We start from the raw sequence: 51,799 nt of genomic DNA, 5'->3' as shown, positions 1-51,799 counted from the left end.
GGATGTCGCGGCTGCCGTGCTGCTCTGGCTGTCCGTGCCCTCCGGCGCGGTGAGCTGCGCCTCGCTGCTTGCGGAAGTGCTGTAAGCGGCAGGGTTTGCGCTGTGTCCGGCCACCTTTGCAAAGGCAGGGACAGGCGCCTGTAAGGTCATTGAGGCAGAGAGCACCAGGGCCGCGCCTCGTTTCAGATTAAGTTTCATACCTTGGGATACCTCCTGAAATCAGAGTCAATCAATACAGTTGAGAAGCGGAGCTGACATAGCGTGCGAAACAGCCCGCGATGCGCAGAGCGCAACATAGAACTCATAGTATCTTAACATATTGCGTCAACCGCCGCAGTGAAAAGACGGTGTTTAATTCTGACGGTTTTCTTACAGTTTGGGCTTTTCTCAGTCCGGATAGCGAAGCTGCGACGGCCGCGGCGCGTTCAGGGCGCGCTCCAGGTAGCGGCGGGCCTCCCATTTTGCCATCGGCAGGTTCATGTCGAGATAGTTGCCGCAGTCGCGCGCGGCAGCCCCCGGTACCTCGCCCGTGAAGTCCGCGACAAAGCGGAAGAGCTCGCGGAGCAGAGGCAGAATGTCGGCAGGCTCATAGTCGCCGCGGAGCAGGAGATAAAAGCCGGTGCGGCAGCCCATGGGGCCGAAGTAGAGGACGCGCGCGCCGAAGTCCGCATGGTTCCGAAGGAAGGTCGCGCCGAGGTGTTCGAGCGTGTGGACTTCCGCGGTGTTCATGACGGGCTCCTTATTCGGCGCAGTCATGCGGAGATCGAAGGTCGTGACCGTCTCGTGGCTGACCGCATCTTTCCGGGATACATAGACGCCGGGTTCCAAGTTCAGGTGATTGACAGTAAAGCTCGTGATTTTTTCCATGTGTAGCCTCCTCTTGCGGGCGCCGTGTCAGCGCGGTCCGCTCCCTGATTGACATTCTTGATAGTTATGGTAAAGTTTTAGCCTAACACAGTAAAATTCGGAATGCAAGCGCAGTGCGCGGAAGGATGGGAATATCGATGGAGACAAGAGAAGTGAGACGTATATTGGTGACGGCAATCGGCTCCTTTGCGGCACCCGCCGTGATCCGGGAGTTAAAGAAAGAGGGCTGCTATGTCGTCGGAACGGATGTCAATCCGGCGGAACTGCTCTCGGAGAGCACGGAAGTGCAGGCGTTTTATCAGCTGCCGCGCTGTGACGCGCGGGAGGAATATCTGCAGAAACTCGGAGCAGTGATTCGGCGGGAACAGATCGACGGCATTTTGCCGCTGACCGATGCAGAGCTCGATGTGCTCGGCGCGGACACGGAGCAGCTCGGAGGCGCCCTTTTGCTCGCGCCGTCCGGAGAACTGTTGCAGCGCGCGCGCCACAAGAAGCAGAGCAAGGAGGCAGCGGAGGCGGTGTTTCGCCGTGCGGGAAACGAGCGCTTTGTGACGATTCCGACCTTCCGCATGCCGCACCGCACGGAGGAGGAGAGAGAACAGTGGCTGCTCCGCCACATGCCGCTTATCTTAAAGCCGGACAACGGCAGAAGCTCGGAGGGCGTGTTCCGCATCGGCAACCGCGAGGCGCTGACGCGCGCGCTCCTCGAACTTCGCATGCTCGGCCGGGCGGAAGGCTATCTCGCGCAGCCTTTTATTTCGGGCCGCGTGGTCTGTGTGGATACGATCCGGGACAGCGTAGGGCATACGCTCGCGCTCGCGCGGGAGGAGTATATCCGGACGCCGCGCGGGGCCGGTCTCTCGGTGCAGGTGTTCCGGGACAGCGAGCTCGAGGCGATTTGCGGGGCACTCGCGGCGGAACTCGGCGTCATCGGCTGTGTGAACTTTGAGTTTATTAAGGATGCGGGCGGCAAGTACCATTTCCTCGAGTGCAACCCGCGCTTTTCGGGCGGCATCGGTTTTTCGGAGCGGGCCGGTCTTCCCGCCGTGCGGCTGCATCTGTCGGCTTGGCGCGGTGAGAGCATTCCGGAGGACGCAACGGAGCAGATTACGCCCGGCTGGCAGGTCAAGAAATATATAGAAGTGGTAACAAAAGAGTGATATAGTAAAAAAGCGCAGTTATGCTTCTGCTGCGCTTTTTTGGCGAAGAGAAAACAAGACGCCACGGGAGGAATATGGACGAGAAGAAGAAACGAAACAGGCATGTCGCGCTGATAGTCCTGATTTTGTTGCTTGGCATCGCAAACGGGAAGCGGCTCCACGACCGGAGCGCGCATATCAAGCGATATGCGGAGATGCCGACGGCGGTTGCGGCCGAGACCAAGGCAGCGGAGACAACGGCGGCGGCAGGAGAAGAAAGCACGGCGGCGGCTCTGCCGGAGCAGGATGCGGATGCGGCGCGCGTCATTGACTTTGCGGCGCTCAAGGCCAAGAATCCGGATGTGGTCGCATGGCTCTATGTGCCGGGTACCGATGTCAACTACCCGATTCTGTACCGCGAGGCGGACAACGAATATTATCTGCGCCGCGATATCGACGGCCGAGAGGGCTCGTATGACGGCGTTTTCCTGGACGGCGACGATACCCCGGATTTTTCGAAGCTCCAGAATCTGATGTACGGTCATCACATGAAAAACGGCACCATGTTCACACCGCTCGTCAATTTCAAGAAAAAGAGTTTCTTTGAGGCGCATCAGAGAGTGTATCTCTACACGCCGGAGCACACCTATATTTTAAAGCCGCTCGCCGCGCTCTACACGGACGCGGGCGAGGATAAGCGCCGCATCGAGTTTTCGGACCGCCGGGAGTTCAACGCCTATGTGGATCAGATGACGAAGGGCTGCGAGTTCCGCGATTTGCCGGCGGAGGGCATAGACAAACTGTTCTCGTTTGTCACCTGCTCCTATGAGTTTAACGACGCGCGCACCATCCTCTATTGCTACGAGGTGGATGCGGCGGGCAATCCGGTCAAACCGGCTGCCATCGAAAAGCAACCGTAACAGCAGGCAACATAAGAACCGGGCATCACCCAAAACTACCAGCAGGGGGAGAGGCAACATGAAGGGAATTGTACTCGCCGGAGGTTCCGGCACGCGGCTTTATCCGCTGACCAAGGTTACCAGTAAGCAGTTGCTTCCGGTTTACGACAAACCGATGATTTACTATCCGCTCTCCGTCTTGATGACGGCGGGCATCCGGGACATTCTGATTATTTCGACACCGGAGGATACACCGCGCTTTGAGGAACTCCTCGGCGACGGCAGCCAGTTCGGACTCTCGCTCTCCTATACGGTGCAGCCGAGCCCGGACGGTCTCGCGCAGGCGTTTCTGCTCGGCGAAGACTTTATCGGCGACGACCGCGTCGCGATGATACTCGGCGACAATATTTTCGCGGGTAACGGCTTAAAGGAGCAGCTGCTCCGCGCCGCGGGGCGAGAGCAGGGCGCAACCGTGTTCGGCTACTATGTGGACGACCCGGAGCGCTTCGGCATTGTGGAGTTCGACAAGGTAGGGCGCGCGGTCTCCATCGAGGAGAAGCCGGAGAAGCCGAAGTCGAACTACTGTGTGACGGGACTTTACTTCTATGATCGCCGCGTGGTCGAGTTTGCGAAGAGCTTAAAGCCGAGTGCGCGCGGTGAACTCGAAATCACCGACTTGAACCGCCTCTACCTGGAAAAGGGCGAGCTCGAGGTGAATTTGCTCGGACAGGGCTTCACTTGGCTTGACACAGGCACGCACGAGTCGCTCGTCGAGGCGACCAACTTTGTCTATACGATTGAGACCCACCAGCACAGAAAGATCGCCTGCCTCGAGGAAATCGCCTACTTAAACGGCTGGATTTCCGGCGAGCAGCTCGCGGCGGCGGCAGAGTCCATGCGGAAGAACGAGTACGGCAAGTACTTGCGAGACGTTCTGGACGGCAAATATCTGGTACAGTAAACAGGCGAGAGAGGACAGAGAGATGAAAATAGTAGTGACAGGCGGCGCAGGTTTTATCGGCAGCAACTTCGTGCAGTACGAGGTGAATCGCTATCCGGAGGATGAGATCATCAACCTGGATCTCCTCACCTATGCGGGCAATCTGGAGAGCGTTGCGCCGGTCGCGGATAAGAAGAACTACCGTTTTGTGCGCGGCGATATCGCGGACAGAGCGTTTGTCTTTGATTTCTTCGAGAAGGAGAAGCCGGACATTGTGATTAACTTTGCGGCGGAGTCCCATGTGGACCGCAGCATCACGGATCCGGAGGTCTTTGTGCGCACGAACGTGGTCGGCACGACGACCTTGCTCGATGCCTGCCGCACCTACGGCATAAAGCGGTATCATCAGGTTTCGACCGATGAAGTCTACGGCGACCTGCCCCTGGACCGCCCGGACCTCTTCTTCACCGAGGAGACGCCACTCCACACTTCGTCGCCCTATTCGAGCGCGAAGGCGGCGGCCGATCTCTTTGTGCAGGCCTACCACAGAACCTACGGGCTGCCGGTGACCATCAGCCGCTGCTCGAATAACTACGGCCCCTACCACTTCCCGGAGAAGCTGATTCCGCTCGTCATCAGCCGTGCGCTGAACAACGAGGAGGTTCCGGTCTACGGCGAGGGCAAGAATGTGCGCGACTGGCTCTATGTGACGGATCACTGCTCGGCAATCGACCTCGTGGTACGCAAGGGCAGAGTCGGCGAGGTCTATAACATCGGCGGCCACAACGAGAGAAGCAATCTCGAGGTCGTGCAGACCATACTCCGCGCGCTGAATAAGCCGGAGAGTCTGATTCACTTTGTGAAAGACCGCCCGGGTCACGACCTCCGCTATGCGATGGACCCGACCAAGATTGAGACCGAGCTCGGCTGGAAGCCGGAGTACACCTTCGACACCGGCATCCCGGTCACAATCGACTGGTACCTGAATCACCGCGACTGGTGGGAGCACATTGTGAGCGGCGAGTATCAGAAGTATTTTGAGAAGATGTACGGGGAGCGTCTCTGATGCGCGCCCTGGTGACCGGCGTCGCGGGTCAGCTGGGCCACGATGTCGTGAATGAACTGCTGCGTCGCGGCGAAGAGGTGATCGGCTCCGATCTTGCGGCAACATACAGCGGCGTACAGGACGGCACGGCGGTCACGACTTGCCGCTATGTACCGCTCGACATCACGGACCGCGCGGCGGTAGAGCGTGTGATGCGCGAAGTGAAGCCGGACGTGCTGATTCACTGCGCGGCCTGGACAGCTGTGGATGCCGCGGAAGATGCCGACAAGCGCGAGCTGGTTCAGAAAATCAACGGACTCGGCACCGAATACCTTGCGGCGGCCTGCCGCGAGATCGACGCGAAGATGATGTACATCAGCACCGACTATGTTTTCTCCGGACAGGGAACCGCGCCCTGGGAGCCGGATTGCCGCGAGTTCGACCCGCAGAATGTCTACGGCATGACCAAGCTCTACGGCGAGGAAGCGGTGCGGCAGCAGCTCAGCAAGTATTTCATTGTTCGCATCGCCTGGGTCTTCGGTGTGAACGGCAATAACTTTATCAAGACCATGCTCCGCGTCGGCGCGACCCACCCGGAGCTCCGCGTGGTCGACGACCAGATCGGCACGCCGACCTATACGCTGGATTTGGCGGTTCTGCTCGCAGATATGGTCGAGACCGAGAAGTACGGCACCTATCACGCGACCAATGAGGGCGGCTATATCTCCTGGTATGAGTTCGCAAAGGCGATTTTCAAAGAGGCGGGGATGGACACCAAGGTCACCCCGGTCACGACGGCGGAATACGGGCAGTCGAAGGCAGTTCGCCCGTTTAACAGCCGTCTCGAGAAGAAGAAGTTGACAGAGCAGGGCTTTACACCGCTGCCCGACTGGCGGGACGCTTTGCGCCGCTATGTGAAACTGCTTCGGGAGGAAGCGTAATGGGCAAGTATTTCGGAACGGACGGATTTCGCGGCGAGGCAAATGTCGAACTCACGCCGATGCACGCCTATCAGGTGGGTCGCTATCTCGGCTGGTACTACGGACAGAAGCATACGGACGGCGCGCGTTGCCAGATTGCGATCGGCAAGGACACGCGCCGCTCGAGTTACATGCTCGAGGATGCACTCTCGGCGGGGCTCACGGCCTCGGGTGCGGATGTGTACCTCCTGCATGTGACGCCGACCCCGAGTGTCGCCTATGTGGTGCGGACCGAGGGCTTTGACGCCGGCATCATGATCAGCGCGAGCCACAATCCGTTTTACGACAACGGCATCAAGCTCTTAAACGGCAACGGCGAGAAGATGGAAGAGTCCGTCATTGAAGCAATCGAAGCCTGGATTGACGGAACCCCGGCGGAACTGCCGCTCGCGCGCCGCGAGAACATAGGCCGCACGACAGACTTCTCGGCGGGACGCCACCGCTACATCGGCCATCTGATTTCGCTCGCGACGCGCTCGTTTAAGAACATGAAAGTGGCGCTCGACTGCGCGAACGGCTCGGCTTCGAGCATTGCGAAGAATGTGTTCGACGCGCTCGGCGCGACAACGGTTGTGATTCACGCGGAGCCGAACGGCACAAACATTAACCTCGGTTGCGGCTCGACGCACATCGAGAATCTGATTGAGACCGTCAAGCGGGAGCACTGCGACATCGGCTTCGCCTTTGACGGCGATGCGGACCGCTGCCTCGCGGTCGATGAGAACGGCGAGCTCGTGGACGGCGACCGCATTCTCTACATCTGCGGTAAGTACATGAAGCAGCGCGGCGAACTCGCAAACAACCGCATCGTGACGACAATTATGTCGAATCTCGGGCTTTACAAAGCGCTCGAGCGCGAGGGTATTGCCTACGAGAAGACCAAGGTCGGCGACAAATATGTCTACGAGGAGATGCAGCGGAGCGGCGACCGCCTCGGCGGCGAGCAGTCCGGCCATATCATCTTCGCGAAGTACGCGACGACGGGCGACGGCATGGTGACGGCACTGAAACTCATGGAAGTACTGATGGAGACCAAGGCGCCGCTCTCGAGACTTGCGGGCGAGGTCACGATTTATCCGCAGCGACTTCAGAATGTCGCGGTCAGAGACAAGGCGGCGGCCGAGACCAATGCGGCCGTTCTTGCGGCGGTCAGGCAGGAAGAAGAGGCGCTTGCTGGCGACGGCAGAGTGCTGCTCCGCGCGAGCGGCACGGAGCCGGTGATTCGCGTGATGGTCGAGGCGTCGAGCGAGGCGCTCTGCGACGAGACGGTTGAACGCCTTGTCGGCGTGATAGCGGCCGAGGGACTCACGCTCTAGGCCTGAGACCGCGATACAGGAATTAGAGTCAAAGTAGTTTGTTTTACAGAATTTCGGAAGGAGAGAGTTATGTATCATATCGAGAGATATCAACGGAACCCGGTCGTTCATTTCCCTGAGCGCGAGTGGCCGAACCGTGAAATCGAGAAGGCACCCATCTGGTGTTCGGTCGATTTACGGGACGGCAACCAGGCGCTCGTGGAGCCCATGGTCGTCGAGGAGAAGACTGAGATGTTCAATCTCCTACTAAAGCTGGGCTTCAAGGAAATCGAGATCGGCTTTCCGGCGGCCTCTCAGATTGAGTTTGACTTTCTCCGTCTGCTTGCGCTGCGGAAGATGATTCCGGCGGATGTGCATGTCCAGGTACTCACGCAGTGCCGCGAGCATCTGATCCGCAGAACCTTTGAGGCAATCGAGGGCATTCCGAATCCGATCGTGCACATCTACAATTCGACCAATACGCTGCAGCGAGACGTGGTTTTCCACGCGAGCCGCGAGGAGATCAAGCAGATTGCCGTGGACGGCGTCAAGACGGTCAAGGCCTGCATGAAAGAGTTCGGGCGCGACGACATCATCCTCGAGTACTCTCCGGAGAGCTTCATGGGGACCGAGCTCGACTTTGCGCTCGAGGTCTGTGAGGCGGTTCTCGATGAGTGGGGCATGGCGACGCCGGAAAAGAAGGTCATCATCAACCTCCCGCTGACGGTCGAGATGAACACGCCGAATGTGTACGCCGATCAGGTTGAGTGGATGGTGCGCCGTTTTAAGAATCGCGATTCGATTGTGGTCAGCATTCACCCGCACAACGACCGCGGCACCGGTGTCGCGGCGACCGAGCTCGCGCTGCTCGCGGGCGCGGACCGTGTCGAGGGCACGCTCTTCGGAAACGGCGAGCGCACCGGCAACGTGGACATTCTGACCGTGGCTTACAACATGTATTCGCAGGGCATAGAGCCGCATCTCAATATCTCGAACGAGAAGGAGATTGCGGAGGTCTATGAGCGCTGCACGAAGATGAGCATACCGCCGCGCCACCCGTACGCGGGCGAGCTCGTGTTCACGGCCTTCTCCGGCTCTCACCAGGATGCCATCAGCAAGGGTATGCAGGCGATGCGGGAGCGGAACAACCCCTACTGGCAGGTGCCCTATCTCCCGATCGACCCGAGCGATATCGGCAGAGTCTATCAGCCGGTGGTCCGCATCAACTCCCAGTCCGGCAAGGGCGGCGTTGCCTTCATCATGGATACCTTCTACGGGTTCCGGCTGCCGAAGGGCATGCACAAGGAGTTCGCGGATATCATCCAGGCGCTCTCCGAGAAGCAGGGTGAAATTGCGCCGGAGGAAATTTACGCCGAGTTCCAGCGCTCATACCTCGACCGCAAGGAGCCGCTGCACTTCAAGAAGTGCGTGATTTCGGACAACGGTCTCGAGGAGGGCGAGTTCTCGACCCGCGCTGTCTGCACCTACACCTTAAACGGCGAGGAGCGGCAGTTTGAGGGCGTCGGCAACGGCCCGATTGATGCGGTGCGCCACGGCCTCGCGGAGGCACTGGGCCTGCAGATTCGCATTCTCGACTACTCCGAGCACGCGCTGCGCCAGGGTTCCAACGCGCAGGCGGCCTCCTACATCCACATGCTGGATGAGAAGAGCGGACGCACGACCTACGGTGTCGGTATCTCGAGCAACATCACGAGAGCTTCGCTCCGCGGTATTTTCTCGGCGGTAAACCGTCTGTTCTACTAAAAAGCTGATTTCATACAGCCCGGCGCGTTCCGGGCTGTTTCCATAGGAGGGGATGCGGATGAACGTGGTCTATGTCACGAACGAGGCGTATGCGCAGCACTTTGCGGTCTCGTTCGCCTCGCTCTGCGACTGCAATCCGGACGAAGAGAAACTCACGGTCTATCTGCTGGACACCGGCATACGGCCGGAGACAGCGAAGAAGTTACAGGCACTCGCAGCCGATTTCGGGCGGGAACTGATTCTTCTGCCCTGTGAGGATCTGGAAGAGCGTTTTCCGGAGCGGCCTGACACCGGGAGATTCAATCTGAGCACGCTGGGGCGCTTTTTCCTCGGGGAACTGTTGCCTTCCGAAGTGAAGCGCGTCCTCTATCTGGACTGCGACACCGTGGTGCAGCGGAGCCTGCACCGCATGTATACAGCGAATCTTCACGGCGCGCTGCTCGCGATGGCGGAGGAGCCGACCATCTACCACGAGGTCAAGGCGTATCTCGGGATACGGCCGGAAGCGCCCTATTTCAATGCGGGCGTCATGCTTGTGGACCTCGCGCGCTGGAGAGCGGAGGACATCGGCAGACAGCTGCTCGACTATTACGGGACCATCGCGCCCTACTGCCTCTTTCAGGACCAGGACGCAATCAACGGGCTCCTTCGGGGGCGCATTGCAACCTTGCACCCCGCCTATAATTTCATCACCAATTATTATTACTTTTCCTATGCGTCGCTCGAGGTCTTTTCGCCGGCCTACCGGAAAATCGGAGAGCGGCGTTTCGAGGCGGCAAAGCGGCACCCGGCGATTCTTCACTACGCGGGAGATGAGAGACCCTGGAGGCAGGGCGCCTATAACCCCTACGGGAGGGCCTATCTCTGGTATCTCGCGCGGACACCCTGGAAGGATGCGGCGCCGGAGGGCGGCAAGCAGGCGTATCTTCTCTGCTACCACGGCATGAATCTCCTGACGCGACATTTCCCCTCGCTCCGCTTTGCCATCGGACGGCGCTATGTGAAAAAGAGTGCGGAGGAGAGAAGGCGGAAGATGCGGGAGGCGGGAAAGGTATGAGAGAGCGCACAGCGGCCGTAGTGGTCAATTACAACGACAGCGAGACCACGCTCGCACAGATACGGCGCATCCGGGACTATGCAGAGCTGGACCGGATTATCGTGGTCGACAATGCCTCGACGGACCGGAGCCTCTCGGCGCTTCGGGCGGTTGCGGGCGGGAAGGTCACAGTGCTCGCGGCAAAGAGAAACGGCGGCTACGGCGCGGGCAATAATCTCGGCATCCGCTATGCGGCGAAAAAGGGCATACAATATGCGCTGATTGCGAATCCGGACGCGGAATTCACGGCGTCCTGCCTCGCAGCGCTCGTCGCGGCGATGCGGGCAAATCCGGCAATCGCCGTGCTCGCGCCGGTGCAGGTGAATCCCTCCCACGGAAAAGCGGCAGAACTGCCGGGGAGCCGCGCGAATGTGCTTTCCGGTGCGGCGGCGTTTCCGCTCCGGTCCTGGCTCCCGGACCTCCTCGAGGCGGGGCCGGTCGCGCGGCGTCTGTTTACGCCGCTCCTGCATTATCCGAAACGTCACTACCGCGCAAAACTGGCGCCGGTCGACTGTGTGCCGGGTTCGCTGCTTCTCGTGGAGATAGAGCGCTTTCTCGCGGCGGGCGGCTACGACGAGCGCGTGTTTCTCTACGAGGAAGAGTATATTTTGGGACAGCGGATGCGGCGGATCGGTGCGGAGACAGCGCTGCTCACGACGGAGCACTATCTCCACCGTCACGCGGCGAGCATAGGCAAGAGTTACCGGCGGGCACTCGACCGGCAGAGGCTCAGGGAGAGGGCAATGCGCTTCTACTTCCGGCACTACCTCGGCTGCGGGAGAGCAAAGCTCCTCTTCACGGAACTCTACTTTGCGCTGATACGGTTCGAAATCTTTTTGACGGGCGGGGGGAAATGAACGGAATCGGCAGTTTTTTCATCGGGAGCGACCGAAATATCGCAAAGCGCAATGTGCTCTGGAACATGGCCGGTTCCTTTATCTATGCGCTGACCAGCATGCTGCTCGGCGCAGTGGTCACGCGGACACTCGGGGCGGCGGCCGGCGGCATCTTCTTCTTTGCCTTTTCGACCTTTGGGCAGCAGATTTTCATTGTCGCCTACTTCGGCATGCGCCCGGTGCAGGTGACGGATGCGGGAGAGCAGGCGACCTTCGGCGAGTACCGGGCGTTCCGGCTGCTAAGCTGCGCAGCGGCAGTGCTTTCGACACTCGGCTACGGGTTCCTGCTCAGCGCGCCCGGTGAGGCGCGGACCGTGCTCTTTCTGACGGCGGGCTATAAAATTCTGGACGGCTTTGCCGACTGCTACGACTCGGAATTTCAGCGGCAGGGGAGACTGTATCTCGCCGGAAAGAGCAATGCGTTCCGCACGCTCGGCAGTGTCGCGGTCTTCTTGGGGCTGCTCTTTGCAACACGCTCTCTGTCTGTCGCCTGCCTCGGCGCCCTCATCGGGCAGGCGGGCATGATTCTGCTCTGTTGCGTCGCGCCGCTTTCCTGCCTGCCGAACGTGAGAACGGAGCGCCGCAGAGGGTATATCCGGAATCTCTTCGAAAAGAGTCGCTGGCTGTTTCTCGGCGCGTTTCTGGATCTCTACATCTTTGCGGCAAGTAAGTATGCGGTGAACCGCTATCTCACGGCGGCGGACAACAGCTACTATACGACCATTTTCATTCCGACCTCCGTCATCAACCTCATGGCGAACTTTGTGATACGCCCGGTGCTGACGCTGCTCTCCGAGCAGCGGGAGCGGGGCGACAAGGCGGCGTTTCAGGCGACAGTCGCAAAAATCGGCGGTCTGATTTTCGTGCTGACCTTGCTAGGCGCAGGGCTCGCCTGGCTGCTCGGCATCCCGGTACTCTCGCTCTTAGTCGGCGCGGAGGCAGGAAAAGCGCTCAGGGGACTCAGGACGGAACTTTTACTTGTGATTCTCGGCGGCGGCTTTTATGCGCTCTTAAATCTGTTATACTATTGTCTGGTGATTCTCGAGCGGCAGGGACTGATTTTCCTCATCTATGTGCTCGGGACGGGACTCGCCTGGCTCAGCGCGGAGCAGGGGGTGCAGCGCTTCGGTATGCGCGGCGCGGCGCTCTCGTACTGCGGCATGATGCTCTTGCTCACGCTGCTCTTTGCGGTTTCAACCGCGCAGGCGCTTTTGCGGGACAGAAAATTCAGGGGGGAAGCTTATTAATGGGAGAGACAGAACTTGATGTGATCATTCCGGTTTATCGCCCGGACGAGCGCTTCTTTCGGCTGCTTGCACAGCTTGCTTGTCAGAGCATTCCGCCGCACAGGATTATTCTCATGAATACGGAGCGCGTTTACTGGGATGCTGCCGGGGCAGAGGGGCGGCTTGAGACGCTTGGCATCTCGGAGCGCTGTGAGATTCATCATCTCTCCAAGGCAGAGTTTGATCACGGCGGGACACGGAATGCGGGGGTCTTATTTTCGGAGACGCCTTACTTTGTGATGATGACACAGGACGCCGTCCCCTGTGACGACAAGCTCCTCGAGCGCCTGCTGTTTCCGCTCGTGAACGGCAAGGCGGAAATGAGCTACGGCCGTCAGGTCGCGAGTCCGGACGCGGACATTCTCGAGAAATTCACGCGGCGCTATAACTACGGAGACCAGTCTTTCCTGAAGACCGAGGCGGACAAAGAGAAGCTCGGCATCAAGACCTATTTTGCCTCGAATGTCTGCGCGGCCTATGTCCGCGCGCGCTTTGACGCGCTCAGCGGCTTTCCGCCTCGCGCGATTTTTAACGAGGACATGATTTACGCGGCGCGGCTCTTACAGAGCGGCGGCACGCTCGCCTACTGCGCGGATGCGCGGGTCTATCACTCGCACTGCTATACCCCGGCGCAGCAGTTTCACCGGAACTTTGACCTCGCGGTCTCACAGGCGGAGCATCCCGAAATTTTTGCCAATCTGAAAAGCGAGGCGGAGGGCATACGCATGGTGCGGCGTACGGCGCGCTTTTTAAAGCGACAGGGCGAGGGAAAAGAGATTCCGCGTCTCTTTGCGCTGAGCGCGGCAAAGTATTTCGGCTATGCGCTCGGCAAGCACTACCGCCTGTTGCCGAAGTGGCTCAGAGCGCGCTGTACCATGAATCGCAGTTACTGGGAGAAGTGTGCATGAAAGAAATCCTGGTCATTATTCCGGCCTACAACGAGGCGGGTAGCATAGAGCGCGTCGTGGAGGGCTGCCGGAAAAAGCTCCCGGCGGCGGACTATCTGGTGGTGAACGACGGTTCCTCCGACGACACCGCAAAGATACTTCGCGCGAACGGCTACCGCGCGCTCTATCTGCCGGTCAATTTAGGTCTCGCCGGGGCATTTCGCGCGGGGATGCGCTATGCCGACGAAAAGGGCTACCGCGCCGCGGTTCAGTTTGACGGCGACGGGCAGCACCGGGCGGAGTACATCCCCGCGATGTACGAGGAAATCAAGGCGGGTGCCGAGATTGTGATTGCCTCCCGCTTTGTGACGGAGAAAAAGCCGCGCACGCTCCGTATGCTCGGGAGCCGCATGATTACGGCGGCCATACGCCTCGCCTCGGGGGTGCGCATCGAGGACCCGACTTCGGGCATGCGGATGTACAACCGCCGCATGATAGAGCTCTTCTCGCGGCAGATTAACTATCCGCCGGAGCCGGACACGCTCTCGTTTCTCGCGAAGAACGGTGTCCGCTTCCGGGAAATTCAGGCGGAGATGGATCTCCGGACGGCGGGGACCAGTTACCTGACGCCCTGGATTTCCGTGCGCTACATGACGCGCATGCTGCTCTCGATTCTGCTGATTCAGAGCTTCCGGGCGGAACAACGGCGCGGCGGAGGGAAAGAGACATGAGTGTCGGACTGAGACTGTTTTTACTGGCGGTATCGTTGCTCGCGGGCGCCGTGGTGCTGGTGCGGATTCGCAAGTCGAAAATGCAGATCGAAGACAGCGTTTTCTGGGTGCTCTGCGCGTTGCTCTTCATTCTGCTCGCGGCCTTTCCGCCCATTCTTTACAAATTGACGGAATTGTTTGGCGTGCAGTCACCGGCAAATCTTCTGTTTTTGCTGGTCATTGCCTTGCTCTTCATGAAAGTCTTTGCGCTGAGCCTGAAGGTCTCGCTGCTTGAGGAAAAGTTGAGTTCGCTCGCGCAGACCATGGCGCTTCGGGAGCGCTTTCGGGAAGAAGAGCAGCAGGAGAGTCTGAACCGACAGAACGGGGGGAATCATGAATCAGAATAATGAGAAAACTGTGCGAACGCTGCCGTTTTTCCTTTGCGGCATTTTTCTGGTCGTCATCTGCGGCCTCTACGGCGCAATTTCCGCGCTGAACGCGGCGGCACAGTTCAAAGACAATCTGCTCTTTGTCCTCTACGAGCTCCTGTTTCCGGCTTCCGTCATCACGGCGCTCTTTGCCGCGCTGCTCTGGAGCCGGAAGGGAGACCGCATGTACCGCGCCTATGCCTTTTCGGCGATGGTACTCGGGGTTATGTACCTCGCGGTGATGCCGGGGCTCTCGGCGCCCGATGAGCTGAGCCACTACAGCACAGCCTATCGCATTTCTTCGAACATGATGCTCGAGGATCCGCTGATTCGCCCGGCCGGACTCACGGCGGTTCGCGCCGTCGACTATCCGCTCGAGGATATGAACGGCGTCAAGACGCCGCTGGTGCCGGATGACGAGGAGAGCGTGCCGGAAGTGCTCGGCAATCCGGTCAAGCAGACGACCTATCGCGCCGTCAAGGACTGGGATCAGCGCTATGCCTTTTCGACAAAACCGGTCGCCTCGGCGATTCCGGATGTGCACACGACGCCGGTCTTCTACCTGCCGCAGGCCATCGGCTTTTCGCTGGCGCGCGCGCTCGGGCTCGGAACCATGGGACTTCTGTTCCTCGGCAAATTTTTCAACCTCTGCTGCTATGTCGCGCTGACCGCGCTCGCGGTCAGAACGACGCCGCTCGGCAAGGGCTGGTTTGCGGCGGCGGGGCTTTTGCCGATGAGCGTGAGTCTCGCGGCCTCGCTCTCCTATGACGCGGGTTTAATCGGAACCGTGTTTCTCTTCACGGCACTTATTTTTAAGCTCGCTTACGGCGCGGAGGAAATCCGCGCGCGGGAACTGTTTGCGCTCTGCGCGCTCGCGGCGCTCTTCGGACCCTGCAAGCTGGTTTATGCACCGCTCATCCTTCTGCTCTGGCTCGTGCCGGCGCGCGTATTCGGCGGCGGCGGCAAAAAGCTGCTCTGCTTCCTGATTCTTCTGCTCTCGCTGATCGCGGCGGTGCTCGCGGTCAATGCGGACGTACTGGAGGCCTATTTCTTCCCGGCGGTTGCGGAGCAGACGGGCAATGTGAGCGCCGATATGCGCCACGCGGGCTTTACGGCCGCGGAACTCTTCTCGCACCCCCTGTTTACGCTCCGCATGCTGTTGAATAGTTTATCGGCCTGCATTCTGACTTGGGGCGGCGAGATGATAGGGACGAAACTCGGCAATCTGGATCCGCTGCTCGGCGCATCCGGGTTGCAGACTCTGTTCTTTGCGCTCGGGCTCTTCTGCCTGACCGTTGCCGACAGTGCCGGGGAAACCGTGCGCATTCTGGTGCCCGGCACGCGGGCCGCAAGACGCGCGGCGCGCGAGCGAGAAGAGAGTGAGAGAGCGGCGGCAGGCGCGGAAACGCTGCTCGAGACAGGGACAAGCGCTGTCGAGACAGGCGCGGTCGCGGCAGAGACGGCACAGGCCGAGGACAGCGCGCAGGCGGAGATGGAGACGGCACTCGATGCAGTCTCGCAGCAGGCCGCTGCCGGGGAAGTGCTGACCGCACCGCTCGGCGAGCATGTCGCGGAGGCCGCGGAGACACTCCGGGAGGCCGAGGCGACTATGGCTGCGCAGGTAGCGGCAAGCGAGGCCGTGAGCGCTGCGGAAGAGGCGGACGAGAACGCGCTGCCGCACTATATCGAAGTCGGCGTGCCCGGCCGCATTGCGCGGCTCTTTGCGTTCCTGGTCGGCACGCTTAGCTTCTTCGGGATTCTCGGGGCCATGCTGCTCGCCTGGACCTCCCGCGACGCCGTCTGGATTGAGGGTGTACAGGGCAGATATTTCCTGCCCCTTCTGCCGGTCTTTTTATTCAGCCTGCAGAGCCGGGTGTTGCAGAGCAGACTGCCGTTTAAGCGCCTCGTGCCCTACGGCTTTGTAATATTAAATCTCTGCGTGGGAATCCGCATTTTTGCGCTTGCCGTGCTGAGAGTCTGAGGAGATTGTTGTATGACGAAACTCATGCGGGAGCTCGTAAAAAACCGGAAGCTCATTTTTGAGCTCGCCAAGGCGGATTTCCGGAAGCGCTTTGTGGGCTCCTACTTCGGTGTCATCTGGATGTTTGTCCAGCCCATCGTGACGGTTTTAATTTATTTCATGATTTTCCAGCTCGGCTTTAAGTCGGTGCCGCCGATTCCGGGCGTGCCCTATGTGATCTGGCTGGTACCCGGCATTGTCCCCTGGTTCTTTTTCCAGGAGGCGATGAATGCCGGTACCGGCTGTCTGCAGGAATACCACTACCTGGTCAAAAAAGTGGTCTTCAATGTGGAGGTGCTGCCGGTCATCAAGCTGGTATCCTGCCTCTTCGTGCACGCGATTTTCGTGATGATTATGATTGCGATGTTCTTCTGCTACGGCAGACTGCCGCTCGCAACCTGGATTCAGCTTATATACTATAGCGCGGCGCTCTCCGTGCTGATTCTCGCGCTGACCCTGATCACGGCGTCCGTGCAGGTCTTTTTCCGGGACATGGCGCAGCTCGTCAGCATTCTGTTGCAGTTCGGCATGTGGCTGGTGCCCATCATGTGGGCGCCCGAGATGTTTGACAATTTCCCGCCGAAAGTCCTGCCGATTTTGAAGCTGAATCCGATTCATTACATTGTGACCGGATACCGGGACAGCATGATCGCCGGAAACTGGTTCTTTGAGCGCCCCATGCAGACTGTGTATTACTGGGTCGTGACCCTGGCGCTGCTCGCGCTCGGACTGCGCCTTTTCCGGAAGCTCAGACCGCATTTTTCCGACGTGCTGTGAGAAAAAGGAGACTGATTCATGGATAAAAATCTGGCAATCTCGGTGCAGGGAGTCAGCAAAATTTATAAGCTCTACGACAAGCCGATTGACCGGCTGAAGGAGGCGGTGAGCCTGACCCACAAGTCCTATCACCGGGATTTCTTTGCGCTCTCGGACATCTCGTTCGATGTGAAGAAGGGCGAGACCGTCGGCATTATCGGGACAAACGGCTCCGGCAAGTCGACCATACTGAAGATTATCACCGGCGTGCTGAGCCCGACCACGGGCACAGCCGAGGTCTCCGGCAATATTTCGGCGCTCCTCGAACTCGGCGCGGGCTTTAACAGCGAATACACGGGCCTCGAAAATATCTATATGAACGGCACCATGATGGGCTTTTCGCGCGAAGAGATGCAGCGGAGAATGGATGACATTCTCCGCTTTGCGGATATCGGGGACTTTGTGAACCAGCCGGTCAAGACCTATTCCTCGGGTATGTTCGTGCGCCTTGCCTTTGCGCTCGCAATCAATGTGGATCCGGAGATTTTGATTGTCGACGAGGCCCTCTCGGTCGGCGATGTCTTCTTCCAGGCGAAGTGCTACCGCCGCATGGAAGAAATGATGAAGAACGGCACGACCATCCTGATGGTAAGCCACGACATGGGCAGTATCATCAAGTACTGCGACAAGGTGGTGCTCTTAAACCGCGGACATTTTGTGGCGCAGGGCGAAGCAGGGAAGATGGTGGATCTCTATAAAAAGATACTGGCGAACCAGACCGACGAGCTCGCCGAGGCCCTGATCGAACAGAAGAAAGAGGCGCTCGGCCTGCCGGTCGGGGAGGTGCACACGGACAAAAGCATGAAGGAGCGAATGAACTTAAACCCCGAGGTGCAGGAGTACGGCGACGGCAGAGCGAGCTTTGAGGACTTCGGGACGCTCGACGCGCGCGGCAATGTGACGAACCTGCTCTTAAAGGGGGAGATGTTCACGATACGGGAGCGCATCCGCTTCCACGCGCCGATCGAGATGCCGATTTTCACCTACACGCTCCGCGACAAGAAGGGCACCGACATCACCGGCACGAATACGATGTTCGAGGGTGCGGATATCAAGCCGGTTAAGGACGGCGATGTCTACACGGTCTCGTTCCGGCAGAAGATGAATCTGCAGGGCGGCGAATACCTGCTCTCGATGAGCTGCACCGGCTATGAGAACGGCGAGCATGTGGTCTACCACAGACTTTACAATGTGCTGAGCCTGACGGTCATCTCGAATAAGAACACCGTGGGCTACTACGATATGGACTCGGAAGTTGAGGCAGTCAGAGAGGAGGAGGTATGAGTGAGCGGATTGAGACAGCGCGGGCCCTGCTCTCGCAGTACGGGCGGAATACGGCGGCCATGCTGGACGAGCACCCGGAACTTGAGACCTTAGAGCTCTTTTCCGACCGCCGCGAGAGTCTCCTCGACTGGTACTCGTTTTGCGCAGGCGCAAAGCTTCTTCTCGCCGGTGCGGGCGACGGAGGTCTCCTGTCTCTGCTTCTTCGGAAGGGACTTAAGATCACGGCGCTCGACACGGATGAGGCAGCGCTCGCCTTTTTGCGGGAGAGAAAAGAGGTCTTTGAGCTGTCGGGAGAACTGGAGACGGTGTCCGGAAAACTCGGCGAAGGCAGCACAGCTTCCCTTGGGTCTTTTGACTATGTCCTCTTTGACGGAACCCTGAGAAGCGAGGACGAGGCGATGCTTCGCGCGGCGCGGGAACTGCTTTCCCCGGGCGGCACGCTTCTCATCGCCGCGGAAAATGCCTACGGCGTCCGCGCCTTTGCGGGACAAAAACTCGGCGAGAATGCGCTGAGCTATGAGAAACTCAAAGCGCTCACGGAAGCGGCGGGGGGAAACAGCTTCTTCTACTTCCCGGAGCCGCTCAAAAATCTGGCGGACACCATTTACTCGGAGCGGCGCCTTCCGGAAGAGGGCGAACTGTCCCGCGTGATACCGGCCTACGGCTTCCCGACCTATGTCGCAATCAATGTCGGCGCAAAGTACAACGAAGTGTGCCGCGACGGGCTCTACCCGCACTTTGCGGATTCCTTTCTCGCCTGCTGGACCAAGGGGGCGGCAGCACCGGAATCCCGCCCGGTCTATGTGAAATACAACCGGAACCGCGACGCGCGCTACCGCCTGGTAACAGTCATTTGGGAAAAGGCGGACGGCACGCGTCTGGTCGAAAAGCGCGCGCTGAGCGCGGACGGCAACGCGCACATCGCGGCGTTTGCCGAGCGGCTTCGGTGCCTCCGGGAAGAGGGAAGAGATATTTCCTACGCGGCCCCGGAGATACGGACGGAAAACGGTCTGACAAGTGCCTGCTTCCCCTATGTGCTCGGCGAGAATTTTTCGCAGCGCATCTGCCGCGAAATCGCCGCGGGGGCGCCGCTCGAGGACACGCTCGAGCGGGCTTTGGACCGGCTGATCGGCGGCGGTGAAGTCCACAACATCGATGCGATTTTCGACAATTTCCTCGTGACCGGCGGCACGGCAGAGACCGAAATCGAGAGTCTTCCGCTGACCGGCATCGACTGTGAGTGGGTCTCCGAGACCGCGCTCGACAAAAACTATGTGCGCTACCGCGCGCTTCGCACCTTCTACGAACAGCAGCGGGAGAGCCTCGGGCTCGGCACGGAGGCGGATTTTTTACAGCGCTTCGGTGTCACGGCGGCGGAGTGCGCGCGCTTTGCAGCGGAAGAGGCAAGCTTTCAGCGCGGCGTCGCGGGCAAGGAGCAGGCGCGTTTCCTGGACCGCTTCATTGTCTCGCAGCAGAACGCGGAGATTATCGCGCGGACGGAGCGCACCCTCGAGGAGACCAGAGAACAGCTCGCGGCCTCCTTTGAGGAGATTCGTATCCGCGATGCGGAGATTAAGAAGATCACCGAGGTGAAGCGCCTGACGGATAACCACGTCGTGAATCTGGAGACCATGATACGGGATCTCCGCCGGGAGAACGGACAGCTCGCGGAAACCTTACAGTATCTGAGCCGCCACCAGACGCTCTATTCCCGCCTCCGCCGGAAGGCGAGCGCCATCTTCAACGCGAAGTATCCGAAGGGATCCGGCGAGCGGAAGCGCTTCCTGTTCCGCCTCGATGCGATCCGGCATCCGATCCGGCACCGGAAACTTGTCAGCACGCCGGAGGGCAGAAATCTGATTGACGGTGAATTCGCAATCGGCGACATTTACCGCGAGCACGGGAAACTTTCATTCCCGCAGTTCGATGCGCCGCGGGTCTCTATCATCATCCCCTGCTACAACCAGATTGCGTATACCTACGCTTGCCTGGTCTCGATTCTCGAGCACACGCCGGACATCTCCTATGAGGTCATTATCGCGGACGATGTCTCGACCGACGCGACCAAGCGCCTTTCGGACTTTGCGGAGGGACTTGTAATCGCGCGGAACGAGACAAACCAGGGCTTTTTAAAGAACTGTAACCAGGCAGCGGCAAAGGCGCGCGGCGAGTTCCTCTTTTTCCTGAACAACGATACCAAAGTCACCGAGGGTTATCTCTCCTGGCTCTTAAAACTCATGGATGAGGACCCGAGCATCGGTATGACGGGTTCGAAACTCGTCTATCCGGACGGGCGGCTCCAGGAGGCGGGCGGCATCATCTGGAGCGATGCCTCCGGCTGGAACTACGGGCGACTTCAGGATCCCTCGCTCCCGGAATTCAACTATGTGAAGGATGTCGACTACATGTCCGGTGCGGCGATTCTGATCCGCCGCGAACTCTGGAAGGAGATCGGCGGCTTTGACACGCGCTATGCGCCCGCCTACTGTGAGGACTCGGATCTCGCTTTTGAAGTGCGCGCCCACGGCTATCGCGTGGTCTATCAGCCGAAGTCGGTGGTCATTCACTTCGAGGGCATCTCGAACGGCACGGATGTACAGGGAACCGGCTTAAAGCGCTATCAGATCGAGAACACCGAGAAGTTAAAAGAGAAGTGGAAGAAGGAACTGTCCGAGCAGTTTGAAAACAACGGCAATCCGGATCCCTTCCGCGCGCGCGAGCGGAGCAAGGGCAAGAAGATCATTCTCGTTGTGGATCACTATGTGCCGACCTTTGACAAGGACGCGGGCAGCCGCACGACCTGGCAGTATCTGAAAATGTTCGTGAAACAGGGCTATCAGGTCAAGTTCCTCGGCGACAACTTCGCGGCGGAGGAGCCCTACACGACGGTGCTGACGCAGCTCGGCATTGAGGTGCTCTACGGTCCGGCGATGCAGCAGGGTATCTGGGATTGGATCGAAAAGCACGCGGCGGATCTGGACTTTGTCTATCTGAACCGCCCGCACATTGCGAGCAAGTACATCGACTTTATTCAGGAGCGAACTTCTATTCGTGTCCTCTACTACGGTCATGACCTTCACTTCCTGCGGGAGCGCCGCGAGTACGAGCTGACCGGGGAGACAGAGCACCGGGATGCCTCGGCTTACTGGAAGGGCGTCGAGTTCTCGTTGCTCCGGAAGGCGGCGCTCAGTTTCTATCCCTCGGCGGAGGAGTGCAAGGCAATTCACGCAATCGACAAGACCATACGCGTGAAGCCCTTGACCGCCTATGTCTGGGACAGCTTCCCGCCGGAACGCGATTTCGGCTATGAGAAGCGCGAGGGGCTGCTCTTTGTGGGAGGCTTTGCGCACCCGCCGAACCTGGACGCGGTACTCTGGTTCCTGAAAGAGGTGTTTCCGCGGGTACGCGCGGAGGAGCCGGTCAACTTCTATGTCGCGGGTTCCAAGGTGCCGGACGAACTGAAGGCGCTCGATAACCCGGCGGCGGGCATTCACATTCTCGGCTTTGTCTCGGATGAGCGGCTTGCGGAACTCTATCAAAGTTGCCGCCTCGTCGTCGTGCCGCTCCGTTACGGTGCCGGCGTGAAGGGCAAGGTGATTGAGGCGCTCTACTACGGCGCGCCGGTGCTCACGACGCCGATCGGCGCGGAGGGCATCCCGGACGCGGCACAGGTTATGGAAATCCGGGAGGATGCCGCGGACTTCGCGGCCGCGACCTTGCGGCTGTACCGGGATCGGGACGCGCTCACGGCCATGGCGGAACGCGCCGCGCGCTATATCCGGGCGCACAACAGCATGGACGCAGTCTGGGCGGAACTGAAAGATGACTTTGCCTGACCGTTCTTGCGGAAAGCAGTTCTTACAGAAATTCTTACAGAAAGCAAAAGAAAGTCCTAAGATATTTTGTGAACATTTCGTGAACAAAAGAAATATGATATACTGCTCACATGACCCGGACTCGGGCGGAAAGGGAGGAAACCAATGAGATTGTTCGGAAGATGGAAGAGAGCGGCGGTCGGCGTAGCGTCTGTTGCGGCGGCGATGGCACTGGCGACCGGTTGCGGCAAAAAGGCGGCGGCTTCGCCGGATCAGCGCTATAAGGAGGCTGAGCAGAAGCAGGTCAAGGAGTTCAACGAGAGCTTCCTCAGCGCGTATGATATTTCGCGAGAAAAACTCGCGAGCGACAAGGTCGCGAGCGGCGAGGGCACGATGACAATCACTGTCTCGGATGACGCAAAGCAGACGCTTAAGGCGCTCTCGGGCGGCACAGATTTCTCCTGGCTCACGAAGCTCGGCATGCAGATGAAAGCCAAGGTCGGCAAGACCGCACTCGAGGAGAATGTGGCGCTCAGCCTGAACGATAAGCCGCTCGGCACACTGAATCTCTTCATGTCGGATGAGGCGCTTTACGTGCAGATTCCGGAACTCGCCGAGAAGTTCATGAAGATTCCGACGGATGAACTTGGCGGCAGAGAGAACTTTGCGAAAACCTTCGAGCAGTACAAGAAGATGCCGGAGGGCAAGCAGCTCGACAAGGTGATTACGGGCTACAGCAAGCTGATTACCGACGAGGCAAAGAATGTGCAGGAGTCGAAAGAGGATGTGACGGTCGGCAATCACACCGTCAATGCGACCAAGCTCGAGGCGACCTTTGAGGGCGAGCAGTTGACCGAGCTGCAGAAGAAGATTGTCGCGGCCGCTTCGGATGACCAGGATCTCGCGGCGGTGGTCAAGGGCTTTGCGGGCGATGACGGCTATGCGCAGTTCAAGGACGAAGTCGACAAGGCAAAGAGCAACCCGACCGAGATTCAGGGCAAGCTGGTTTCGACCATCTGGCTCGGCGAGGGCGACAAGATTGTGGCGCGCGAGATTCGCATCGAGAACCCGAATTCGAACGAGAACTATGTCTTCTCGATGAAGGCGCCGAACAAGGGCAATGAGTTCGCGTCGGAGGTCGCATTCTCGGAGGACGGCAAGGAGCTGTTCAATGTGAGCGGCAGCGGTTCGAATGACGGCAAGAAGATGAGCGGTGTGTTTACCTTCACGCAGAACGGCGAGCAGGTCGGCGTGCTCATGCTGGATGAGCTTGATCTTGCGGTAATGAAGAAGGGTGAGCTCACGGCGAAGGGTAAGTTCAAGCTCGCGGGCGGCAGCAGCACGAGTGTCATGGATCTCAGCGCATTCAGCTTCAACTTTGACGCTGCGGAGACCGAGACGAGCACGAAGATGACCGTGACGGTGAATAAGGATGACAACGCGTTTGTGACCGTGGCGCTGGATTCGACCAGAAGCGAGGGCGGCGAGGAGCCGACGGCACCGGCAGAGGATGCGAGCGTGAATGTCTCGAACGACACAGAGGCTGAGAACTTTGTGAAGGGCGCAAACTGGAACGGCTTCCTCGGTCAGCTTCGTCAGACGGATATCCCGTCGAACTATCTGGACCTCATGGAGAGTTCGCTGAAGAGCGCGGGTTACATGCAGTAAGCAATGCTGATTTTAACAAAGATTCAAAAGCAATACGGAAAGAACGCTGTCCTGCGGGAGATTAACCTGCAGGCGGCGAACGGAAGTTGTGTGGGCATTCTCGGCGGAAACGGCGGCGGGAAGACCACACTTCTTTCCGTTTTGGGAGGAATTCTGCGACCGGACGGGGGGAGCTTTACCTATGACGGGGAAGAACTCTTCGGGCACGAGGCGCGCCGCAGGGCGCTGGTCGGCTTTTCGCCGCAGGCGAATCCGCTGATGGAGGAACTGTCCGGGTTTGACAATTTACTGCTCTGGCACGACAGAAAAGCCATAGAGAGAGGCATGGCGGAAGACGGGGCGATTACGGCGCTCGGCGTGACCGCATTTCTGAAAAAGCCGGTCGCCAAACTCTCCGGTGGCATGAAGAAACGCCTCGCGCTCTCGATTGCCGTACTGCGCGCGCCGAAGATTCTCCTACTCGACGAGCCGACCGCGGCGCTCGATATGGAGGGAAAGGCAAAGTTTTACGCCTACTTAAAGTGCTTTACGGAGGGGGGCGGCACGGCCCTCTTTGTGACCCACGATTTCGCGGAATTTGCGCACTGCGATCAGCTTGTCTTTCTGAAGGACGGCAGACTGCGGGACATTCCGCACCCGGAAAATCAGGCGGCGGCGGAGGCACTGTTTTTATGAGACGCTATTTTTCGGCGCAGTGGAAGAGAGCGCTGCGAAGCCTTCCGGGGGCGCTGTTTGCGAATGTCCTGCTTCTGCTGTCGGCGGCACTGCTGGCGTTCTTTCTGACAAAGCTCTTTTCGCCATCGGCGGAGGGAACCGCCAAGCTGAAACTCGGCATTGTCGGCGGCAGAGGCGAGACCTATCTCGGGACGGGGCTCGGGATGCTGAACAATATGGACAGCTCCCGCTTCGCGATTTCCTATGAGCAGATGGATCGGGAGAGCGCGGCGGCGGCTCTTCGGCGCGGTGAAATCCAGGCCTATTTGGATGTGCCGGATGATTTTCTCTCCGCGCTCGCCGACGGCGAGAATAAGACCATACGCTATGTGGGCGGCGGCCTCGAGGCGGGCTTAAACAGCGCGCTGATTCGCGAGGCAGGCAGCGCGGCAGAGGTGATTTTAAAAGAGACCGAGAGGGGCATTTATGCGGCGGAGGGCTATTTTGACGCCCACGGCGAGGCTGCACGGCACGAGAAGCTGCTGACAGAGCTGAATCTCCGTTATCTCGCACTGGTCCTAAACCGGAATCAGGCTTACCGGACGGAGAGCGTTGAGCCGCTTCGGGATGTCTCGCTGCCGCGCTACTATGCGGCGGCACTGCTCTGCTTTCTGTTCTTTTCCTCGGGCGTCAGTGCGCTGCCCTTTGCGACCGGGCGTTCCCGGGTGCTCGGGAGCCTGCTATCGGCGGCGGGGCTATCCCGCACCCGCCAGCTACTTTCGGAATACGCGGCCTACTTTCTGTTACAGCTATTCGCGTGCCTGCCGCTCCTTATCATCCTGCGAGAAAAATTTCCGGGAATTTTGCCGGTGCTTTGTACGGCGACAGCCTTTCAGTTCCTGCTCTATGAGCTCTCGACGGGGCTTTTGGCGGGCGCTTTTTTACAGTTGCTTGCCGGAATCACCGTTTCCTTTGTGAGCGGCTGTTTTTATCCGCTCGCTTTTTTCCCGGACCGATGGCAGCAGATCAGTCGCGCGCTGCCGAGCGGACAGTGTTTTTCCTACCTGCAGAACTTAACGGCGGGAAGCCCGGTCACAGCGCTTCTTTGGCAGGGGGCAGGACTTTTGCTCTTTGCGCTGCTGTTTCTTCTGCTCGCGGCGCTCTGCCGCGCGGGAAGGAGGCAGGTATGAGACAGGTACTTCGCTGGGAACTGCTTCTGATCAAGCGTTTCTTCCGAAAGAAGAGTTTTCTGGTTCTCTGTCTGCTCCTGCCGCTGCTCGGGTTCTTTTTGCGGCTCGGAAGCCGCGGGGAGAGCGGCATTTTGCGAATCGGTCTGGTCGCGGAAGAGAAGGAAGGGCAGCTGCCGGAAGTGAATCGGCGGGTCGCGGACAGGCTGCTGACCGGTGACACGGTGCTTCGCATCGAGAAGATCTCCGACGAACGGCGCGCGCGGGAACAGCTCCGTAACGGCAGACTGGACGCCGCGTGGATTCTGCCGTCTGACCTCGAAGCGCGGATCGAGAAGCGCGCCGGCGGCAAAAACATTCCGCTGGTCACGGTACTCGAGCGAGAGGACAGCGCGGTTGTGCTTTTGTCCCGCGAAGTGCTGTACCGCGCGCTCTACCCGGAGATTTCCGAGTCCGTCTACCGGAGCTTTCTCACGGAAAAGTTTTCGCTACATCCGGACAGTTCGGATGTGCGGCAAGAACTGGATACACGCTATGCGGATGTGAACATAGACGGCGAGCTGATCTCGTACGAGAATGCGGCGGGACAGACGGTGCAGCGACAGAGCTACCTCCGCTCGCCGCTTCGCGGCCTCGGTGCACTCTGGCTGCTGCTGATGAGTTTTGTCGCGCTGCTCTACTTTCTCGAAGACAGACGGAAGGGGCTGTTCTCCTTTGCGCCCGCGGCCGTGCAGTGCCGGTTTGCGCTCCGCTATCTGCTCGCGGTGCAGGCGGTGGCGAGTCTCGGCCTTTTGGCGCTGCTCTTTGCGGGCGGGGTGATTCAAAGTGCGGGGCGGGAAGCTCTGTCCCTGCTCTGCCTGAACTTCCTGGTACTGCTCTTTGTGTCGATAATCGGCGCGCTGACCCGGGGGCGGCAGGAAATCCTGCTCGCGCTCCTGCTGCCGCTTCTCCTGCTCTGCCTGCTCGGCGCGCCCGTATTTCTGGACCTCGGCATCCGCGCGCTCGAGTTCTTAAATCCGCTGTATTATTACCTCAAACTGGCGGTCGGAACCTTGGCTCCGGTGGTTGAGTTATGAAAGTCTATCGTGTAGGATGGAAACTGTAAAAGCCACGAAAAAAGCTACGACCGAAAACGAAGGAGGCAGGAATATGGATGCATTGGAAAGACTCATTTCTTATATCAAAATAGATACCCAGTCCTCGGAGGAGTCGGGGACGCACCCGTCTACCGAGAAACAGTTTGACCTCGCGCGGAAGCTCGAGGCAGAGCTCAGAGAGCTCGGCGCCAAAGACGTGCGCTTAAGCGACAAGTGCTATGTCTACGCGCGCATTCCCTCGAATCTCACAGAGGCGGAAAATGCGGTGACACCGGCGCTCGGCCTCATCTCCCACATGGATACTTCGCCCGCAGCGAGCGACACGGATGTGAAGCCGCGCCTCATCGAGAAGTACGAGGGCGGGGACATTGCGCTCGGACACGGCGAAGTGCTGTCGCCGAAGACTTTCCCGCAGCTGGATCTCGCCAAGGGGGATGCGCTCTTGGTCACGGACGGCAGCACTCTGCTCGGTGCGGACGACAAGGCCGGCGTCGCGGAGATCATGGCGCTCGTCGAATATCTGCACGAGCATCCGGAGCACCGCCACGGCGAGCTTTGCATCGGTTTCACGCCGGATGAGGAAATCGGAGAGGGCGCTAAGTTCTTCGATGTGAAGGGCTTCGGCGCGGAAGTTGCCTACACGGTGGACGGCGGTGAAATCGGCGGCATCGAGTACGAGAACTTCAATGCGGCTTCCGGCACGCTGCACATCAAGGGCGTGAACGTGCACCCGGGTTCCGCGAAGAATAAGATGGTCAGTGCCGTCATGCTCGGCATGGAGTTCCAGTCCCTCCTGCCGCCCTGCACCCCGGCGAACACCGAGGGCTTCGAGGGCTTTTTCCACCTCTGCCAGATGAAGGGCGATGAGAGTTCCGCGGAACTCCGCTACATCATCCGCGAGCACGACCGCGAGAAGTTCGAGGGCATGAAGAAGACCTTCCTCGCGGTTGCCGAGCAGCTGAATGAAAAGTACGCGCACACCGAGGCGAAGCTCACGGCAGAGGTGAAAGACAGCTACTACAACATGAAGGAGAAGGTGGAGCCCTACCCATATTTGATCGAGACTGCGCGCGAAGCCTTCCGGAAGAACGACATCACGCCGAGCACGGTGGCCATTCGCGGCGGCACCGACGGCGCGACGCTCTCCTACATGGGACTGCCCTGCCCAAACATCTCGACCGGCGGCGAGAACTTCCACGGCATCTACGAGTACCTGAATGTCACCGACTTCTACCGCATGATTGAGGTCCTGAAGACTCTTGTCACCGAGATGATCGGAAAAAAGGCGAAATAAAATTGTAAGGAAACGAAAGATAGCTTTACAAGTTTTGGGATTGGGTGTAAGATATTATCTGTTGGTACGGTAGTACCGCTCAAATCCCGTGGGGGTGTAGCTCAGCTGGGAGAGCACCACGTTCGCAACGTGGGGGTCAAGGGTTCGAATCCCTCCATCTCCATTTAGAAAAAAAGCCGCAGGCAGAAGCCCTGCGGCTTTTCGCGTTTTCGGCGTGCGTCTCACGGGAGAGGAAACAGTCACAGGTTTTGCAGCGAAGGAGTATTGTATGTATCAAATCAACGAAAATTATCTGAAACTTCCGGGTTCCTATCTGTTTTCGACGATTGCGAAGAAGGTCGCCGCTTTTACCGACGCGCATCAGGGCGAGCGCGTCATCCGGATGGGCATCGGCGACGTGACGAAGCCGCTCTGCCCGGCGGTCATTCAGGCGCTGCACAAGGCGGTCGACGAGATGGGAGAAGCGGAGACCTTCCGCGGCTACGGGCCGGAAAACGGCTATGCCTTCCTCCGGGATAAGATGGTCGAATTCGACTATGCGGCGCGCGGCGCGGAGATCCGGGCGGATGAGATTTTTATTTCGGACGGCGCAAAGAGCGACTCCGGCAATATCCAGGAAATTTTCAGTCTCGATTCCACGGTCGCAGTCTGCGACCCGGTCTATCCCGTGTACCTCGATACGAATGTGATGGCGGGCCGGAGCGGCGATTACGATGCGGAAAAGGGCGTCTATGCGGGCATCACTTACCTGCCCTGTACCGCGGAAAATGATTTCACACCGGCGTTCCCGGCGGGCAAGGCACCGGACCTCATCTATCTCTGCTCGCCGAACAACCCGACCGGCGCGGTCATGCGGAAGGAGGCGTTGCAGCGCTGGGTGGATTATGCCAACGAGAACGGTAGCGTGATTCTTTTTGACGCGGCCTATGAGGCCTATATCACCGAGGCCGATGTTCCGCACACGATTTACGAGTGCGAGGGAGCGAGAACCTGTGCGATTGAGCTCCGCTCGTTCTCGAAGAAGGCGGGCTTCACGGGACTTCGCCTCGGCGCGACGGTGGTGCCGCACGATCTTCGGAAAAGGGTGAAGCGCGCGGACGGCACGACCGAGGAAGTCGAGCTGCATGCGCTCTGGAGCAGACGCCACGGTACCAAGTTCAACGGCGCGCCCTACATTGTGCAGCGCGCGGGCGAGGCAGTCTACTCCGCCGAGGGACAGCGGGAGACCGCCGAGCAGGTCGCGTACTATATGCGGAATGCGCACTACATGTACGAGACCCTGAAAAAGGCAGGCTTCTCGGTCTACGGCGGCGTGAACGCGCCCTACGTCTGGGTGAAAACGCCCGGCAATATGACGAGCTGGGAGTTTTTTGATACACTGTTGGAGAAAGCGGCGGTGGTCGGCACGCCGGGTTCCGGCTTCGGACCGCACGGCGAGCATTATTTCCGTTTCTCGGCTTTCGGAACTTACGAGGATACAGTCGAGGCGATGGTGCGCATACAGGCGTTGCAGCTGTGACCATAGCGCAGGAAAGACGGAAACTGGCAGAGAGGAGCAGAGAGATGGAGAGAGAAGAAAATCTGGAGCTTTTGCTCACACGGTACGCGGATCTTGTCCCCCTCCGGGCAGAGCTCTACCGCGCGCTGGAGGTGCTGCAAAGCGCCTTTTCGGCGGGCGGCAAGCTGCTGGTCGGCGGAAACGGCGGGAGCGCGGCCGACAGCGAGCACATGGTCGGCGAACTCATGAAGAGCTTTGCCTTTCGCCGCAGCATTCCGGCGGCGGTGCGGGAGACCCTGAGCGCGCAGGGCGAGCGCGGCGCGCGTGTCGCAGCGATGCTCGAGGGGGCGCTTCCGGCCATCGCAATCACGGGACACGACGCGCTACAGAGCGCCTTCGGCAATGACACGGACTGGAAGTTTGCCATGGCGCAGCAGGTCTACGGCTACGGCAGAGCGGGCGATGTACTGCTCGCCATCAGTACCTCCGGCAATTCCGAGAATGTTCTGAATGCGGCGGAGACCGCACGGGCGCTCGGCCTGAAGGTCATTGCCCTCACGGGTAAGACCGGCGGCGCACTCGCAAAAATCGCGGATGTGTCACTCATTGTGCCGCGGCAGGAAACCTATCAGATTCAGGAGCTGCACCTGCCGATTTATCATGCTCTCTGCCTCGCGCTCGAGACTGCCTTCTTTGGGGAGGATGCCGAAAAATGACGCACAGCTTTGCGGTTTGTGCCTACGGGGATTCGCCCTATCTGGAGCGCTGCCTCCGCTCGCTCGCCGGGCAGACGGTTTCTTCGGAGAAACTGCTCTGCACGGCGACGCCGAGCCCCTTTCTCGAGCGGCTCGCGGCACAGTACGGCTTTCGCTACTGTGTGCGGGACGGAGAACCCGGCATCGGGGCGGACTGGAACTTTGCGCTGCATCAGGCCTCCGGTGACTTTGTGACGCTCGCCCACCAGGACGATGTCTACGCAAAACACTATGCGGAGACTCTGTACCGCACGGCGGCGGCGCACCCGGATCTCACTCTCTTTACGACGGACGCACGCATTCTCCGGGACGGCAGGATTCAGCCGCGGAGCAAGGCGGAGTTCGTGAAAAAACTGCTGCGCGTTCCACTGCGCGTTCCGTTGCTTTCGACCTGTACGGCGGGGAAGCGCCTCAGCCTTCGCTTCGGCAATCCGATTGTCTGCCCCTCCTGCGCCTACCGGCGGGACGCGCTCGGCGAGGCACCCTTTTCGACCTCGCGCCGCTTTGTGCTCGACTGGGAGCTGCTCTGGCAGCTCGCGGCGGCGGGCGGTCGCTGGGTGGTTGCGGAGCAGAGCCTGTTACTCTACCGGATTCACAGCGGCGCGGCGACCGCGGCGCTCACGGAGAATCATGTGCGGGAGCGGGAAGAGAGAGCCATGTTCCGGATGATGTGGCCGGAAGCCGTCACGGAACTGCTGATGCGCCTTTACCGGAGTGCCTATGTGGACTACGGGGCGTAGGGCGGGGCTGCTCGCGGCGGTTGCCGCGGGACTCAGTCTGTTTGCGGCGCACGGTCTCGCGGGGGACGGCTTTTTTGCGGAGCAGTTCGCGGACCCGCGGACGGCGGCGATGCTCCTCGAGACCGCACTTGTATACCTGCTCTTTTTCGGCGTCGATCGGATCCGCGGGAGAGGGCGGCGAAACGCAGCGCGTGTTCTCCTGTTGCTCGGCTTCGCATTTCGTCATCTGGCGCTGTTCAGCGTGCTCATGGCGGGATTCTGGATTCTGATGTTGAGTCTTACCGGCATGGCGCTCTTATACCGTCGCGCGGAGGTCGCCGCCACGGCGGAGAAGCTGTATCGCGGCTTCCTGACGGGGGCGGCGTGCTGGATTGCGCTGGTCGGCCTGCTGTCAGGCTTCCATATCGGCGGTCTCCGCATCTGGCGCGCGCTGGCGGGCATCTTTTCGTTGCTTGCGCTGCTCACCGCAGGGCGAGCGCTTGTCGCCGGGGCGATAAAAAGCAGAGCGCTTCCCGGCGCGGCGGCGGAGGTGCGGCGGAGCGGCGGAGAGAGCGCTGTCACGGCGCTCACAATCACGGCCGTACTCGTGCAGCTCGGCCGCCTGAATCTCGCGGTCGACTACGACTCCCTCCGCTATGCGCTCCGCTCGCCCTTTGTGCTCGACAACGGCAGGGGCATTTTTGAGGCGCTCGGCTCGGTGAATCAGGTCTATTTTTACCCGAAGGGGCTCGAAATCCTGACCTTGCCGCTATACCTCGGGAAAAGTTACGGCCCGACACTCGCCTTTTCCTTTTGCCTCGGGGTACTGCTTTTATTTCTGCTCTATGATTATTGCAGAGCGGACATCGGAGAGAAGCGCGCGCTCTACCCGGTCGCTGTCGCCGCGCTGCTGCCCGGCGTCATGAACTTAAGCGTCTCGGCAAAGACCGATCTCATCACGATTTTATTTCAGCTCTATGCCGTGCGGGAAGTGCGCCGCGCGGAACGGCAGCGCGGCACGGAGCGCCGTATCGCCGTTTCCTTTGCCGCGAGCGCCCTGCTCTTTACCTTCATGCTGAAACCGACAGCGCCGGTCTTTTCGGGGGGCTTACTCATCGGCTTTTTCCTCTACGCGCTGTTGTACGGGCGGCGGAGAGGACATATCACACTGTCTGCCGGAGGCGGACAGAAAGACAAGAGACCGTGGCGGCAGCTTTTGCTCCCGCCGCTCGTTACCTTGACAGCGCTTGCGGCCGTGACGCTTCGAACGCTGCACCTGACCGGGTATCCGCTGGTCTCGGTTTTCACCGGCCTCTTTGAGACACTCGGTTTTCACGGCAGATATCCGCTCGCCGTGCAGAGTCTCCCGGATGCCGGGGCAGAGCTTTCCGGGAAAGCACGTCTCTTTGCGCTCCTTTTGCGCCTGCGGCTTCTTTTTCTTGCGCCGGTCGGGGAAGCGGGCTTACATATCCGCATTGCCTGGGGCACGACACTGATTCCCGTCCTGCTCCTTGCGCTCTGCTTTCACAACCGCGCGAAAACCGCGCGAAGGGCGGGCAGCGTTGCTCTGCCGGGCTGTCTCCTCGCGGTGCAGGGCTTTTTGCTGCTTTTCTCGCTCGAGCGCCTGCATCAGATTGACGGCAATTACTACGGCCTTTTTTACCTGCTGGTCCTGCTCACGGCTTTTCTGCTGTGGCGGGAGAAGAGCGCGCTGTTATTCCGGGCGCTTAGCCCGGCGGCACTGCTCGCCGTCCTGATGCTCTGTCTCACCAACTGGGCAGGCGCGCGGGGCTATACGGGCTATGAGGGCAGGACCGGTCTCTTCTATCCGCACGGGCGGCTTGCCGAGGAGACGCTGATTCTCGACGGCGGCGAGCCCATCTACCGCTATGTGAAAAATGCGCCGCGCATGCGTCTTCTGACTCTGGCGGCCGAGCCTGAGTGCTATCTGCTGCCCTGTGACGCGCAGAGTTACACCGACCTCGCGGGGAGCGGCGGCAATGTGTATCTCGTGAAGACGCTGGATCTTTTTAAGGAGTTCCTGGACCGTGCGGGCATAGACGCGCTCTATACGGACGATATGTTTCTGGCGGATCACAGCCGCGCGGCCGATATCATCCGCTATCTCGAGGAAGAGGGAAGCATTGAAGTCGTGATACGGCAGGAGGGCAATGCCCTCTATCGCTACCACCGCGCGCGCTAGCGCGCCAAGACAAGGAGGAGCCATGGGAGAAAAGCAAAAGAAACAGGACATCTGCAGCGATCTCTTGCTGCTGGCAATGCTCGTCGCCTGGGCGTTCTTTGTGAACCGGCAGTTCCGAATCAGCGGCCTTTATAAAGACGACCTCTACACCTGGTCCTGCTGGGGCGAGCAGAGCTTTTGGCAGTATGCCTTTCCGCAGGGCTCGACCCGCTGCCGCTTTGTCTACTGGGCGGCGTCCTGGATAGAGCTGCAACTCATCGGCCACCACATCGACTGGATTGTTCCGTTCAACATTCTGCTGAATGCGGGTCTCGCGGGTTTCCTCTATCTCTTTGCCAAGCGCCTCTCCGGAAACCGCGCGGTTGCGTTTGCCGTGGGCTTTCTGTTTCTCGGCTCACACTTCGCCTATTACCAGATCGGACAGTTGCTCGGTCTCATGGAGACCATGGGCGTTTTCTTTGCGGTGCTGCAGGCCTTTTTCCTGTATCGTTACCTGAGGGGCAGAGCAGAGACCAAGAACTTTTGTCTTGCGCTGCTCGTCTATTTTCTGAATTGCTTCACGCACGAGCGCTACATGGTCCTGCTGCCCATGTTTTTCTACTGCCTCCTCGTGAGACGGGACAAAAAGTGGTACCGCTATCTCGCGGTCGTCGCGGTCTTTTTGCTGATGCAGGGCATACGCTTTGTGATGATAGGGACGGTTTCGCCCGAGGGCACCGGCGGCACCAGCTTAAAGGACACCTTCACCGTGCAGGGGGCGATTACGAATTTTGTGCTCGAAGCGCTGTATTCAATCGGGGTCAATGCGGGGCCCGAGCACCTCTGCGGCCGACCCTGGCAGGACACTTCGTTTCGCGTCAAAGTACTGGTGCTGTTCTGGAACCTCGCGATGCTCTTTTACCTGCTGATCAGCTTCTACCAGCTCTTTTTGTCGAGAAGGTACCGGAAGCGCGGGGCGGAGGGCATGAAGCTCCTCCGGGATCTCGTCTTTTTCCTCGGTTTCTGGATTGGCTCTGCGGCGGCCTCGGCAGTCACGATACGCGTGGAGCTCCGCTGGGTTTATGTGCTCTATGCGTTTCAACTCCTGCTGGTCGCTTATCTCTACGGGATCCGGCGGGTCTCCTGCGAGGCGCGGAACGCGGACCCCGAGGCAAAGCGCCGCTATCAGTTTGACAACGCGGTGCCGCTTGCGCTGCTCTCGGTTGTTGCCCTGTTAAGTCTCGTAATGCAGCAGTATTATCGCCGCTTTATCCCGAAGATTTATCTCTTTCCGGATCAGGCGCGCTATAACTCCCTCGCCGATGTGACCTACGGCAGGTACGGGCGAGAGGTGCTCGGCAAGGACATCGTGATTGTCGGCAACAGCTATGAGATGAGCGATTTCACGGGGCGCACCTTCTTTAAAACCTTTGATCCGGCGCATACCGGACAGGGCACGGTAGTCCGGCATGTGTCCTCGGTCTATGACATCGGGCTTGTACATCCGGATATGCTCGTGCTCTTTGAGGATCCCGCACACGATGCGTTTCTCGATGAGACCAAGGCAGTCCGAGAGCTGCAGTGCGCGGTCGACTACGGCTACTATGAAGACGAGTGGATGGATCGGAGCGCGTCCCTCCGCATTCTGCTGCAGGGGAGCGGCGAACTACACTTCCATGTGACCTACCCCGGCACCCTGCGGGGCGGCGAGGAAATCACGGTCGAGAGCGGAAACAGCGTGCAGCATTTCCCGCTCACGAAAAATCGCGAGAGCTTTACGGTCGTAGGGACGCCCTTTGCGCTTAACACCTTCCGCTTTTCGACGAACTTTCAGGTGGAAAATGCCGCCGAACAGCGCGGCGATACGCCGCTCGCGATGCTGGTTCGCTTCGATGTCGATGCGGGAGAAGGAGAGAAGGCATGGGAAGGAAAATAACAGTTCGGCTCCTGCCGCTCTTCGGCTTTCTCTTTCTGACGGCCTATCTCCGGTCGGCGAGCGCGAATGTGGTCTACACCGACTACATCCGTCTCGTAAACAGCTATCTTGAAAATGTTTACAGCTTGTCGCCCTACCTGCACGGCGATGTCCTGACCCGGATTCCGGTCAACTACTTGGAGCGCATTGTGAATGTGCGTTTCTTTCACTACAGCACGATGTTCGACATGGTGCTCGGCGCGGCCTTTCTCTCCCTGAATGCCTACCTTCTGGGGCGCTACTGCGAGAAAAAGCGACTGCCGCTTGCGGTGACGGCGTTACTCATGCTCCTCATGTTCTCGCTGAACAAGTGGGAGATGCTGACCAACGGTTCGGGCTGGGTGCACTTTGCGGCCTTTATGCTCTTTTTCTGCCACTATCTGAGCCTTGACGCGCTGCTGCAAAAGACCGGAGACAGAAAGGCGGCAAGGCGCCTGCTCTGGCTGCCCTCGCTCACGATACTCTTTTTTGCGGGACCCTACTGCGCGATTTACGCGCTGACCGCCGTGCTCGCGGAACTTGTCATCGTGCTTCGCTTTCGGCGGGACTTTCGGCAGAGCGCGGCTCGCGTGCTCGCGGTGCTGTTACCGTTCGGGCTCTATCTCATCAGCCGCAGTCTCTCGGTCGAAGAGAGGCACGGCGCGACGACGGACTCGATTTTCACGGTCGTGCGGGCACATCCCCTGCTCCTGCCGCGCTTTTTTGTGCGCTCCTTTGCCTCCGAAATCATCGGGCAGGAGAGCGCGGGACAGCTGCCGGGCTTTGTGTTCACGGGGCTCGGCCTTCTGGTGCTCACGCTCTATGCCCTTGCGTTTCTGTATGCGGCAAAACTCATAGAGAAGGAGCGTAGCCTCTTTCCGCTCTGTCTAATCGCCTCGGGCTTTCTGAATCATTTGCTGGTCACGGCTTCCCGCTGGATTTTCCTCCGGGAAAATTACGGCATGAGTTCCCGCTATGCGCTGCAGTATCAGGTCGGCATGCTGGGGCTCTTGTTGATCCTTTTCCTATCGGCACGGGACAGCGGGGGACGGCACGCGCGCCGTCTCGCCGCCGTCTCGCTGCTCGTCTTTTGCCTCGGCAATCTTGCCACGACGGCGCATGAAATTCACATGGCGCCCTACCGGAAGGAAAACTTTCTCGCAATGCGGACGGTCGCAAAAAATTTTGAGGCCGAGAGCGATGAGACCCTCGTCAAGGTTCTTTCCTACCATGATCCTGTCCGGATACGGAAAGCACTGTCTCTGTTACAACATAAAAACTTAAATGTGTTTTATGAAAAAAAGGAGTAGAATCGCCTCATGAATAATGCCTATGGCCTGCAGGTAGTGCAGGAAGCGAACTTGAAAATTTTAAAAGAGATACACCGAATCTGTGAGAAGTACAGGATTTCCTATGCGCTGGACTCCGGTACCCTGCTCGGTGCGATTCGCCACGGCGGTTTTATTCCCTGGGACGATGATGCCGATATTGTGATGACGCGGAACCAGTGGGAGGCGTTCCGGAAGGTCGCACCGCGGGAACTCCGTGAGGGTATGCATCTTTTGCTGCCGGAGAGTTTCCGGGGCGGAAGACGTTTCTACGACTTCACGCCGCGCATCATCTACGAGTACTCGAGACGGCGGAACCCGGATGCGGAGACCGCCTACTATGAGGAGAAGCTAAACCATCTCTGGGTGGACATCTTTATTCTGGACCGTCTGCCGGACGGACAGGCGGGTGCACATACGCTGCTCGAACAGAAGGCGCTCTACGCGCTCGCGATGGGACACCGGAGAGCGCTCGATTACGGGAAGTACAGCCTCGGGCAGAAGAGCGCGGTGTTTCTCGGCAGCAGCGCCGGAAAGCTGGTGCCGATGAAAAAGCTCTTTGCCCTCCAGGACAAAGTTGCGCGGCGGGCCAACAAAAAGCAGACAGCGGAGTGGTACTACTCGAATTACGATCCCGGCTATATCGACATCCGCCTGTCGGATGCCGTCGCGCAGGGGCGGATTCAGATTCGCTTTGAGGACTGCGAGCTCTGCATTCCGAAGCACTACGACGAGGTACTCACGAAAATCTACGGGGACTATATGCAGTTGCCGCCGAAGGAAGAGCGGCGGCCGTCCCACGAGAGCACGGGGATTCAAATTTATGGCTGAGAGAACCGATATTCTGACCGTCGTGGTCTCGGTATTTAACGAGGAGGAGGCTCTGCCGCTTTGCCGGGAGCGCCTCACGGAAGTGCTGGAGAGGAGCGGCAGACCCTATGCCCTCCTCTTTGTCAATGACGGGAGCAGTGACGGGAGTGCGGAGCTTCTGGATCGCTTCGCGGCGGAGGATGCCCGCATCCGCGTCCTGCATTTCTCGCGAAATTTCGGGCACGAGGCCGCGATGATCGCGGGCATCGACTACGCGGAGGGCAATGTGATCTGTATGGACGCAGACCTCCAGCATCCGCCGCAGTGCATCCCGGAGATTGTGCGGGCGTTTGACGAGGGCTTCGATGTGATCAGCATGGTGCGGACCGCAAACCGCTCGGCGGGGCTCGTCAAAAATATCACCTCCGCCGGGTTTTACGGCGTCATGAATGCGCTGAGCGGCATCAGGCTCGAGAAAAACGCATCGGACTTTTTCGGCATCTCGGCGCGCGCGGCGGAAGTGCTGCGGCACGATTACCGGGAGCGGGTGCGCTTTCTCCGCGGCTATGTGCAGAGTCTCGGCTTCCGGAGCACGACCCTCTCCTATGAGGCGGCGGCGCGCGCGGCGGGGCATTCGAAATATTCGATTCGAAAGCTGTTCCGCTTCTCGATGAATACGATTATGAGCTTTTCCGACCTGCCGCTCCGGCTCGGCATCTATGCGGGCATCGCCTCGGGGGCCCTCGGCGTGATTCTGCTGCTTTATTCGATTTTCACGAAGCTCCGCTTCGGCGCGCCGGACGGCTACACGACCATCATCGTGGTCATCTGCTTCATGTTCAGCATGTTGTTTCTGATTCTCGGCATTATGGGACAGTACATCGGCGTTCTGTTTCAAGAGGTCAAGGGGCGCCCGATTTATATTGTCGCGGCAGAGCGCGGCGTGCGGGCGGCAGAGCACGGCGTTTCGGCAGACAAAAAAACAGAGCTTAGTCCGGAAGAGGGGAATTCCCAGTAAAATACTGGGAATTCCCCTTGCAAGTTTTTCGGAATATGCTATAGTGGTAATAACAAGAATGATTCCTGTATTATAGGAACCCAACGAAAGGAGTCCCACTATGTTTGAGCAGGTAAAGCTGGATTACGCATTCGCGGCCCTGGAGCCGTATATCGACGCCCTGACCATGGAGACCCACTACTCCAAGCATCACGCGACCTACACCAAGAACTTCAATGCGGCGGTCGAGGCTGCCGGCATTGCGGGCAAGTCCGCAGAGCAGATTCTCTCTTCCCTCGACGAGGTGAAGGACGAGGCGAGCCGCAAGGCACTCCGGAATAACGGCGGCGGCTACTATAACCACAACCTCTACTTTGAGATTATGAGCCCGGAGAAGCACAGCGCGCCGGAAGGTAAGCTTGCGGCAGCCATCGAGAAGCAGTTTGGCTCCGTCGAGGCACTGAAGGAAAAACTGACGGCACTGGCGGTCGGTCAGTTCGGCTCCGGCTGGGCATGGCTCTCGGCAAACAAGGACGGAGAACTTCAGGTTTCGGCGAGTGCAAACCAGGATAACCCCCTCATGGAGGGCAAGGGCTTTGTCCCGATTCTCGGCATCGATGTCTGGGAGCACGCCTACTACTTAAAGTATAAGAATCTGCGCCCGGACTATGTAAAGGCATTCTTCGAGGTACTCGACTGGAAGAAGGTCGGTGAGAAGTACGAGGCGGTACTGGCGTAAGAGAGCGGCAATCAAAACCGGCATAAAAACATGAAATCAAAAAAGGGCGTCGCAGAAGGCTGCGGCGCTCTTTTTGTGGGCTTTGCGATTTGCACGGTATACATTGGATGCGGCTCAGCGCTCCTTCGCGTTTTGCGCCGCTTCCTGCTCCTTCAGGTAATCTGAGGCATCCCGGAAGAAGGAGGCGAGAATCAAAATCATAATAAAGCCGATCGGGAAGGCCGCGATAATCGAGACGGTCTGCAGATTCGCCATGGAGCTCTCCGAGAAGAGGAGGGCAATCGGCAGCAGAATTAAAAGGATGGACCAGAAGAGCTTGAGTCTCCGGTCGGGCTCCTCGTCGCTCGACATCTCGCGGTAGGAGTAGGCGCTCGCGACCACGGCAATCGAGTCAAAGGAGGTCGCATAAAAGGCAATCATCCCGAGCACGAGGAGGATCAGCACGAAGCGGTAGCCCGGCAGGGTGCGGAGTATCGTGAGTATGGTCTCATAGAGATTGCCGCTCTCTGCATACATGCCGAGCAGGTCGATTTTTCCGAACATCTGCAGGCCGAGGCCGTAGTTGCCGAGTACAATGAAGGAGACCCAGGTGCCGAGGAGACCCGCCGCATAGCCCCCGAGTATCACCTCGCGTATGGTGCGGCCGCGGCTGATGCTGCCGATGAAGAACGGCGTCGCGACACACCAGACCATCCAGTAAGCCCAGTAGAAGATGGTTGTGTTCTGCGCAAAACCGGTCTTTCGAAGCGGATCCGTGTAGGTGCAGAGCGAGATAAAGTTCTGCGCGACATTGCCAATCGAGGAGAGACCGGTCTCCAGAATGTAACGCGGCATGCCGCCGAGGAAGAGCACATAAAGAAGAAGCGCAAAGAAAAGCCAGGTGCAGGAGGCTGCCATGATCGAGATGCCGTGGATGCCGAAGTAGGCGCAGACGGTGTAGACTAGGCAGATGAAGAGCAGGATTACAATGGTCAGCGCAGTGCTGTCCTTGACCGAGAAAATCGCGGAGATTGCGCCGGAGAGCAGGGGCGCGGAGACCGCAAAGGTAGTCGCGGTGCCGGCAATCAGCGCGAAGACCGCAATCAGGTCAATGAGTCGCCCCGGAATCCCGTCGGTGTGCTGCTTCAAGAGCGCGCGGCAGGCTTCCGAGTACTTCTGCTTGTTGCGCTTCCGCACATGAATCATGAAGGCAAAGGCGACCGAGAGCGCGAGGTAAAAACCCCACGGGACGGGTCCCCAGTGGAATAAGGAGAAGCTGCCGGCCCAGTCCTGTGTGTCGCCGAGCGACTGCACATGCGCATCGGTCGCGTAGGTCATCCACTCACAGAGCGAGTAGAAGAGAATATCCGCCGCGAGGCCCGCCGTGAACATCATGCTTCCCCATTGGAAGAAAGAGTACTGCGGGCGATCACCGCCGAGGCGGATAGAGCCGAAGCGAGAAAAGGCGAGGTAGAGCGTCAGCAGAAAAATGCCGAGCCCGAGGAGCAGGTAGTACCAGCCGAACTCCTCGCCGAGAAAGCTTCGGATGGCATTCAAGGCAGCGCCGGAAGCCTCCGGTGCGGTGAAAAAGGTCAGGCAGAGTGCCAGAATCAGCAGAAAGGGCAGCAGTGTGATCATCCAGTCGATGCGCTGTGAGAGCTTCTTGTTCATTTTTGTCTTTAACACCTCCAATATTGAACAATTTACCACCCGACGCCCGATTTGGCAAGAGAGAAACTTTAAGCTTTTCTGACAAAGTAGGGAAAATGCTGTTAAAATAGGATGGCATTTACTATAATGCGGAATTGAGTAAGCAGAGGTGAACGGACGATGAAAAAAACAAAATGGGTTTGGGCTTATACAACAGGATTGGCGCTTCTCGGCGCCGTAGCGCTTCTCGGCGGTTGCGGACCGAAGCGCGGTCAGCTCGCGGCTTCAGCGGCGGCTTCGGCAGCTGCGGAACAGGGCAAGGGACAGGATGCTGTGATGCACGACGACATCAAATTGAATTTTGACGAGGCACAGAGCTCCTGCGAGGATCTCCTCAAGGACAACGCGAGCGACTATCCGCTCTCGAAGTACATCGACACCGTCGTGGATGAGAACACCAAGACTGTCATGCTGATCTGGCCGCTCGACAATTCGGCGACCGAGGAGGACGGCGTGCGCTACGCAAACGAGCTGATTCGCGCGTTCAACGATGCCTGCGCGGAGCAGGATTTCTCGATTGCGGCGAGCTCGGAGGAGAGCTACGGCGGTCTCTATCAGAAGTACGCCGTCAACATTCAGGTATTCCGCGAGACGGACATTTTAAAGCCGGACAAGTACCTGGTCAGCATGACCATTCCGGCGGGCAGCAATCAGGCCGTGGTGCCGTTCTCACAGTATGACGGTGTCAACGAAGTCATTCTGACGGACGGAACCGTCAAGGTGCCGGGCGGCAAGTACACAGGCGACCGGACGGGTCTGTACAGCGGAGAGTAAATCTAGGAGGCAGGACAGCATGAGAAAATTAATTCGCCGCACAGCGGCTTTGACTTTAGCACTGGTAACCCTCGCGGCGGGCAGCGTGCGCGCCGATGTGGTACAGCGCGGCGCTTCGGCGGCGACCACAGCCGCCGCGACGGAGAGCGACACTTCCGGCGGCGCGGTGGTCGATCAGAATGCGGTCGGCACTGCGGAGACAACGGCGAGCCAGAGCAGCACGGCGGCGGTGCAGGCGACCACGGCGGCGACATCCCACGGTTCGGGTGTGAACAACGGCACGGCCAAGGTGGTCACAAGCACGCTCTTCGGCGGCGATGAGCTCATGCTGGTTGCGCCGCGCTCGGCAAGCCAGATGATGAGCTTTGTTGTCACGACGAAGGCCGGCAAAGTCCTGGTCTTTGACGGCGGCACCGAGCACGATACCGAACACCTGAAGGAAGTGCTCCGCGCGAAGGGCAGCCATGTGACGGCGTGGTTCATCACCCACCCGCACTCGGACCATGTGGGCGCACTGACCAAGATTCTGCAGGATCCGAATTCCGGCATCAAAATCGATGCGGTCTATTACAACTTCCAGCCGCAGGAGTGGTACAACACGAATGAGGCGTACCGCGCGGACATGGTCGCGCAGTGCCGCAGCGCAATCGAGACGCTGCCGGAGAGTGCGCGTCACACCGTGCACAAGGGCGACAACATTCCGATCGATGACATCACGGTCAATGTGATGAATGACCCCTACCTCTCGAGCGTGAACTCCATCAACAACTCTTCGGTCGCCTATCGCCTCGATGTGAGCGGCCGGAAGATTCTGTTCCTCGGTGACATGGGCGTTCAGGCGGGCAATCAGCTCGTCGCGGACTATGCGAACAACCCCGGCGCGCTGCGCGCGGACATCGTACAGATGGCGCACCACGGCCAGCAGGGCGTGGGTCGCAATGTCTATGAGATGGTGAAACCGGAGATTTGTCTCTGGCCGACACCGCTCTGGCTCTGGGAGAACAACAACGGCGGCGGCTTAAACAGCGGCAACTGGCGCACGCTGGAAGTGAGAGGCTGGATGCGTCAGCTCGGCGTGAAGACCCATGTGGTCGCGAAGGACGGCGACCAGGTGCTCCGCTGATGCGCCTCGGGGAGAGACGCATTGTGCTTGCCTCCGCTTCGCCGCGCCGCCTGGATTTGCTCAGGCAGCTCGGACTTTGCCCGGGCGTGCAGCCGAGTGAGGTTGATGAGCATTCTTCGGAGCGGGATCCCGCGCGCTTTGTGCAGGAACTCGCGCGCCGGAAGGCGGGCTGTGTCGCCGCGACGGAGGCGGCCGGAACCCTGGTCATCGGCGCGGACACCGTTGTGGTGCGGGACGGCATCATCCTCGGAAAGCCGAAGGACAGCGCGGCGGCAACGGAGATGCTTCGCAGTCTGCAGGGCAGAGCGCATGAGGTCTATACCGGTGTCGCACTGCTCCTCGCCGGAGAAACCAAGGAGCGGGTCTTTGCGGCGGAGACGCGGGTTTTTGTCGCGCCGATGACAGAAGACGAAATTCAGACCTATGTCGACAGCGGCGAACCCATGGATAAGGCAGGGGCTTACGGCATTCAGGGGCGCTTTGCCTGCTATATCGAGAAAATCGAGGGCGAGTACAGCAATGTGGTCGGACTCCCGCTCGGGGCGCTCCGCAAAGCGTGGAAAGCGCTGGAAGAGCAAAACGAAGCGGAAAAGTGAAGCAAAAAAGAGAACAGTGTTGCCTTGCGGCGCTGTTCTCTTTTTTTTTGCGCCGAAACGGCCCCGTGAAAGGCAGCTGTGATCCGCGACTCTTTCCCCCGCATAGACAAGCGCGGGAGTTCCCGCTATAATAGGCTTATGTTTTTATGAAGATACAATCACAAGGAGGAAGCTGACAATGAAACACCCAGTCGTAACAATTACCATGGAGGACGGCGGCGTCATGAAACTGGAGCTTTATCCGGAGGTCGCACCGGGTACGGTCAACAATTTCCTGAGCCTCGCAAAGAAGGGGTTTTATGACGGCCTCATTTTTCACCGTGTCATTGAGGGCTTCATGATTCAGGGCGGTTGCCCGATCGGCAACGGCGAGGGCGGCCCCGGCTATGTGATCAAGGGAGAGTTCAAGCAGAACGGCGTGCAGAACGACTTAAAGCACGAGAGAGGTGTGATTTCGATGGCGCGCACCTCGATTCCGGATTCCGCGGGCAGCCAGTTCTTCATCATGCACAAGGCGGCACCGCACCTGGACGGCGGCTATGCGGCGTTCGGCAAGCTGATTGAGGGTGAGGATGTCCTGGACCGCATTGCGACGACAAAGACGAATGCGGCGGATAAGCCGCTGAGAGACCAGAAGATTAAGACCGTCACGGTCGAGACCTTCGGCGAGACCTATCCGGAGCCGGAGAAGCTGCCGGAAATCGAGTATTGACAAAAACCTATGCGGTTTCGCTGAGGGACGGGACAAAGGTGAATGTCACTGTCTCCGACGAGCCCTGGCGGGGCGATGTCAATGTGACGGACTGGGAGGCGGTGACCGAGAGTCTGCTCCTTCGGGCGGCCTGCCGGAAGTGCGGCCGTCCCGCGCCGATTGCGGAGACAGAGCGTCTCTTTCTCCGCGAGCTCTCGATGGAAGACCTCCCTGCCCTGCGGACTTTTTCGCTCCCGGCGAAAGAGAATCGCTATCTCGGCGGCGACTGGGAGGGGCTCAAAGACGAAGCGTTTTTGCGGCGCTATATCGAGACGCAATATGCGTTTTTTGACTACGGCCTCTGGGCGCTCTTTCGGCGCGCGGGAGAGCTGCGCGAAGCACACTTTCTCGGGCTGGTCGGATTCTCGCCGGAGGAGCCGCCGGAACTGGGTTACGCCTTGCGGCCCGAAGCGAGAGGACAGGGCTATGCGGCGGAAGCGGGGCTCGCAGCCCTTCGCTATGCCGAAAGAGAACTCGGATTTACGGCAGCGCAGATACGCGTTGTGCCGGAAAACCGGGCCGGATGCGCGGTCGCGGCAAAAATCGAAGAGCAGTGGAACCGTGCGGGCGGCGCGCCTCAGTGCCGCCTTTTTGTAAAGCATGAAAGTTCTGTATACAAAGACTGAGCGAGAGCGCCGGAATGCGGCACGGTGTGTCGACAGGGGAGTTGGTATGGAAACAGGAAGGGAGAGCGTCCGCGCGCGGGCGTTTGCAAAAATCAATCTGGGGCTTGCGGTGCTCGGCACCCGGGCGGACGGCTATCACTTGCTCCGAACGGGGATGCAGAGTATAAGCCTTGCGGACGAGCTCTTGCTCACGCGGACGGAAGAAGCGGGCATAACGCTTTGCTGCGATGAGCCGTCGCTGCCGACCGACGGGCGGAATCTCGCCGTTCGGGCAGCGGAAGCGGTGTTTCGGCACTGCGGTCTTTCGGGCGGCGTCCGGATTGAACTGAAAAAACGGATTCCCGCGGAGGCAGGGCTCGGCGGCGGCTCGGCAGACGCGGCGGCTGTTCTGCGGGGACTGAGAGCCCTCTTTGCGCTGCCGCTCGGCGACGAAGCGTTGCGCGCTCTCGCACTCCCGCTCGGCGCCGATGTGCCCTTCTGTGTGAGCGGCGGAACCATGCTCGCGGAGGGCATAGGCGAAGCGCTCTCACCGCTCTCTCCGATGCCGCCCTGCCATCTGGTCGTCGTGAAGCCGCCCTGCGGCAGTTCGACCAAGGCCGTCTACGCGGCGCTCTCGCTCTCGGCCATGGCCCCCTGGGAGCAGCCGGATGCGAGACTATTGGAAAATGCGCTGCAGGGACAGAATGTGACGCTGCTCGGCGCTTCGCTGCAGAACGCGCTCGAAAAGCCGGCGACAGAGCTATATCCCGTCCTCCTCGACTATCGGCAGTTTCTCACGGAGAGCGGCGCCGCGGGCGCCGCGATGAGCGGCAGCGGCTCGGCTTTCTTTGCGGTGTTCCCGGAGGCTGAGCGAGACAGAGCGGAACAGTGTATCGCGACAGGGAAAGAACAGTTTCCGGCAGCAACATTCTTTTTGTGCCGCCCGGTTTCTGCGGAAGAAGTCAGCGCGTCGACCTTATGAGCGCGCGGAACAGGAAGGAGGCGCTATGCCGGAAGAATTTAAGATGACGGTCAATGAGTATATGCCGCTTCGCGATGTTGTATTTCACACCTTACGGCAGGCAATTTTAAAGGGCGAGATGGAACCCGGCGAGCGCCTGATGGAAATTCAGCTCGCAAAGAAGCTCGGTGTGAGTCGCACGCCGATTCGCGAAGCCATCCGGAAGCTGGAACTCGAGGGACTGGTCACGATGATACCGCGCCGCGGCGCGGAGGTGGCCGGCATCACGGAGAAGAGTCTCCGTGATGTGCTCGAAGTGCGCCGGGCGCTCGAGGATCTCGCAGTCGAGCTCGCGGTGGAGCGCATGAACAGCGATGACATTGAGCGGCTCGAAGCGGCCAGAATCGGCTTTCGCGAGGCGCTCGATGCGAAGGATATGATACGGATCGCGCAGGCGGACGAGCTTTTCCACGACGCGATTTATGCGGGCACATATAACGACAAGCTCGTACAGATGTTGAACAATCTGCGCGACCAGATGTACCGCTATCGCCTGGAGTATATCAAGGATACCGGCAAGCGCCAGATTCTGCTCCACGAGCACGAGCAGATTCTGACGGCGGTGAAGACGCGAAACATTACGCTCGCGCGTCAGACGATGCGAGAGCACATTGACAACCAGGAGCTCACGATTTCCAAGCGTCTCAGCGAGGAACTCCTGGAGAAGAAAAGCGCAAAACGAAAAGAGGCAAAGAAAAGATGAGTAAGAAAACAGTTGCGGTACTATTCGGCGGGCAGTCCTCGGAGCACGAGATTTCCTGCCTCTCGGCGGCAAATATCATTCACAACATTGATCGCGAAGCCTATGATCTCGTGCTGGTCGGCATCACGAAGGAGGGACACTGGGTCAAGGTGAGCCGCGTCGAGGACATCGAGGACGGCAGCTGGAGAGAGTCGAAGATCGGCGCCGTGCTCTCGCCGGACGCAACGGAGCAGTGCCTCATGATTCATGAGCAGGCTGCGATTACCCGCGTGAAAATAGACCTCGTGTTCCCGGTGTTGCACGGCCTCTACGGCGAGGACGGCACCATTCAGGGCCTCTGCAAACTCGCGCGGATTCCGTTCGTGGGCTGTGGCGTCACGGCGTCGGCGGTCGGCATGGACAAAGGCGTTGCCAAGCTGGTCGTGCATTCGCTCGGTATCCGCCAGGCGGATTTCCTCCTGGTGACGAGTCAGGAACTCAAGGATATGTGCGCCGTCATCGACCGAACAGAGGATCGTTTTTCTTACCCCGTTTTCGTGAAACCCTGCAATGCGGGCTCGAGTTGCGGTGTGACCAAGGTGCACAAGAGAGAGGAGCTCGCGGAGGCGCTCCGCGAGGCGGCGCGCTTTGACAGCCGCATTCTGATCGAGGAGTGCATTGTGGGGCGCGAGATTGAGTGCGCGGTACTCGGCGGCGGCGCACGCCCGGTACAGGCGAGCGGTGTCGGCGAAATTCTTGCGGCGGCCGATTTCTATGACTACGATGCGAAATACTACAATGCGGAGTCGAAGACCGTTGTGGATCCGGAGCTCCCGGAAGACAGCGCAGAGGAAGTGCGCCAATCGGCAGTCCGCATCTTTGAGGCAATCGACGGCTACGGTTTGTCCCGCGTCGACTTCTTTGTGACGGCGGCGGGAGAGGTCGTTTTCAACGAGATCAATACCATGCCCGGCTTCACGGCAATCAGCATGTATCCGATGCTCTTTGCGGCGCGCGGCAAAGACAAGAAGACGCTTGTGAAAGAGCTCATGGAGCTCGCGTTTGAGAGAGAGGCCTGAATGGACGGCGAGACGTTTGACGAGCAGGATCCGGTCAAACTTTATGTGCCGAAGCGGGAGCGCCGTGAGCGGTTCACCATCGACGCGCACGCCCCGATCGGCGTATTTGACTCCGGCATCGGCGGACTCACAGTCGTGAGAGAGCTGATGCGCCAGATTCCCGACGAGCGCATGGTGTATTTCGGCGACACGGCGCGCCTGCCCTACGGCGCAAAGTCGCGGGACACGATTATACGCTTTTCGCGCCAGATTGTGCGTTTCTTAAAGACGAAGGGTGTGAAGGCGATTGTGATTGCCTGCAATACGGCGAGCTCCCACGCGTTAAAAACCCTCGCCGAGGAGAACGATATTCCGGTGATCGGGGTGATTTACGCAGGCGCGCTGAGCGCGGTGCGCGCCACAAAGAACGGGCGCATCGGCGTGATCGGCACGCGCGGCACGGTCAACTCCGAAATTTATCCGAAGGTCATTCAGAGCATTTCGCCGGGCATCCGCGTGTTTCAGAAAGCCTGCCCCATGTTTGTGCCGCTCGTCGAGGAGGGGCTTTTACACGACAGCGTGACGGACGAAATGGCGGCGCGCTATCTGCAGGAACTGAAGGAGAAGTATGTCGACACGCTGGTGCTCGGCTGCACGCATTACCCGCTGATCCGGAGTACCATCGGGCGCATCATGGGCGAGGAAGTGACGCTCGTGAATCCGGCCTACGAGACCGCGACGGAACTCCGGGATATCCTTGCGCGGGAAAAGCTCTTAAACCCGGGGGACGGAAACATGGAGGGCAAGTATCGCTTCTATGTGAGCGATCTCGCCGAGAATTTTCAGGATTTCGCCAACTCCATTTTGCCGACGGAACACCTGGAGGCGAAAAAAATCGAAATCGAAGAATATTGACGGGGAGGGAGAGCCATGACGGAAGATGTGCTGGTGACCATCAGCGGCAAGCATCTGATCGGCGGCGAGAGCGAGGACGTGGAACTCCTGGTGCCGGGAACCTACCGATGCACGGACGAGGGCATTCATGAGATTGTCTATGAGGAGCCTGCGGAAGAGGAAAGTTTCGGCACGAAAAACACGCTGCGAATCGACGGCAACTCGATGCGCATCGAAAAGCGCGGGGTCTGCACGGCGGAACTCTGCTTCTTAAACAGCGCGGCGCGCACGCTCTGCAACTACCGGACGCCCTACGGCACCTTTTTGATCGGCATCAGCACCTCGGATTTCCGCGTCACGGTCACGGAGAACTGCATTACGGCGGAGCTGATTTATGCGATGGATGTCGGTGATGCGTTTCTGAAAGACTGCGAGATGAAGGTCGAAGTACGCGCGAGAGAGGGGATGCCGGACGAGATCTGAATGACGGGCACAAAAAAAACAGGCGCTTTCGCGCCTGCTGTTTTTGTATTATTTTCTGTGAAGAATGCGGTCTAAGAGGGAGCGCTTCTTCGGGATTGCGGGAACCGCGCCGCCGCGCACGCCCTTCACCTCGACGATGTAAATGCCGCTCACAATGACCTTGCATTCCTGCTTCAGCGGAAGCTGCCGGAAGGCTGTCTCATCCGCCATCAGGGTGATGATCTTTGCGCCGACCTTTGCCTTCACGACCGGGACTTTCATCCAGCGGAGATAGAAGGGGGTCTGCTCCCAGACCAGTTTCGGAAAGCCGGCGTCTTTCAGCTTGACTTTCTTTTTGTCAATCGGCAACATCGTGACGAGCTGCTTGGCCGCCTCGAAGGCCGGTTGCGAAGCCGCCTGTTTCTCTTGTAAGCGCCTGCCGACAAAATAGAGTACGGCAAGTGCGACTGCCGCGATCACAAGGAGCACGAGCAGTACCGTGAGTACGGTATTCATCATTGTCTGGAATCCCCCGTCAATTTTTGTTTTACGTCTATCCTGAAAATAAAGGGACGCTTCAAAAGTATAGCAGAGTCGGAAAAAATACGCAAGACTGTCGCTTGACAGCTTGCAATCGGAATGTTAGGATGAAGTTTGCACTATTGTGGACTCGTAGGCCTTTAGGGAGAAGTATGCCCTTTGGGCCTTAATCCGCACGGGTAACCATTGGTCTTTCAAGTATAGGGGTGATAACGTACATGGAAAAAAGCAATATGCGTCCGATTAAAGCCGGAAAGGGCATTCGCATGAGCTTCTCCCGCCAGAAGGAAGTTTTGCAGATGCCGAACCTCATAGAGATCCAGAAGGATTCTTACGACTGGTTCCTGGGTGAGGGATTGCGGGAGGTATTCCGCGATATTTTCCCCATTGAGGATTTTGCCGGACACCTCAGTCTGGATTTTGTGGATTTTCAGCTCTACCGCGATGAGGCAAAGTACACCATTGCGGAGTGCAAGGAGCGGGATGCCACCTATGCAGCCCCGATGAAGGTCAAAGTACGGCTGTACAATAAGGATAAGGACGAGCATAAGGAGCACGAAGTTTTCATGGGCGATCTGCCGCTCATGACGGACACCGGTTCCTTTGTCATCAACGGCGCAGAGCGCGTCATCGTAAGCCAGCTGGTTCGTTCCCCCGGTATTTACTATACGATTGAACATGATAAGGTCGGAAAGGAATGCTACTTCTGCCAGGTGATCCCGAACCGCGGCGCATGGCTCGAGTACGAGACCGACTCGAACGACGTGTTTAATGTCCGCGTTGACAGAACGAGAAAGGTGCCGGTCACGGTGCTGCTTCGCGCGCTCGGTCTCGGCACGAACGATGAGATCAAGGCGCTGTTCGGCGACGAGCCGAAGCTCGAGGCGAGCTTCCTGAAGGATTCGACCGAGAACTACGCGGACGGTCTTCTTGAACTCTACCGCAAGATTCGTCCGGGCGAGCCGCTCTCGGTCGAGTCGGCGGAAGGCCTGTTGCGTTCGATGTTCTTTGACCCGCGCCGCTATGACCTTGCGCGCGTGGGCCGCTATAAATTCAATAAGAAGCTCCACTTAAAGAACCGCGTGGTCGGCAAGGAACTCTTGGAGGATGCCGTGGATCCGAACACCGGCGAGATTCTCGCGGAGAGCGGCACGGTAATCACGAGAGAACTCGCGACCGAGATTCAGGACGCGGGCATTCCGTATGTGATGGTGAAGGGCACGAGCACGCCCGAGCGCGCGCTGAAGGTGCTCTCGAACCTCATGGTCGATATTCGCAACTATGTCGACATGGAGAACCCGACCGAATACGGCATCGTGGAGCCGGTCTACTATCCGGCGCTCATGGAAGTCCTGAAGGAGGCCGAGGAGAACAAGGTCGACGTCAAGAAGTACGTGAAGCGGCATGTGGATCGCCTGATTCCGAAGCACATCACGAAGGAAGATATTTTTGCTTCCATCAACTACAACATGCAGATCGAAGAGGGCATCGGTACGACCGATGACATTGACCACCTCGGCAACCGCCGCATCCGTGCGGTCGGCGAGCTCCTGCAGAACCAGTACCGCATCGGTCTGTCCCGCATGGAGCGCGTGGTCAGAGAGCGCATGACGACCCAGGATATCAGCGAGATTACGCCGCAGTCCCTGATCAACATCAAGCCGGTCACGGCGGCGGTCAAAGAATTCTTCGGTTCTTCCCAGCTCTCGCAGTTCATGGACCAGAACAACCCGCTCTCGGAGCTCACGCACAAGAGAAGACTCTCGGCGCTCGGCCCGGGCGGTCTCTCGAGAGATCGCGCAGGCTTCGAGGTTCGAGACGTCCACTACACGCACTACGGCAGAATGTGCCCGATCGAGACCCCCGAGGGCCCGAACATCGGACTCATCAACTCGCTCGCAAGCTATGCGCGCATCAACCCCTACGGCTTTATCGAGGCGCCCTACCGCGTGGTTGACAAGTCCGAGGATCCGAAGAACCCGCGCGTCACGGATGATGTCGTGTATCTCGCGGCGGATGAGGAAGATAATTTTATTGTCGCACAGGCAAACGAGCCGCTCGACGAAGAGGGACACTTTGTCCACAACAATGTCTCCGGTCGACACAAAGAGGAGACTTCGGCGTTCCAGAAGCGCCTCATCGACCTGATGGACGTCTCGCCGAAGATGGTCTTCTCGGTCGCGACAAGCATGGTCCCGTTCCTCCAGAACGACGACGCAAACCGCGCCCTGATGGGCTCGAACATGCAGCGTCAGGCCGTTCCGCTCATGCTGACCGATGCGCCGGTCGTGAGCACCGGCATGGAAGCCAAGGCGGCGGTCGACTCCGGCGTCTGCCAGGTCGCGCGCCACGCGGGCACGGTCGTGATGAGCTCGGGCAGCGAAATCACGGTACGCCGCGACGATAACGGCGAGATTGAGCACTACAAGCTCACAAAGTTCCAGCGTTCGAACCAGTCGAACTCCTATAACCAGAAGCCCATCGTGAACGCGGGCGACCATGTCGAGGAAGGCGAGGTCATCGCGGACGGTCCTTCGACCCACGACGGTGAGATC

46 protein-coding genes and 1 tRNA gene are annotated in these 51,799 nt (G+C 59.1%); 43 read left to right on the top strand and 4 right to left on the bottom strand.

Annotated elements, in window-relative coordinates:
• Positions 1-198: hypothetical protein (locus ACO4XG_RS01860; RefSeq protein ID WP_308509205.1), on the bottom strand; the 198-nt coding region annotated here is incomplete at its 3' end.
• A 189-nt stretch (positions 199-387) separates the two neighbouring features.
• A complete protein-coding gene (locus ACO4XG_RS01855; RefSeq protein ID WP_308509206.1) occupies positions 388-867 on the bottom strand; it encodes an S-ribosylhomocysteine lyase in 480 nt (159 codons plus the stop codon).
• Between the two features lie 152 nt (positions 868-1,019).
• Here ACO4XG_RS01855 and ACO4XG_RS01850 point away from each other — a divergent pair, with 152 nt between their 5' ends.
• The 32 genes from ACO4XG_RS01850 to ACO4XG_RS01695 all read left to right on the top strand — a co-directional run bounded on the left by ACO4XG_RS01850 (position 1,020) and on the right by ACO4XG_RS01695 (position 39,049).
• Complete coding sequence (locus ACO4XG_RS01850; protein WP_308509207.1) at positions 1,020-2,027, top strand: ATP-grasp domain-containing protein; 1,008 nt, start codon at positions 1,020-1,022, stop codon at positions 2,025-2,027.
• Between the two features lie 74 nt (positions 2,028-2,101).
• A complete protein-coding gene (locus ACO4XG_RS01845) occupies positions 2,102-2,926 on the top strand; it encodes a class B sortase (protein WP_308509208.1) in 825 nt (274 codons plus the stop codon).
• 58 nt (positions 2,927-2,984) lie between these two features.
• Positions 2,985-3,866 carry a glucose-1-phosphate thymidylyltransferase RfbA gene (gene rfbA / locus ACO4XG_RS01840; protein WP_308509209.1) on the top strand — a complete coding sequence of 294 codons (882 nt, stop codon included), beginning with the start codon at positions 2,985-2,987 and terminating at the stop codon, positions 3,864-3,866.
• A gap of 22 nt (positions 3,867-3,888) precedes the next feature.
• A complete protein-coding gene (gene rfbB / locus ACO4XG_RS01835) occupies positions 3,889-4,911 on the top strand; it encodes a dTDP-glucose 4,6-dehydratase (protein WP_009532985.1) in 1,023 nt (340 codons plus the stop codon).
• Positions 4,911-5,831, top strand: a complete 921-nt coding sequence (rfbD, locus tag ACO4XG_RS01830) for a dTDP-4-dehydrorhamnose reductase (RefSeq protein ID WP_308509210.1) — start codon at positions 4,911-4,913, stop codon at positions 5,829-5,831. The genes rfbB and rfbD overlap by 1 nt, the downstream gene beginning before the upstream one ends.
• Positions 5,831-7,186: a phosphoglucosamine mutase gene (glmM, locus tag ACO4XG_RS01825; protein WP_308509211.1), complete on the top strand. Its 1,356-nt coding sequence runs from the start codon at positions 5,831-5,833 to the stop codon at positions 7,184-7,186. Before rfbD ends, glmM begins: the two co-directional genes overlap by 1 nt.
• A 69-nt stretch (positions 7,187-7,255) precedes the next feature.
• Positions 7,256-8,929 (top strand): 2-isopropylmalate synthase, encoded by a 1,674-nt coding sequence (leuA, locus tag ACO4XG_RS01820; RefSeq protein WP_308509212.1) that lies wholly within the window; start codon positions 7,256-7,258, stop codon positions 8,927-8,929.
• Between the two features lie 58 nt (positions 8,930-8,987).
• Complete coding sequence (locus ACO4XG_RS01815; RefSeq protein ID WP_308509213.1) at positions 8,988-9,986, top strand: glycosyltransferase family 8 protein; 999 nt, start codon at positions 8,988-8,990, stop codon at positions 9,984-9,986.
• A complete protein-coding gene (locus ACO4XG_RS01810) occupies positions 9,983-10,882 on the top strand; it encodes a glycosyltransferase (protein WP_308509214.1) in 900 nt (299 codons plus the stop codon). Before ACO4XG_RS01815 ends, ACO4XG_RS01810 begins: the two co-directional genes overlap by 4 nt.
• The gene (locus ACO4XG_RS01805) at positions 10,879-12,168 is read left to right on the top strand and encodes a lipopolysaccharide biosynthesis protein (RefSeq protein ID WP_308509215.1); all 1,290 of its coding nucleotides are present in this window, start codon (positions 10,879-10,881) and stop codon (positions 12,166-12,168) included. The genes ACO4XG_RS01810 and ACO4XG_RS01805 overlap by 4 nt, the downstream gene beginning before the upstream one ends.
• Positions 12,168-13,115 carry a glycosyltransferase family 2 protein gene (locus tag ACO4XG_RS01800; RefSeq protein WP_308509216.1) on the top strand — a complete coding sequence of 316 codons (948 nt, stop codon included), beginning with the start codon at positions 12,168-12,170 and terminating at the stop codon, positions 13,113-13,115. Before ACO4XG_RS01805 ends, ACO4XG_RS01800 begins: the two co-directional genes overlap by 1 nt.
• The gene (locus ACO4XG_RS01795; protein WP_308509217.1) at positions 13,112-13,825 is read left to right on the top strand and encodes a glycosyltransferase family 2 protein; all 714 of its coding nucleotides are present in this window, start codon (positions 13,112-13,114) and stop codon (positions 13,823-13,825) included. The genes ACO4XG_RS01800 and ACO4XG_RS01795 overlap by 4 nt, the downstream gene beginning before the upstream one ends.
• Positions 13,822-14,211 carry a DUF2304 domain-containing protein gene (locus ACO4XG_RS01790; protein WP_308509218.1) on the top strand — a complete coding sequence of 130 codons (390 nt, stop codon included), beginning with the start codon at positions 13,822-13,824 and terminating at the stop codon, positions 14,209-14,211. Before ACO4XG_RS01795 ends, ACO4XG_RS01790 begins: the two co-directional genes overlap by 4 nt.
• Positions 14,198-16,213: a DUF2142 domain-containing protein gene (locus tag ACO4XG_RS01785; protein WP_308509219.1), complete on the top strand. Its 2,016-nt coding sequence runs from the start codon at positions 14,198-14,200 to the stop codon at positions 16,211-16,213. The genes ACO4XG_RS01790 and ACO4XG_RS01785 overlap by 14 nt, the downstream gene beginning before the upstream one ends.
• Before the next feature lie 12 nt (positions 16,214-16,225).
• Entirely contained in the window at positions 16,226-17,029 is an 804-nt protein-coding gene (locus ACO4XG_RS01780; RefSeq protein ID WP_308509220.1) for an ABC transporter permease, read from the top strand.
• 18 nt (positions 17,030-17,047) lie between these two features.
• Complete coding sequence (locus tag ACO4XG_RS01775; protein ID WP_308509221.1) at positions 17,048-18,352, top strand: ABC transporter ATP-binding protein; 1,305 nt, start codon at positions 17,048-17,050, stop codon at positions 18,350-18,352.
• Positions 18,349-22,188, top strand: coding sequence for a glycosyltransferase (locus ACO4XG_RS01770; protein WP_308509222.1), 3,840 nt, complete (start codon positions 18,349-18,351; stop codon positions 22,186-22,188). The genes ACO4XG_RS01775 and ACO4XG_RS01770 overlap by 4 nt, the downstream gene beginning before the upstream one ends.
• Before the next feature lie 144 nt (positions 22,189-22,332).
• Positions 22,333-23,835, top strand: coding sequence for a hypothetical protein (locus ACO4XG_RS01765; RefSeq protein WP_308509223.1), 1,503 nt, complete (start codon positions 22,333-22,335; stop codon positions 23,833-23,835).
• A 3-nt stretch (positions 23,836-23,838) separates the two neighbouring features.
• Complete coding sequence (locus ACO4XG_RS01760) at positions 23,839-24,510, top strand: ATP-binding cassette domain-containing protein (RefSeq protein WP_308509224.1); 672 nt, start codon at positions 23,839-23,841, stop codon at positions 24,508-24,510.
• Complete coding sequence (locus ACO4XG_RS01755; RefSeq protein WP_308509225.1) at positions 24,507-25,679, top strand: ABC transporter permease; 1,173 nt, start codon at positions 24,507-24,509, stop codon at positions 25,677-25,679. The genes ACO4XG_RS01760 and ACO4XG_RS01755 overlap by 4 nt, the downstream gene beginning before the upstream one ends.
• Entirely contained in the window at positions 25,676-26,752 is a 1,077-nt protein-coding gene (locus ACO4XG_RS01750) for a hypothetical protein (protein ID WP_308509226.1), read from the top strand. Before ACO4XG_RS01755 ends, ACO4XG_RS01750 begins: the two co-directional genes overlap by 4 nt.
• Before the next feature lie 73 nt (positions 26,753-26,825).
• Complete coding sequence (gene pepT, locus ACO4XG_RS01745; RefSeq protein ID WP_308509227.1) at positions 26,826-28,067, top strand: peptidase T; 1,242 nt, start codon at positions 26,826-26,828, stop codon at positions 28,065-28,067.
• 90 nt (positions 28,068-28,157) lie between these two features.
• Positions 28,158-28,230, top strand: a tRNA-Ala gene (locus ACO4XG_RS01740).
• A gap of 105 nt (positions 28,231-28,335) precedes the next feature.
• Positions 28,336-29,586 carry an LL-diaminopimelate aminotransferase gene (locus tag ACO4XG_RS01735; protein ID WP_308509228.1) on the top strand — a complete coding sequence of 417 codons (1,251 nt, stop codon included), beginning with the start codon at positions 28,336-28,338 and terminating at the stop codon, positions 29,584-29,586.
• 44 nt (positions 29,587-29,630) lie between these two features.
• Entirely contained in the window at positions 29,631-30,281 is a 651-nt protein-coding gene (locus ACO4XG_RS01730; protein WP_308509229.1) for a D-sedoheptulose-7-phosphate isomerase, read from the top strand.
• Positions 30,278-31,060: a glycosyltransferase gene (locus ACO4XG_RS01725; protein ID WP_308509230.1), complete on the top strand. Its 783-nt coding sequence runs from the start codon at positions 30,278-30,280 to the stop codon at positions 31,058-31,060. The genes ACO4XG_RS01730 and ACO4XG_RS01725 overlap by 4 nt, the downstream gene beginning before the upstream one ends.
• Positions 31,041-33,242: a hypothetical protein gene (locus tag ACO4XG_RS01720; protein WP_308509231.1), complete on the top strand. Its 2,202-nt coding sequence runs from the start codon at positions 31,041-31,043 to the stop codon at positions 33,240-33,242. The genes ACO4XG_RS01725 and ACO4XG_RS01720 overlap by 20 nt, the downstream gene beginning before the upstream one ends.
• A gap of 22 nt (positions 33,243-33,264) precedes the next feature.
• A complete protein-coding gene (locus tag ACO4XG_RS01715; RefSeq protein ID WP_308509232.1) occupies positions 33,265-35,157 on the top strand; it encodes a hypothetical protein in 1,893 nt (630 codons plus the stop codon).
• Positions 35,142-36,485, top strand: coding sequence for a glycosyltransferase family protein (locus ACO4XG_RS01710; RefSeq protein ID WP_308509233.1), 1,344 nt, complete (start codon positions 35,142-35,144; stop codon positions 36,483-36,485). The genes ACO4XG_RS01715 and ACO4XG_RS01710 overlap by 16 nt, the downstream gene beginning before the upstream one ends.
• A 9-nt stretch (positions 36,486-36,494) precedes the next feature.
• Positions 36,495-37,334 (top strand): LicD family protein, encoded by an 840-nt coding sequence (locus ACO4XG_RS01705; RefSeq protein WP_308509234.1) that lies wholly within the window; start codon positions 36,495-36,497, stop codon positions 37,332-37,334.
• Positions 37,327-38,331 (top strand): glycosyltransferase family 2 protein, encoded by a 1,005-nt coding sequence (locus ACO4XG_RS01700; RefSeq protein ID WP_308509235.1) that lies wholly within the window; start codon positions 37,327-37,329, stop codon positions 38,329-38,331. Before ACO4XG_RS01705 ends, ACO4XG_RS01700 begins: the two co-directional genes overlap by 8 nt.
• Positions 38,332-38,431: 100 nt before the next feature.
• Positions 38,432-39,049 carry a superoxide dismutase gene (locus ACO4XG_RS01695; RefSeq protein ID WP_308509236.1) on the top strand — a complete coding sequence of 206 codons (618 nt, stop codon included), beginning with the start codon at positions 38,432-38,434 and terminating at the stop codon, positions 39,047-39,049.
• Positions 39,050-39,163: 114 nt separating this feature from the next.
• Here ACO4XG_RS01695 and ACO4XG_RS01690 read toward each other — a convergent pair whose 3' ends face one another.
• Positions 39,164-40,699: a BCCT family transporter gene (locus tag ACO4XG_RS01690; RefSeq protein WP_308509237.1), complete on the bottom strand. Its 1,536-nt coding sequence runs from the start codon at positions 40,697-40,699 to the stop codon at positions 39,164-39,166.
• A gap of 159 nt (positions 40,700-40,858) precedes the next feature.
• Between ACO4XG_RS01690 and ACO4XG_RS01685 the strand changes: the two genes are divergently transcribed.
• From ACO4XG_RS01685 to ACO4XG_RS01640, 10 genes are all read left to right on the top strand, one after another.
• Positions 40,859-41,512, top strand: coding sequence for a hypothetical protein (locus ACO4XG_RS01685; RefSeq protein WP_308509238.1), 654 nt, complete (start codon positions 40,859-40,861; stop codon positions 41,510-41,512).
• A 19-nt stretch (positions 41,513-41,531) separates the two neighbouring features.
• Positions 41,532-42,635, top strand: a complete 1,104-nt coding sequence (locus ACO4XG_RS01680; RefSeq protein ID WP_308509239.1) for a ComEC/Rec2 family competence protein — start codon at positions 41,532-41,534, stop codon at positions 42,633-42,635.
• Positions 42,635-43,231 (top strand): Maf family protein, encoded by a 597-nt coding sequence (locus ACO4XG_RS01675; RefSeq protein ID WP_308509240.1) that lies wholly within the window; start codon positions 42,635-42,637, stop codon positions 43,229-43,231. Before ACO4XG_RS01680 ends, ACO4XG_RS01675 begins: the two co-directional genes overlap by 1 nt.
• A gap of 178 nt (positions 43,232-43,409) precedes the next feature.
• A complete protein-coding gene (locus ACO4XG_RS01670) occupies positions 43,410-43,943 on the top strand; it encodes a peptidylprolyl isomerase (RefSeq protein ID WP_308509241.1) in 534 nt (177 codons plus the stop codon).
• Positions 43,940-44,608, top strand: a complete 669-nt coding sequence (locus ACO4XG_RS01665) for a GNAT family N-acetyltransferase (RefSeq protein ID WP_308509242.1) — start codon at positions 43,940-43,942, stop codon at positions 44,606-44,608. Before ACO4XG_RS01670 ends, ACO4XG_RS01665 begins: the two co-directional genes overlap by 4 nt.
• 46 nt (positions 44,609-44,654) lie before the next feature.
• On the top strand, positions 44,655-45,569 hold the full coding sequence (ispE, locus tag ACO4XG_RS01660) for a 4-(cytidine 5'-diphospho)-2-C-methyl-D-erythritol kinase (RefSeq protein WP_308509243.1): 915 nt from the start codon (positions 44,655-44,657) through the stop codon (positions 45,567-45,569).
• Positions 45,570-45,594: 25 nt separating this feature from the next.
• Positions 45,595-46,311 carry a GntR family transcriptional regulator gene (locus ACO4XG_RS01655; protein WP_308509244.1) on the top strand — a complete coding sequence of 239 codons (717 nt, stop codon included), beginning with the start codon at positions 45,595-45,597 and terminating at the stop codon, positions 46,309-46,311.
• Complete coding sequence (locus tag ACO4XG_RS01650; protein WP_308509245.1) at positions 46,308-47,369, top strand: D-alanine--D-alanine ligase family protein; 1,062 nt, start codon at positions 46,308-46,310, stop codon at positions 47,367-47,369. Before ACO4XG_RS01655 ends, ACO4XG_RS01650 begins: the two co-directional genes overlap by 4 nt.
• Positions 47,370-48,263 (top strand): glutamate racemase, encoded by an 894-nt coding sequence (gene murI / locus ACO4XG_RS01645; RefSeq protein WP_330670169.1) that lies wholly within the window; start codon positions 47,370-47,372, stop codon positions 48,261-48,263.
• A 15-nt stretch (positions 48,264-48,278) separates the two neighbouring features.
• Positions 48,279-48,725: a YwiB family protein gene (locus ACO4XG_RS01640; RefSeq protein WP_308509246.1), complete on the top strand. Its 447-nt coding sequence runs from the start codon at positions 48,279-48,281 to the stop codon at positions 48,723-48,725.
• 48 nt (positions 48,726-48,773) lie between these two features.
• On the opposite strand, the gene ACO4XG_RS01635 is transcribed toward ACO4XG_RS01640, so the two are convergent.
• Positions 48,774-49,220 carry a hypothetical protein gene (locus ACO4XG_RS01635; RefSeq protein WP_040799980.1) on the bottom strand — a complete coding sequence of 149 codons (447 nt, stop codon included), beginning with the start codon at positions 49,218-49,220 and terminating at the stop codon, positions 48,774-48,776.
• Positions 49,221-49,462: 242 nt separating this feature from the next.
• Between ACO4XG_RS01635 and rpoB the strand changes: the two genes are divergently transcribed.
• Positions 49,463-51,799, top strand: a 2,337-nt coding sequence (rpoB, locus tag ACO4XG_RS01630) for a DNA-directed RNA polymerase subunit beta (RefSeq protein WP_485129636.1), incomplete at its 3' end; no start/stop codon positions are given.

The organism is Stomatobaculum sp., assembly GCF_057248925.1.
This window is presented reverse-complemented; position numbering and strand designations above follow the sequence as displayed.

Coding starts and splice junctions, on each gene's coding strand:
- ACO4XG_RS01735 (WP_308509228.1), top strand. CDS start 28,336: ATGTATCAAATCAACGAAAATTATCTGAAACTTCCGGGTTCCTATCTG.
- ACO4XG_RS01765 (WP_308509223.1), top strand. CDS start 22,333: ATGAGATTGTTCGGAAGATGGAAGAGAGCGGCGGTCGGCGTAGCGTCT.
- rfbD (WP_308509210.1), top strand. CDS start 4,911: ATGCGCGCCCTGGTGACCGGCGTCGCGGGTCAGCTGGGCCACGATGTC.
- ACO4XG_RS01700 (WP_308509235.1), top strand. CDS start 37,327: ATGGCTGAGAGAACCGATATTCTGACCGTCGTGGTCTCGGTATTTAAC.
- pepT (WP_308509227.1), top strand. CDS start 26,826: ATGGATGCATTGGAAAGACTCATTTCTTATATCAAAATAGATACCCAG.
- ACO4XG_RS01695 (WP_308509236.1), top strand. CDS start 38,432: ATGTTTGAGCAGGTAAAGCTGGATTACGCATTCGCGGCCCTGGAGCCG.
- ACO4XG_RS01675 (WP_308509240.1), top strand. CDS start 42,635: ATGCGCCTCGGGGAGAGACGCATTGTGCTTGCCTCCGCTTCGCCGCGC.
- ACO4XG_RS01685 (WP_308509238.1), top strand. CDS start 40,859: ATGAAAAAAACAAAATGGGTTTGGGCTTATACAACAGGATTGGCGCTT.
- ACO4XG_RS01635 (WP_040799980.1), bottom strand. CDS start 49,220: ATGAATACCGTACTCACGGTACTGCTCGTGCTCCTTGTGATCGCGGCA.
- ACO4XG_RS01655 (WP_308509244.1), top strand. CDS start 45,595: ATGCCGGAAGAATTTAAGATGACGGTCAATGAGTATATGCCGCTTCGC.
- ACO4XG_RS01640 (WP_308509246.1), top strand. CDS start 48,279: ATGACGGAAGATGTGCTGGTGACCATCAGCGGCAAGCATCTGATCGGC.
- ACO4XG_RS01790 (WP_308509218.1), top strand. CDS start 13,822: ATGAGTGTCGGACTGAGACTGTTTTTACTGGCGGTATCGTTGCTCGCG.
- ACO4XG_RS01730 (WP_308509229.1), top strand. CDS start 29,631: ATGGAGAGAGAAGAAAATCTGGAGCTTTTGCTCACACGGTACGCGGAT.
- ACO4XG_RS01780 (WP_308509220.1), top strand. CDS start 16,226: ATGACGAAACTCATGCGGGAGCTCGTAAAAAACCGGAAGCTCATTTTT.
- ACO4XG_RS01785 (WP_308509219.1), top strand. CDS start 14,198: ATGAATCAGAATAATGAGAAAACTGTGCGAACGCTGCCGTTTTTCCTT.
- ACO4XG_RS01855 (WP_308509206.1), bottom strand. CDS start 867: ATGGAAAAAATCACGAGCTTTACTGTCAATCACCTGAACTTGGAACCC.
- rfbB (WP_009532985.1), top strand. CDS start 3,889: ATGAAAATAGTAGTGACAGGCGGCGCAGGTTTTATCGGCAGCAACTTC.
- glmM (WP_308509211.1), top strand. CDS start 5,831: ATGGGCAAGTATTTCGGAACGGACGGATTTCGCGGCGAGGCAAATGTC.
- ACO4XG_RS01795 (WP_308509217.1), top strand. CDS start 13,112: ATGAAAGAAATCCTGGTCATTATTCCGGCCTACAACGAGGCGGGTAGC.
- ACO4XG_RS01770 (WP_308509222.1), top strand. CDS start 18,349: ATGAGTGAGCGGATTGAGACAGCGCGGGCCCTGCTCTCGCAGTACGGG.
- ACO4XG_RS01725 (WP_308509230.1), top strand. CDS start 30,278: ATGACGCACAGCTTTGCGGTTTGTGCCTACGGGGATTCGCCCTATCTG.
- rfbA (WP_308509209.1), top strand. CDS start 2,985: ATGAAGGGAATTGTACTCGCCGGAGGTTCCGGCACGCGGCTTTATCCG.
- murI (WP_330670169.1), top strand. CDS start 47,370: ATGGACGGCGAGACGTTTGACGAGCAGGATCCGGTCAAACTTTATGTG.
- ACO4XG_RS01755 (WP_308509225.1), top strand. CDS start 24,507: ATGAGACGCTATTTTTCGGCGCAGTGGAAGAGAGCGCTGCGAAGCCTT.
- ACO4XG_RS01805 (WP_308509215.1), top strand. CDS start 10,879: ATGAACGGAATCGGCAGTTTTTTCATCGGGAGCGACCGAAATATCGCA.
- ACO4XG_RS01800 (WP_308509216.1), top strand. CDS start 12,168: ATGGGAGAGACAGAACTTGATGTGATCATTCCGGTTTATCGCCCGGAC.
- ACO4XG_RS01715 (WP_308509232.1), top strand. CDS start 33,265: ATGGGAGAAAAGCAAAAGAAACAGGACATCTGCAGCGATCTCTTGCTG.
- ACO4XG_RS01670 (WP_308509241.1), top strand. CDS start 43,410: ATGAAACACCCAGTCGTAACAATTACCATGGAGGACGGCGGCGTCATG.
- ACO4XG_RS01690 (WP_308509237.1), bottom strand. CDS start 40,699: ATGAACAAGAAGCTCTCACAGCGCATCGACTGGATGATCACACTGCTG.
- ACO4XG_RS01720 (WP_308509231.1), top strand. CDS start 31,041: ATGTGGACTACGGGGCGTAGGGCGGGGCTGCTCGCGGCGGTTGCCGCG.
- ACO4XG_RS01775 (WP_308509221.1), top strand. CDS start 17,048: ATGGATAAAAATCTGGCAATCTCGGTGCAGGGAGTCAGCAAAATTTAT.
- ACO4XG_RS01810 (WP_308509214.1), top strand. CDS start 9,983: ATGAGAGAGCGCACAGCGGCCGTAGTGGTCAATTACAACGACAGCGAG.
- ACO4XG_RS01705 (WP_308509234.1), top strand. CDS start 36,495: ATGAATAATGCCTATGGCCTGCAGGTAGTGCAGGAAGCGAACTTGAAA.
- ACO4XG_RS01750 (WP_308509226.1), top strand. CDS start 25,676: ATGAGACAGGTACTTCGCTGGGAACTGCTTCTGATCAAGCGTTTCTTC.
- ACO4XG_RS01845 (WP_308509208.1), top strand. CDS start 2,102: ATGGACGAGAAGAAGAAACGAAACAGGCATGTCGCGCTGATAGTCCTG.
- ACO4XG_RS01680 (WP_308509239.1), top strand. CDS start 41,532: ATGAGAAAATTAATTCGCCGCACAGCGGCTTTGACTTTAGCACTGGTA.
- leuA (WP_308509212.1), top strand. CDS start 7,256: ATGTATCATATCGAGAGATATCAACGGAACCCGGTCGTTCATTTCCCT.
- ACO4XG_RS01710 (WP_308509233.1), top strand. CDS start 35,142: ATGGGAAGGAAAATAACAGTTCGGCTCCTGCCGCTCTTCGGCTTTCTC.
- ACO4XG_RS01650 (WP_308509245.1), top strand. CDS start 46,308: ATGAGTAAGAAAACAGTTGCGGTACTATTCGGCGGGCAGTCCTCGGAG.
- ACO4XG_RS01760 (WP_308509224.1), top strand. CDS start 23,839: ATGCTGATTTTAACAAAGATTCAAAAGCAATACGGAAAGAACGCTGTC.
- ACO4XG_RS01815 (WP_308509213.1), top strand. CDS start 8,988: ATGAACGTGGTCTATGTCACGAACGAGGCGTATGCGCAGCACTTTGCG.
- ispE (WP_308509243.1), top strand. CDS start 44,655: ATGGAAACAGGAAGGGAGAGCGTCCGCGCGCGGGCGTTTGCAAAAATC.